The 55048-nt window shown below is 68.9% G+C and carries 55 protein-coding genes, 1 tRNA gene, 1 pseudogene and 1 riboswitch (2 of these 58 only partly in view); of the genes and pseudogenes, 28 read left to right on the forward strand and 29 right to left on the reverse strand.

Annotated elements, in window-relative coordinates; translation table 11 throughout:
* The 4 genes from WI697_RS00280 to WI697_RS00295 all read left to right on the forward strand — a co-directional run.
* Positions 1-314 carry the end of a GGDEF domain-containing protein gene (locus tag WI697_RS00280; protein WP_345957023.1) on the forward strand. 598 nt of this gene lie to the left of the window's left edge, so the window shows 314 of its 912 coding nt (coding positions 599-912); its start codon lies beyond the left edge, outside the window; it ends in the stop codon at positions 312-314.
* 149 nt (positions 315-463) lie between these two features.
* Positions 464-1126: a sigma-70 family RNA polymerase sigma factor gene (locus tag WI697_RS00285; RefSeq protein WP_345957024.1), complete on the forward strand. Its 663-nt coding sequence runs from the start codon at positions 464-466 to the stop codon at positions 1124-1126.
* A gap of 17 nt (positions 1127-1143) precedes the next feature.
* Positions 1144-1848 carry a ChrR family anti-sigma-E factor gene (locus WI697_RS00290; protein WP_296713066.1) on the forward strand — a complete coding sequence of 235 codons (705 nt, stop codon included), beginning with the start codon at positions 1144-1146 and terminating at the stop codon, positions 1846-1848.
* A gap of 82 nt (positions 1849-1930) precedes the next feature.
* Entirely contained in the window at positions 1931-2938 is a 1008-nt protein-coding gene (locus WI697_RS00295; protein ID WP_296713064.1) for an asparaginase, read from the forward strand.
* A gap of 102 nt (positions 2939-3040) precedes the next feature.
* Here the strand turns inward: WI697_RS00295 and WI697_RS00300 are convergent, their stop codons facing one another.
* Together WI697_RS00300 and WI697_RS00305 are read right to left on the reverse strand one after the other, a co-directional pair.
* Positions 3041-3682 carry a CoA transferase subunit B gene (locus WI697_RS00300; RefSeq protein WP_014746674.1) on the reverse strand — a complete coding sequence of 214 codons (642 nt, stop codon included), beginning with the start codon at positions 3680-3682 and terminating at the stop codon, positions 3041-3043.
* Between the two features lie 2 nt (positions 3683-3684).
* The gene (locus tag WI697_RS00305) at positions 3685-4395 is read right to left on the reverse strand and encodes a CoA transferase subunit A (RefSeq protein ID WP_062761522.1); all 711 of its coding nucleotides are present in this window, start codon (positions 4393-4395) and stop codon (positions 3685-3687) included.
* 309 nt (positions 4396-4704) lie between these two features.
* On the opposite strand from WI697_RS00305, the gene WI697_RS00310 reads away from it, so the two are divergent.
* The 3 genes from WI697_RS00310 to WI697_RS00320 all read left to right on the forward strand — a co-directional run bounded on the left by WI697_RS00310 (position 4705) and on the right by WI697_RS00320 (position 7271).
* On the forward strand, positions 4705-5667 hold the full coding sequence (locus WI697_RS00310) for a DMT family transporter (protein ID WP_014746676.1): 963 nt from the start codon (positions 4705-4707) through the stop codon (positions 5665-5667).
* Positions 5664-6290 carry a hypothetical protein gene (locus WI697_RS00315; protein ID WP_014746677.1) on the forward strand — a complete coding sequence of 209 codons (627 nt, stop codon included), beginning with the start codon at positions 5664-5666 and terminating at the stop codon, positions 6288-6290. Before WI697_RS00310 ends, WI697_RS00315 begins: the two co-directional genes overlap by 4 nt.
* A 216-nt stretch (positions 6291-6506) precedes the next feature.
* Positions 6507-7271 (forward strand): SDR family NAD(P)-dependent oxidoreductase, encoded by a 765-nt coding sequence (locus tag WI697_RS00320; RefSeq protein ID WP_345957025.1) that lies wholly within the window; start codon positions 6507-6509, stop codon positions 7269-7271.
* A gap of 87 nt (positions 7272-7358) precedes the next feature.
* Here the strand turns inward: WI697_RS00320 and WI697_RS00325 are convergent, their stop codons facing one another.
* A complete protein-coding gene (locus tag WI697_RS00325) occupies positions 7359-7667 on the reverse strand; it encodes a 4a-hydroxytetrahydrobiopterin dehydratase (RefSeq protein ID WP_014746679.1) in 309 nt (102 codons plus the stop codon).
* Positions 7668-7793: 126 nt separating this feature from the next.
* On the opposite strand from WI697_RS00325, the gene WI697_RS00330 reads away from it, so the two are divergent.
* Positions 7794-8231, forward strand: coding sequence for a metallopeptidase family protein (locus WI697_RS00330; RefSeq protein ID WP_014746680.1), 438 nt, complete (start codon positions 7794-7796; stop codon positions 8229-8231).
* 52 nt (positions 8232-8283) lie between these two features.
* Here the strand turns inward: WI697_RS00330 and WI697_RS00335 are convergent, their stop codons facing one another.
* Positions 8284-8709: an acyl-CoA thioesterase gene (locus tag WI697_RS00335; protein ID WP_062761525.1), complete on the reverse strand. Its 426-nt coding sequence runs from the start codon at positions 8707-8709 to the stop codon at positions 8284-8286.
* Between the two features lie 598 nt (positions 8710-9307).
* Here WI697_RS00335 and WI697_RS00340 point away from each other — a divergent pair.
* Positions 9308-9628, forward strand: coding sequence for a hypothetical protein (locus WI697_RS00340; protein ID WP_062761526.1), 321 nt, complete (start codon positions 9308-9310; stop codon positions 9626-9628).
* Between the two features lie 200 nt (positions 9629-9828).
* On the opposite strand, the gene gluQRS is transcribed toward WI697_RS00340, so the two are convergent.
* A complete protein-coding gene (gene gluQRS, locus WI697_RS00345) occupies positions 9829-10761 on the reverse strand; it encodes a tRNA glutamyl-Q(34) synthetase GluQRS (protein ID WP_345957026.1) in 933 nt (310 codons plus the stop codon).
* A gap of 303 nt (positions 10762-11064) precedes the next feature.
* Here gluQRS and WI697_RS00350 point away from each other — a divergent pair, with 303 nt between their 5' ends.
* The 8 genes and pseudogenes from WI697_RS00350 to WI697_RS00385 all read left to right on the forward strand — a co-directional run bounded on the left by WI697_RS00350 (position 11065) and on the right by WI697_RS00385 (position 19846).
* Positions 11065-12051 (forward strand): beta/alpha barrel domain-containing protein, encoded by a 987-nt coding sequence (locus WI697_RS00350; protein WP_345957027.1) that lies wholly within the window; start codon positions 11065-11067, stop codon positions 12049-12051.
* 70 nt (positions 12052-12121) lie between these two features.
* Positions 12122-12886, forward strand: coding sequence for a TenA family transcriptional regulator (locus WI697_RS00355; protein WP_062761528.1), 765 nt, complete (start codon positions 12122-12124; stop codon positions 12884-12886).
* Positions 12887-12978: 92 nt separating this feature from the next.
* Entirely contained in the window at positions 12979-13932 is a 954-nt protein-coding gene (locus WI697_RS00360; protein ID WP_082828193.1) for an aminotransferase class IV, read from the forward strand.
* A 49-nt stretch (positions 13933-13981) separates the two neighbouring features.
* On the forward strand, positions 13982-15370 hold the full coding sequence (locus WI697_RS00365; RefSeq protein ID WP_345957028.1) for a hypothetical protein: 1389 nt from the start codon (positions 13982-13984) through the stop codon (positions 15368-15370).
* Between the two features lie 62 nt (positions 15371-15432).
* Complete coding sequence (locus WI697_RS00370; RefSeq protein WP_082828194.1) at positions 15433-16143, forward strand: RraA family protein; 711 nt, start codon at positions 15433-15435, stop codon at positions 16141-16143.
* Between the two features lie 127 nt (positions 16144-16270).
* On the forward strand, positions 16271-17680 hold the full coding sequence (locus WI697_RS00375; RefSeq protein ID WP_062761530.1) for a sensor histidine kinase: 1410 nt from the start codon (positions 16271-16273) through the stop codon (positions 17678-17680).
* Between the two features lie 185 nt (positions 17681-17865).
* A pseudogene (locus tag WI697_RS00380) lies at positions 17866-18399 on the forward strand (HNH endonuclease); the annotation flags it as partial.
* Between the two features lie 238 nt (positions 18400-18637).
* Positions 18638-19846 (forward strand): pyridoxal phosphate-dependent aminotransferase, encoded by a 1209-nt coding sequence (locus WI697_RS00385; protein WP_345957029.1) that lies wholly within the window; start codon positions 18638-18640, stop codon positions 19844-19846.
* Positions 19847-19860: 14 nt separating this feature from the next.
* Here the strand turns inward: WI697_RS00385 and thiE are convergent, their stop codons facing one another.
* From thiE to WI697_RS00405, 4 genes are all read right to left on the reverse strand, one after another.
* Complete coding sequence (thiE, locus tag WI697_RS00390; protein WP_062761531.1) at positions 19861-20499, reverse strand: thiamine phosphate synthase; 639 nt, start codon at positions 20497-20499, stop codon at positions 19861-19863.
* Positions 20496-21305, reverse strand: a complete 810-nt coding sequence (gene thiM / locus WI697_RS00395) for a hydroxyethylthiazole kinase (RefSeq protein WP_062761532.1) — start codon at positions 21303-21305, stop codon at positions 20496-20498. The genes thiE and thiM overlap by 4 nt, the downstream gene beginning before the upstream one ends.
* A 100-nt stretch (positions 21306-21405) precedes the next feature.
* A riboswitch (TPP riboswitch) is annotated at positions 21406-21525 on the reverse strand.
* A gap of 41 nt (positions 21526-21566) precedes the next feature.
* Complete coding sequence (locus WI697_RS00400) at positions 21567-22145, reverse strand: demethoxyubiquinone hydroxylase family protein (RefSeq protein WP_062761533.1); 579 nt, start codon at positions 22143-22145, stop codon at positions 21567-21569.
* 55 nt (positions 22146-22200) lie between these two features.
* Positions 22201-22746, reverse strand: coding sequence for a disulfide bond formation protein B (locus WI697_RS00405; RefSeq protein ID WP_062761534.1), 546 nt, complete (start codon positions 22744-22746; stop codon positions 22201-22203).
* Positions 22747-23058: 312 nt separating this feature from the next.
* Between WI697_RS00405 and WI697_RS00410 the strand changes: the two genes are divergently transcribed.
* The 3 genes from WI697_RS00410 (at position 23059) to WI697_RS00420 (ending at position 27165) form a co-directional block, all read left to right on the forward strand.
* The gene (locus WI697_RS00410) at positions 23059-24249 is read left to right on the forward strand and encodes a TAXI family TRAP transporter solute-binding subunit (RefSeq protein ID WP_197465023.1); all 1191 of its coding nucleotides are present in this window, start codon (positions 23059-23061) and stop codon (positions 24247-24249) included.
* Between the two features lie 120 nt (positions 24250-24369).
* Positions 24370-25776 carry a leucyl aminopeptidase family protein gene (locus WI697_RS00415; protein WP_062761535.1) on the forward strand — a complete coding sequence of 469 codons (1407 nt, stop codon included), beginning with the start codon at positions 24370-24372 and terminating at the stop codon, positions 25774-25776.
* 132 nt (positions 25777-25908) lie between these two features.
* Positions 25909-27165, forward strand: coding sequence for a lipase family protein (locus WI697_RS00420; protein WP_062761536.1), 1257 nt, complete (start codon positions 25909-25911; stop codon positions 27163-27165).
* Here the strand turns inward: WI697_RS00420 and WI697_RS00425 are convergent.
* The 7 genes from WI697_RS00425 to WI697_RS00455 all read right to left on the reverse strand — a co-directional run bounded on the left by WI697_RS00425 (position 27140) and on the right by WI697_RS00455 (position 35787).
* Positions 27140-28378, reverse strand: a complete 1239-nt coding sequence (locus tag WI697_RS00425) for a bifunctional transcriptional activator/DNA repair enzyme AdaA (protein WP_345957030.1) — start codon at positions 28376-28378, stop codon at positions 27140-27142. The two genes, WI697_RS00420 and WI697_RS00425, sit on opposite strands and share 26 nt — an antisense overlap.
* Before the next feature lie 111 nt (positions 28379-28489).
* The gene (locus WI697_RS00430) at positions 28490-30127 is read right to left on the reverse strand and encodes an ABC transporter ATP-binding protein (protein ID WP_345957031.1); all 1638 of its coding nucleotides are present in this window, start codon (positions 30125-30127) and stop codon (positions 28490-28492) included.
* Positions 30124-31176 carry an ABC transporter permease gene (locus tag WI697_RS00435; RefSeq protein ID WP_345957032.1) on the reverse strand — a complete coding sequence of 351 codons (1053 nt, stop codon included), beginning with the start codon at positions 31174-31176 and terminating at the stop codon, positions 30124-30126. Before WI697_RS00435 ends, WI697_RS00430 begins: the two co-directional genes overlap by 4 nt.
* Positions 31177-31179: 3 nt before the next feature.
* Complete coding sequence (locus WI697_RS00440; protein WP_062769887.1) at positions 31180-32265, reverse strand: microcin C ABC transporter permease YejB; 1086 nt, start codon at positions 32263-32265, stop codon at positions 31180-31182.
* 18 nt (positions 32266-32283) lie between these two features.
* Positions 32284-34134: an extracellular solute-binding protein gene (locus WI697_RS00445; RefSeq protein WP_345957033.1), complete on the reverse strand. Its 1851-nt coding sequence runs from the start codon at positions 34132-34134 to the stop codon at positions 32284-32286.
* Positions 34135-34210: 76 nt separating this feature from the next.
* Positions 34211-35005, reverse strand: coding sequence for an inositol monophosphatase family protein (locus WI697_RS00450; RefSeq protein WP_062769890.1), 795 nt, complete (start codon positions 35003-35005; stop codon positions 34211-34213).
* A 164-nt stretch (positions 35006-35169) separates the two neighbouring features.
* A complete protein-coding gene (locus tag WI697_RS00455) occupies positions 35170-35787 on the reverse strand; it encodes a c-type cytochrome (protein WP_345957034.1) in 618 nt (205 codons plus the stop codon).
* Positions 35788-36233: 446 nt separating this feature from the next.
* Between WI697_RS00455 and WI697_RS00460 the strand changes: the two genes are divergently transcribed.
* The 3 genes from WI697_RS00460 to WI697_RS00470 all read left to right on the forward strand — a co-directional run bounded on the left by WI697_RS00460 (position 36234) and on the right by WI697_RS00470 (position 38386).
* Entirely contained in the window at positions 36234-36968 is a 735-nt protein-coding gene (locus tag WI697_RS00460) for a 3-deoxy-manno-octulosonate cytidylyltransferase (RefSeq protein ID WP_062769893.1), read from the forward strand.
* Between the two features lie 116 nt (positions 36969-37084).
* Positions 37085-37972 carry a prephenate dehydratase gene (locus WI697_RS00465; protein ID WP_082828881.1) on the forward strand — a complete coding sequence of 296 codons (888 nt, stop codon included), beginning with the start codon at positions 37085-37087 and terminating at the stop codon, positions 37970-37972.
* Positions 37973-38038: 66 nt separating this feature from the next.
* Positions 38039-38386: a DMT family transporter gene (locus WI697_RS00470; RefSeq protein ID WP_014746708.1), complete on the forward strand. Its 348-nt coding sequence runs from the start codon at positions 38039-38041 to the stop codon at positions 38384-38386.
* 66 nt (positions 38387-38452) lie between these two features.
* Here WI697_RS00470 and WI697_RS00475 read toward each other — a convergent pair whose 3' ends face one another.
* The 4 genes from WI697_RS00475 to WI697_RS00490 form a co-directional block, all read right to left on the reverse strand.
* Entirely contained in the window at positions 38453-39097 is a 645-nt protein-coding gene (locus tag WI697_RS00475) for a helix-turn-helix domain-containing protein (protein ID WP_014746709.1), read from the reverse strand.
* A 248-nt stretch (positions 39098-39345) separates the two neighbouring features.
* Complete coding sequence (locus WI697_RS00480; RefSeq protein ID WP_062769896.1) at positions 39346-40215, reverse strand: branched-chain amino acid aminotransferase; 870 nt, start codon at positions 40213-40215, stop codon at positions 39346-39348.
* A gap of 324 nt (positions 40216-40539) precedes the next feature.
* Entirely contained in the window at positions 40540-43176 is a 2637-nt protein-coding gene (locus WI697_RS00485) for an ABC transporter permease (protein ID WP_345957035.1), read from the reverse strand.
* On the reverse strand, positions 43173-43862 hold the full coding sequence (locus WI697_RS00490; protein ID WP_062770674.1) for an ABC transporter ATP-binding protein: 690 nt from the start codon (positions 43860-43862) through the stop codon (positions 43173-43175). The genes WI697_RS00485 and WI697_RS00490 overlap by 4 nt, the downstream gene beginning before the upstream one ends.
* A 238-nt stretch (positions 43863-44100) precedes the next feature.
* Between WI697_RS00490 and WI697_RS00495 the strand changes: the two genes are divergently transcribed.
* Both WI697_RS00495 and WI697_RS00500 read left to right on the forward strand, forming a co-directional pair.
* Positions 44101-44754 (forward strand): arylesterase, encoded by a 654-nt coding sequence (locus WI697_RS00495; protein ID WP_345957036.1) that lies wholly within the window; start codon positions 44101-44103, stop codon positions 44752-44754.
* 122 nt (positions 44755-44876) lie between these two features.
* Complete coding sequence (locus tag WI697_RS00500) at positions 44877-45620, forward strand: SRPBCC family protein (RefSeq protein ID WP_345957037.1); 744 nt, start codon at positions 44877-44879, stop codon at positions 45618-45620.
* Between the two features lie 45 nt (positions 45621-45665).
* On the opposite strand, the gene WI697_RS00505 is transcribed toward WI697_RS00500, so the two are convergent.
* The 5 genes from WI697_RS00505 to WI697_RS00525 form a co-directional block, all read right to left on the reverse strand.
* Positions 45666-46196, reverse strand: a complete 531-nt coding sequence (locus tag WI697_RS00505) for a gamma carbonic anhydrase family protein (protein WP_345957038.1) — start codon at positions 46194-46196, stop codon at positions 45666-45668.
* A 37-nt stretch (positions 46197-46233) separates the two neighbouring features.
* Positions 46234-47493: a CaiB/BaiF CoA transferase family protein gene (locus WI697_RS00510; protein WP_345957039.1), complete on the reverse strand. Its 1260-nt coding sequence runs from the start codon at positions 47491-47493 to the stop codon at positions 46234-46236.
* A gap of 46 nt (positions 47494-47539) precedes the next feature.
* Complete coding sequence (locus tag WI697_RS00515) at positions 47540-48487, reverse strand: hydroxymethylglutaryl-CoA lyase (RefSeq protein WP_345957040.1); 948 nt, start codon at positions 48485-48487, stop codon at positions 47540-47542.
* Between the two features lie 114 nt (positions 48488-48601).
* A complete protein-coding gene (locus WI697_RS00520) occupies positions 48602-49567 on the reverse strand; it encodes a LysR family transcriptional regulator (protein WP_345957041.1) in 966 nt (321 codons plus the stop codon).
* A complete protein-coding gene (locus tag WI697_RS00525; protein ID WP_062770606.1) occupies positions 49564-49989 on the reverse strand; it encodes a DUF427 domain-containing protein in 426 nt (141 codons plus the stop codon). The genes WI697_RS00520 and WI697_RS00525 overlap by 4 nt, the downstream gene beginning before the upstream one ends.
* Before the next feature lie 206 nt (positions 49990-50195).
* Here WI697_RS00525 and WI697_RS00530 point away from each other — a divergent pair, with 206 nt between their 5' ends.
* The gene (locus WI697_RS00530) at positions 50196-51038 is read left to right on the forward strand and encodes an alpha/beta fold hydrolase (RefSeq protein WP_345957042.1); all 843 of its coding nucleotides are present in this window, start codon (positions 50196-50198) and stop codon (positions 51036-51038) included.
* Here the strand turns inward: WI697_RS00530 and WI697_RS00535 are convergent.
* Complete coding sequence (locus WI697_RS00535; protein WP_345957043.1) at positions 50998-51756, reverse strand: HXXEE domain-containing protein; 759 nt, start codon at positions 51754-51756, stop codon at positions 50998-51000. The two genes, WI697_RS00530 and WI697_RS00535, sit on opposite strands and share 41 nt — an antisense overlap.
* A 140-nt stretch (positions 51757-51896) precedes the next feature.
* Here WI697_RS00535 and WI697_RS00540 point away from each other — a divergent pair, with 140 nt between their 5' ends.
* Together WI697_RS00540 and WI697_RS00545 are read left to right on the forward strand one after the other, a co-directional pair.
* The gene (locus WI697_RS00540) at positions 51897-52202 is read left to right on the forward strand and encodes a type II toxin-antitoxin system TacA family antitoxin (RefSeq protein WP_345957044.1); all 306 of its coding nucleotides are present in this window, start codon (positions 51897-51899) and stop codon (positions 52200-52202) included.
* 39 nt (positions 52203-52241) lie between these two features.
* Complete coding sequence (locus tag WI697_RS00545) at positions 52242-52742, forward strand: GNAT family N-acetyltransferase (RefSeq protein ID WP_345957045.1); 501 nt, start codon at positions 52242-52244, stop codon at positions 52740-52742.
* 173 nt (positions 52743-52915) lie between these two features.
* Here the strand turns inward: WI697_RS00545 and WI697_RS00550 are convergent, their stop codons facing one another.
* The 3 genes from WI697_RS00550 to WI697_RS00560 all read right to left on the reverse strand — a co-directional run.
* The gene (locus tag WI697_RS00550) at positions 52916-54127 is read right to left on the reverse strand and encodes a hypothetical protein (RefSeq protein ID WP_345957046.1); all 1212 of its coding nucleotides are present in this window, start codon (positions 54125-54127) and stop codon (positions 52916-52918) included.
* Between the two features lie 98 nt (positions 54128-54225).
* Positions 54226-54302, reverse strand: a tRNA-Arg gene (locus WI697_RS00555).
* A 135-nt stretch (positions 54303-54437) separates the two neighbouring features.
* On the reverse strand, positions 54438-55048 hold the 3' portion of the coding sequence (locus WI697_RS00560; RefSeq protein WP_062770594.1) for an ABC transporter ATP-binding protein. It continues 370 nt past the right edge of the window; 611 of the gene's 981 nt are visible here — the last part of the coding sequence; its start codon lies off the right edge, out of view; its stop codon occupies positions 54438-54440.

Below are 55048 nucleotides of genomic sequence, written 5' to 3' on the forward strand. Positions count from 1 at the left end.
ACCAGGTGTTGCGGCTGGTGGGCAAGACGCTCGCCGACGGCGTGCGCGGACGCGATGTCGCCGCCCGCTTCGGCGCCCAGCGCTTCGCCGTTGCCCTGCCCCATACCACCGAAAGCGAATCCGGCGCCATCGCCGAGCAGATCCGCAACATCGTCTCCGGCCGGCGGATCGTGCGTCGCGACAATCGGGAAGCGGTGGGCCGGATCGCGCTCTCGGTCTCGCGCGCGACCCTGCAGCCGGGCGAGGATATCGGCCGGCTGATCGCCCGCGCCGAGGCCGGGCTGGATGGCCGCCGCGTGCGCAGCGCCCGCTGATCCGAGGCCGGCCCGGCCGGCACCGCCCGACCCGCGCCCATCCACGCCCCGCGGAACTTTTTTCGCGGGGCGTCGTTCTGCACTGATCCACTCAGCGCCGGGCCGCGTATCCATCGGGTAAAGGAACCAATGGCCTGAAAGGCCGGTCCATGACCGATGAGACCTGCATCCGTCCGCGCCTTGCGGCGCGGGGAGGAGTCCTGTTAGATGGCGCCATGAGCACGGTGAGTGGTCGTGGCGGCCCGTCCGACGGATCGCGCACGGTATCTGAACGCATGGCCGATCTGATGGTCCTGGTCGCACACGACCGGGATCGTCGGGCATTCACCGAGCTGTATGCGTGGTTCGCGCCCCGTGTGAAGGGTTTCCTGATCCGGCGCGGCCTCGATGCCCAGCGGGCTGAAGAAGTCGCCCAGGAAGCCATGCTGACCGTCTGGCGCAAGGCCGACCGGTTCGACCGGCGCCAGGCATCGGTGGCGACCTGGATCTTCACCATCGCCCGCAACCGCAGCATCGACGAATTGCGCCGCGAGAAGCGGCCGGAGATCGAGCTGGACGACCCGACCCTGGTCGGGGACGGCCTGGCCCAGCCGGCCGAAACTGCCTATGCCGCCGGCCAGGAGGCCGAACGGCTGAAGGCGGCCATCGGAACCCTGCCCGAGGAGCAGGCTCGCCTGCTGCATATGGCGTTCTTCGAGGACAAGTCCCACAGCGCCATTGCAGAGAGCGAAGACCTTCCCCTCGGTACGGTCAAGTCACGGTTGAGACTGGCGCTGTCCAAACTCAGGGCGGCGCTGGGGCCGGTACACTGATGGAGCATCACGAGACGATGGGTCCGCAGCACCACATGCCGGAGGCGTGGCTGGTCGATTACGCGGCCGGCACGCTGGACGAGGCGAACGCACTTCTGGTCGCCTGCCATGCCGCGCTGTGCCCGACCTGCCGCGAGACGCTGCGCCTGCTCGACGCGACAGGCGGGGCCCTGCTCGAGGATCAGGCACCGGTCGCACTGGCGGATGACGCGCTGGCCGCACTCTTTGCCCGGATCGATGCCGAGGATGCCGCGGCCGAGCCGGCGCGGCCCGGCCACCGGCCCGGTCACCAGACTGTGGATCTGGACGCCCTGCTGCCGGCGGGCGACGGCACGCTGCGCCTGCCGAGGCCGCTGCTCGCCTATCTGCCCACCGCCCCCCAGGATCTGCCCTGGCGCTGGAACGGTCCCGGCGTCCATGTCATCGACCTTGCGGTCGGCCGGCATCCGGGCACCCGTACCGTGCTGATGAAGATCGGCGCCGGTCGCGCCATGCCCCAGCATACCCACAAGGGCACCGAGGCATTGATGGTCCTGGCCGGCGGCTATCGCGACGAGAGCGGCGACTTCTTCCCCGGCGACGTCGCGATCTCCACCGGTGAGGTGGATCATCGCCCCATCGCCCATGACGACGGCGAATGCCTGTGCCTTGCGGTGCTCGACGCCCCGATCTCGCTGACCGGCACCGTCGGCCGGCTGCTCAACCCCTTCATCCGCTTCTGAGCGCCCCAACCCCGAAGCCTTGAACTGCGGGGATTGCGGCATCATCCTGACCGCCGGGCGCACAGTGGAGGCGGAGAGGGTGATGATGAGCGATCCGGTTCTGGTCGAAGTGGTCCGCGGCGGCTTCGTCGAAAGCCGCCATCGCGGCGCTGTCGTTGTGTGCGATGCACGGGGCCGTGTGATCCTGGCGCTGGGCGATGGCGACCGGCCGGTTTTTCCCCGCTCTGCCACCAAGCCGATCCAGGCCCTGCAGCTGATCGAAAGCGGCGCGGCCGATGCGATGGGGTTGAGCGCGGCGGAACTGGCCCTCTCTCAGGCCAGCCATAACGGTGAGCCGATGCATGTCGGCCGGGTGTCCGCCTGGCTGGATCGGATGGGGCTCGGCACCGAGGACCTGATCTGCGGTGCCCACTGGTCGTCGCACGACGCAACCGCCCGCGCCATAGCGCGCGACGGCGGCGCACCCTCCCGTGCCCACAACAACTGTTCCGGCAAGCATTGCGGCTTCCTGGCCACCGCCCGCCATCTGGGCGAGGCCATCACCGGCTATGGAGATCGGGACCACCCGGTACAGCGGCGCTGGCGGGATGCCCTGTCGGAGCTGGGCGACCATCCGCTGGATGATGCGCCCGAAGGCATCGACGGCTGCGGCATCCCGGTGATCGCCATGCCGCTCCGGTCCCTCGCGCTCGCCTTCGCCCGCATTGCCGACCCCTCGCGCGAAACCGCCGCCCGACGCGATGCCATGGCCCGGTTGAGCCGGGCCGTCTGGTCCGCGCCCGAGATGATCGCCGGCACAGGCCGCCTCTGTTCCGCCATCGCCCGTCAGGCCAAGGGCCGGGTGCTGGCCAAGGTCGGCGCCGAAGGCGTCTATGCCGCAGCCCTGCCCGGCCTGGGTCTCGGGGTGGCGCTCAAGGTCGAGGACGGGGCGGTCCGGGCCGCCGAAACCGCCCTGCTGGCCACGCTCGCCCGGCTCGGCGTGTTCGATGCCGCCGATCTGGATGCGCTCGCCCCCTGGAGCCGGCGCGGCATCACCAGTTGGGCCGGTGCCGAGGTCGGCGTGATCCGGCCATCCGATGCCTTCATCTGAAAAGACACGGGGCATCCGAAACGACACGGGGGCCGGCACCGCGGATGCGATGCCGGCCCCCATATCTGTTCAGGCAACCGGTGTGGTCGGCCAACCCGCCGGTCAGGCGAGACCGGGCGCCACCTTGAATTCGGCCTCGGTACGGGCCTTGACCTCGTCGACCGTCAGGCCCGGGGCCAGCTCGATCAGGGTCAGACCGTCCTCGAAGCTGAACACGCCGACCTCGCTGATCAGCAGGTCGACGCAGGCCTTGCCGGTCAGCGGCAGGCTGCATTCCTTGACCAGCTTGGCCGAGCCGTCCTTGGCATTGTGGTCCATGATGACCACCACGCGCTGAACGCCGGCCACCAGGTCCATGGCGCCGCCCATGCCCTTGACCATCTTGCCCGGGATCATCCAGTTGGCGAGATCGCCGGTCTCGGAGACCTGCAGCGCGCCCAGGATCGACAGGTTGATATGGCCGCCACGCACCATGGCGAAGCTGGTCGCACTGTCGAAATAGCTGGAATAGGACAGTTCGGTGATCGTCTGCTTGCCGGCATTGATCAGGTCGGGGTCGACCTCGTCGTCATAGGGGAAGGGCCCCATGCCGAGCATGCCGTTCTCGGAATGCAGCACCACATGCACGCCGTCGGGGATGTAGTTCGCGACCAGCGTCGGGATGCCGATGCCGAGATTGGCGTAGAAGCCGTCCTTCAGCTCCTTCGCCGCGCGACGGCACATGTCTTCGCGAGTCCAGGCCATGGTCACGCCTCCCCACGGGCACGAGTGGTGCGCTGCTCGATGCGCTTCTCGTAATTGCTGCCGGCCAGGATCCGCTGGACGAAGATGCCGGGGGTATGGATCGCGTCGGCGCCAAGGGCGCCCGGCTCGACCAGTTCCTCGACCTCGGCCACGGTCACCTTGCCCGCGGTCGCCATCATCGGATTGAAGTTCCGGGCGGTCATCCGATAGATCAGATTGCCCTCGGTATCGCCCTTCCAGGCCTTCACGATCGACAGATCGGCGACCAGGCCGCGCTCCATGACGTACTGCTCGCCATCGAACTCGCGGACTTCCTTGCCGTCGGCGACGATGGTGCCGACGCCGGTCTTGGTGAAGAAGGCCGGGATACCGGCACCGCCGGCGCGGATGCGCTCGGCCAGCGTGCCCTGCGGGTTGAACTCAAGCTCCAGCTCGCCCGCGAGGTACTGCTTCTCGAAGGTCTTGTTCTCGCCCACATAGGACGAGACCATCTTCCGCACCTGCCGGGTCTCGAGCAGGATGCCGAGGCCGAAGCCGTCGACGCCCGCATTGTTCGAGATGACAGTCAGGTCGCGAACGCCGGACTCGCGGATCGCAAGGATCAGGTTTTCCGGAATGCCGCACAGTCCGAAGCCGCCGGACATGATGGTCATGCCGTCCCTGAGCAGGCCGGCGAGCGCCGCCACCGCGTCAGGGTAGACTTTCTTGCTCATGCATACCGCCTTTTCTCGCGAGGGTTTCCCCCCGATGATACCCCCGGTCCCCGTTTGATAAGCGGCGGGGCCGACGCTGTCAATGAGCGCCGCCCCTGGCCGGGGCGAAACCGCAGGTATCCGGCAAGTGCTTGGCCCGCCGGGCTTTGGGCGGCCGGCCGTCGGGATCGGGGGCCGCATCCATACGGCGTTCGCCGCCGCCTGCATTCCGGCCATGCGCAAGCGGGGGTCCGCAGACCATTGGCATCGCCGCCGATCGGGGGTCTATTGTCTCGTCACCCGCCGCGATCCGCCCGTCAGGTTCCCCAGATGCCCGTCCGTCCTGTCCCGTCCGCCCCGGTCGATCCGGGCCGCGCCCTGATCGTGGGCGGGCTCTGGATGACCGCCGCCTGCGGCATGCTGGCCCTGCTTGCGGCCGAGATCCGCATGGCGGCCCAGCATGTCCATCCGCTGGAGGTGGTGTTCTTCCGCAACCTGTTCGGCGTGGTGCTGATGGTGCCCATGCTGCGCCGGCTGCCGCTGCCCTATGATTTCCGGCGGCGCTGGACGCTGTTCGGGCTGCGCGGGCTGACCAGCTTCCTGGCGATGTCCACCTGGTTCTTCGCCGTGGCGACCATCCCGCTTGCCGATGCGGTGGCGCTGAATTTCACCCTGCCGCTTTTTGCAACCCTGCTCGCCGTCATCACCCTGGGTGAAACGGTGCGGGCCCGGCGCTGGACCGCGCTGGCGGTGGGCTTCGCCGGCACGCTGGTGGTGCTGCGCCCCGGCTTTACCGAGGTGTCGGCCGGCACCATCGCCGCGCTCGCCTCGGCGCTGTTCATGGCCTCGTCGGCGATCTCGATCCGGCGCATGGCCGCCCATGACGGGCCGGCGGTGATCACCTTCTGGTCCAATATCGTGATGACGCCGATCTCGCTGATCCCGGCCGCCTTCGTCTGGACCTGGCCGGGCTGGGAGGGCTGGGCCTGGCTGCTGCTGGTGGGCGCCACCGCCATCATCGCCCAGATCTTCCTGTCCCGCGCCTATGCCGCCGCCCCCACCTCGGCGGTGATGCCGTTCGACTTCACCCGCCTGCCCTTTGCGGTGCTGATCGGCCTTGCCTTCTTCGACGAGGTACCGGACCCCTGGACCTTGGTCGGCGCAACCGTCATCATCGGCTCGGCCGTCTACATCACCCGCCGCGAGGCGCGGCTGGCCAGCCGGCCCACGGCCGGGCAGATCACGACGGCACCACAGCCCGACCGCCCCGAAATCACGTCCGAGGACAAATGACCGACCGTGAGACAAGCCGCCCCGCCCTCGCCACCATTCTCGCCGTCAATCAGCGCGAGGCGGTGGAGCGCGTGGAAGCCGGCGACGGCCGGCCGCTCTGGCGGCTGATCTGGTTCGGTGCCTCGCGCATCGGCATGGGGGATGCCGGGCTCGAAGCCCTGCAGGATGCGCTGGGCGAAGACTTCCCCGACTTCCTGGCCGAAGTGGATCGCGGCGAGGAAGAGGCCGAACGGGTGCTGGAGCTGGACCTGCCCGGCGACGGGCCGGAAGACGAGCGCGCCGCCCGTGCGATCGCGGTCGCGGCCAACCCGAGCGCGATCGTGTTCTCGGGCGTGTTCGAGGGCGCGCCCTCGGCCGGTGGCGCCTCGCGGCCGATGATCCAGCACGAGGATGACGAGGGCGAGGAACTGATCGCGGGCGACGGTGCCCGCTGGCTGGCCGTGGTCGCGGTGGACCGAAGCCGCGGGCGGCTGGCGCTCAGCCGGGTGGTGGAACGCGGCGGGCGCCCGACGGTGGTGCCGCCTGCAGGCGACGACGACCTCGATGCCTTCCACGACCTGATCGACTGGCTGGCCGGCTGGGCCGGCTGGACGCCGGTCGGCACCCGCACCCTCGACTCCTGACCGCCGGCCTCACGCCGCGCGATGGCTTCGGCCCTGATCCGGCAACCGGGCGCCCGCCTGCGGCGCGACCCGGCCGTCGCGGGGTGACCCGCGGGTCGGCCGGGCTTGACCCCTGCCGCTGAATGGCGGATCAATGCCCGGCGATGGGGAGAATTCCGGAGGTCGCCGCCCCGCGCCCCGGCCCCGCAGCGACAGCGATCGAGGAGACCAGGACCCATGCAGATCAACGGTGTTGCCGCAGTCGTGACCGGTGGTGCCTCCGGCCTGGGCGCCGGCACGGCCCGGGCGCTCGCCGCCGCCGGCGCCAAGGTGACCGTCGTCGACCTGAACGAGCAGGCGATCGAAGAGCTGGCGCGCGAGATCGGCGGCCTCTCGATCAAGCTGGATGTGACCGACCCGGCTGCCGCCGAGGCCGCCTTCGAAACGGCCGCCGCCGCCCATGGCCCGGTCCGCATCCTGGTCAACTGCGCCGGTATCGCGCCCGCCTTCAAGGTGCTCGGCAAGGACGGCCCGGCCTCGCTCGACGCCTTCTCGAAGGTGGTGAACGTCAACCTGATCGGCACCTTCAACATGATCCGCCTTGCCGCCGCCCAGATGGCGAAGGCCGATCCGGTGACCCAGGACGGCGAGCGCGGCGTGATCATCAACACCGCCTCGATCGCGGCTTTTGAAGGCCAGGTCGGCCAGTCGGCCTATTCGGCGTCGAAGGGCGGTGTGGTCGGCCTGCTGCTGCCGGTTGCGCGTGAACTGGCCCAGCACGGCATCCGCATGTGCACCATCGCCCCGGGCATCTTCGGCACGCCGATGCTCTTCGGCCTGCCGCAGCAGGTTCAGGACAGCCTGGGCGCCAGCGTGCCCTTCCCCTCGCGCCTCGGCCGGCCCGAGGAATATGCGGCGCTCGCCCGCCACATCGTCGAGAACAGCATGCTGAACGGCGAGGTCATCCGCCTGGACGGCGCCATCCGCATGTCGGCGCGCTGAACCGCCGCCGGACCCGGCAGGGCCGCAAAAACGACAGGGAAAGGGCCGCTGCCCCGCGACGGGGAGCGGCCCTTTCCCTGTGACCGGTCAGGTGGACAGGCCGCTGCCGGCTGCCGCCTCTTCGATCACCCGGGCGAGCTTTGCGTCGCGCGCCGACAGGCCGTCGGCATCATGGGTGGTCAACAGGATCGTGACCCGGTTGTAGACGTTCGACCATTCGGGATGATGGTCCTGTCCGTCGGCCGCAATGGCGACCCGGGTCATGAAGCCGAAGGCGGCCTTGAAGTCGGTGAAGCGGAAGGTCTTCTCGATCGCGTCACGGCCTTCCACCTCGGTCCAGCCGGAGAGCGAGGCAAGAAGTTCGGCACGGGCGGCGGGGTCGAGCTTTTCGACCATGTCGGGGCTCCCCATATCGCGTCCACGGGCCTCTGGCGCCCGCGGATCCCTGACCACCAGAAGGGCCAGCAGGCGCAGGGCCTGTCAACCCGAGAGACGTGACATCCCAACGGAGACGCAAGCCCGATGACCGCTGCCGAGGACGATCCGGCCCGCCGCTATGGCAATCTCGTGGCGCCCGGCCTCGATGTGTTCGATGCGATCGCCGATCAGGCCTTCGGCAGCCTGCCGGCCGCCTTCCGCGAGGCGATCGGCCCGGTCGCCATCCGGGTCGAGGATTTTCCCGACGACGAGACCCTGGCCGAGATGGGCATCGAAGACCCGTTCGGCCTGCTCGGCCTCTATCGTGGCGTGCCGCTGACCGAGCGGTCACTGACACAGCCGCAGGCCTGGCCGGACATGGTCTTCCTCTACCGCCGCCCGCTGCTCGACGCCTGGGCCGAGACCGAGGGCGAGGCCGCCGGCTCGACGCTCTACGAGCTGATCCGCCATGTGCTGATCCATGAAATCGGCCATCATTACGGCTTTTCGGACGAGGATATGGAGCGGATCGAGGCGGATTGACCGCCGCCTCGCCCCCGCGCCGCGAGCAGATCCCCCGAGGTCTCCGCAGCCGTCAGGCGCCCTGCCAGCCCATGCGCTCCAGGAACCAGCCCGGCACGGGCGCCGAGCGGCCGGCCTTCATATCGGTATAGACCCAGATGATCTCGCCGGTGGAGAGCAGCGCGTCCTCGCCCTTGGGATGGATTTCGATCGCGAAGGTCACGCTCGACCGGCCGGCCGCGCCGATGCGCACGCAGACATCGATCTCGTCGTCGAACCGGATCGGCCGCTTGTATTCGACGGTCGCCTTGACCAGGTGGAAGTCGAAAGTGTCGGGCGAGAAGTGATCATTATAGCCGATCTCGCGCGAGCGCAGAAATTCCGTGATCGCGGTGTCGAAATAGGTCAGATAATGCGCGTTGAACACCACGCGCTGACCATCCACCTCGGAATAGCGGATGCGGAAGGGGAAATGGAACGCGAAATCCGAACGGGCCATGGGGGAGGGCGTCTCCTGGGTGCGGGCGCCTCGCGGGATGCGGGCGCCTCTCTTTGATCTGCCGCCGCCCAAACGGGCCGGGGCATGCGGTGCCTATCCTAGACGGACCGGCAACGGCCGGCCAGATCCCGTGGTGCAACGCCCGTAGGGCTTGACAGCCCGGCGCATCGGTATACCATCGCGGACATGAGCATGATCGGACATCGCCATACGCGCGGTTTTGCGCGAATTACGGGCCCGGCCCTCTTCTGAGGGGGCCGGGGGTTTTCCCGTCTTGCGATGAGGGTCGCTGCCGGCTTGCGGCGCCTGCGGCCCGCCACCAGATCGATGCGTTGGTCCCGATGACCGTTTCTGTCTTCGTCTCCCCCCGCAGCTGCGTCTCTGTCCGACACCGCCGGCGTCACACTGCATGCTGGACCGGTCTTCGAATTATCGGCCCGGTTCTCCGCTGAGGACCGGGAGACCAGATGACGGCATGCGATGTCCCCCTGCCCGCCCGTGACGGTTGCGGCAGGCGGATGTCGGGACAGAGACCGTGACCGGAAAACGGCCCCCGACAATGGCAGGGCCCCGGTTACCGACGACGAGGACCGCCCCCATGTTGACCGCCACCCTCAGCACCACCACCGCCCATCTCGCCCCGGCCGCCGAAGCGGTAGCGCCTGCCACCGCCTGCTTCTTCGTGGTCGCCGCCGCCGAGGTCGGCACCATGTCGCGGGTGCTGGAAGTCTTCGCCCTGCGCAGCCTGCTGCCGTCGCGCTGGCACAGCCAGCGGGTCGGTGGCCGTGCGGACGAGGTTCATATCGACGTTCAGCTCGACGACGTTGCACCGGGCGAGGCCGAAAAGCTGGCGCGCAAGCTCCGCCAGCTGGTCGAGGTCCGCCAGGTGCTGATCACCTTCAAGGCGGTGGCCGACTAGGCCCCGCCCTCCCCGCACCCGTCCCGACCGGCATCCGCCCCTCCGATGATGCCCCGGGACGGCGGCGGCATGTCTCCGCCTGCGATCCACGCCCCCTTCCCCCGGATCGTGCGCGCTGATCCCCATGACATGCCGGCCCCGAAGCCCGGCCCGCGGCGCCCCACCGCGCGGCCGGGCTTTTCCGTCCGGGGCGGCCGGGCTCAATCGGCGGCAGCCAGCCCCAGCCGCCGGCGGATGTCGGCCGGCGTGACACCCGCCTCGCGCAGATCGGCAAGCCGCACGCCGGGCGTGCGCTTGGCCAGCCGTCGCCCCTGATCGTCGGTCAACAGGCGATGATGCCGCCAGACCGGCACCGGCCAGCCCGTCAGCGCCTGAAGCAGACGGTGGAGATGGGTCGCCGCCTCCAGGTCGCGGCCGCGGATGATGTGGGTGATGCCCTGCAATGCGTCGTCATGCGTGACCGCCAGGTGATAGCTGGCCGGCACGTCCTTGCGCGCCAGCACCACGTCGCCGTGAATGGCCGGCGTCGCCTTCACCGGCCCCGCATCCATATCGGTCCAGCTGAGGCCGGCGGCGTCGGTCCGGCTGAGGCTGGCGGCGCCTGGTCCCAGGGCGGCCAGCGCTGCCGCCATGTCCAGCCTGAGGGCGTGCGGGTGCCCCGCCGCCAGCCTGGTCGCACGCGCGGCAGGCGTCAGCCTGCGGCAGGTGCCGGGATAGAGCGGGCCATCGGGTCCCGCAGGCGGCGGGCCGTGGGGCGCCGAGGCACTGGCCGCAATCTCGGCCTCGATCTCCGACCGGGTGCAGAAGCAGGGATAGACCAGGTCCCGCGCCGTCAACGCGTCCAGCACGGTGCGATAGTCGTCGAAATGCTCCGATTGCCGGCGCACCTCGCCATCCCAGCTCACCCCCAGCCAGTCCAGGTCCCGGAAGATCGCCTCGACGAATTCAGGGCGGCATCGGGTGGTGTCGATATCTTCGATCCGCAGGATGAAACGTCCGCCATGCGCCCGGGCGTAATCGTGAGACAGGATCGCCGACAATGCGTGGCCCAGATGCAAGAGCCCCGTGGGGCTCGGCGCGAAGCGGGTGACCGGCATCACGGCCGGCGGCGCGGGATCGATGGTCTGGCTCATCCGGCCTTCTCCGGGTCTTTCAGGTGCATATGCAACCTTGGGACGATTAACGAAAACGATAATTGACTCTCGGTCCTGTCCTGACAGAGGATATCAACCAGAGGTCGTTATGGGTTTGGTTTCATACTGCAATAAAGCTGCAAAGGGACTGTAGCGAAGACCATGAAACCCCCAGGCGACGCGGAATGTCCATCACGGGCGACGCGGGCGGCGCGCGCCCCGCCTTCAGGATTTGCCGGTCTCAGGGCGGGATCGGGTCATTCGGGGGCAGGCAAGGCTGGCGCCAGCTTGAGGAGTGGTATCATGACGATCAGGGTCATCGACGTGACACTCCGCGACGGCGGATATGTCAACGATCACGGCTTTACGCCACAACAGGCCGCAGCACTGGTGGCGGGCCTCGCGGCATCCGGCCTCGACTATGTGGAGATCGGCTATTACCGGCCCCATGACGAGGCCCTGTACGACGGCCGGCCGGCAGCGTGCTGCCCGGCCTGGTATATCGATCAGATGCGCCGGGTGTCGGACCGCACCGGTCTGACGGTGATGGCGCATGTCCATCAGGTGATGCTGGACGACTATGCCCGCCTCGCCGATCAGGGCGTGCGGCTGGTGCGCATGCCGGCGACGCCGGCCCGGCTCGATGCCGCGCTCACCCATGCAGAGCGCATCCGCTCTCTGGGCATGGAAGCGGCGATCAATCTGATCCGGGCATCGGAACAACCGCTGGATCTGGCGCCCGACGTGGCACGGCGTGCCCGGGATGCCGGTGCCAACTGGTTCTACATCGCCGACAGCAATGGCGGGCTCTACCCGCACGAGGTGTCGCGCCGCATTGCCGACATCGCGGAAGCGGCAGGCCCCGGCGGACCGGGCATCGGTTTTCATGCCCATGACGGGCTCCGCCTCGGCTTCGCCAACACATTGGCTGCCATCGAGGCCGGCGCCGTCATCGTCGACGGGTCGCTGGGCGGCATGGGCAAGGGCGGCGGCAACTGCCAGACCGAGGCGCTGGCCGTGCATCTGCATCGTGGCCAGGGCCGGGCCTTCGCCCATGAGCGGCTGGCGCGGCTGATCTCGGAGCATCTGCTCGACTGGGTCGACCGGCGGGCCTTCGCGCTCTACGAGAACTGCCTGGCCGCATCCATGAACCTCAATCTCGACGATCTTCGGGCGCTGCGCGAAGACGCGGCCCGCGACGGCCGTGCTTTCCTGGATGTGCTTGCCGGCCGGCTGGCCGGTCTGATGCAGCCGGCGGAAGCAGGCGCCCTGGCCCGCGGCGCGGCCTGAACCGCGACCGCCCCGGCTCATTCCCGTTCTCACCAAACGATCCACCCACGCGACGACTGGAAGGTTCGACATGACGGACTTCGTCGAAACGCTCGACCGCATGATTGCCGAGCGCAAGAAGATGACCAGCCCGCTCTATCAGCTGATCATGAGCGGCAAGGCGACGCAGCGGCTGCTGCAGAACTTCGTCATCCACCGCTGGCCGATCAAGAACTTCTGGACCCGCAACATCCTGGGCATCGCCTCGCGGATCGACGACTACGAGCTGCGCATCTCGCTGGTCGAGAACATCTACGAGGAAGAGACCGGCCGGCTGACCGACAGCCGCCGCCACCTGCTCTCCTTCGTCGATTTCGGCAACTCGGTCGGCGTCACCATGGATGACATTCAGGCCGCACCGCTGCTGCCCGAGACCCAGGCGGTGATCGACCACAATGTCGGCGTCTGCAACAACACCGCCGTCCATTTCACGGCCGGCGTCGCCTCGGTGCTGCTGCTGATGGAAGGCCAGCCGCCGATCGTGAACCCGCAGAAGCGTTCGATGCTCGACGTGATGCGCGACGTCTATCAGCTGCCGCCCGAGGGCTATGACTACTTCGTCCATCATGCGTCGTCGACCGAGGGCGACGATCATGTGAGCGAGCTCGAGGACGAGCATGCCTCGGTCGCGCGTGAGCTGCTGCGCCGCTACGCCAACACTCCCGAGCTGCAGGACCAGTGCGTGCGCATGCTGGGCCGGGCGCTGGATCTGCGCCACGCCCATTTCGACGCCATGCTGCGCAACTTCTACGATCCGGCCGAAGCGCCGTTCCGTTACCAGGACGTCGCCGCCTGAGCTGACCGGGTCCGGGGCCGCCGTACATGCGACGGACCCGGACCCGTCACTCCTGACGCCCCCCTCCGACGCCCCGCCCCGGAAGCCGCGCCATGCCCACACCCGTGCGTTCACCGAAGACCTTCCCGCTCTGCCATCACGACGGTGCCCTGGTGCCCTGGGAAACCGCGACCCTGCATGCCGCCAGCCTTGCGCTGCGCTATGCGGTCTCGGTCTTCGAGGGCATCCGCATCTACCGCACGGCCGATGGCCGCGGGCTGAAGGTGCTGGAACTGCACCCGCATCTCGACCGGCTGGCGGCGTCGGCCGGCATGATGTGGCTGCCGGATCCCGGGATCGACCGCATCCCCGACATCATCGCCGAACTGGTGGCGCAGAACGGCGTCACCGACGACGCCTATATCCGCCCCTCGATCTCGGCCGGCAATCCGGGGGAGCTGGGCCAGGCGGCCCAGCCGCTGCTGACCGTCACCATCACCGCCCAGGGGCGCAAGACCTGGCTCGCCGACGACAAGCGGATGAAGGTCAAGCTCTCCGCCTGGCAGCGCGCCCATGATCTGGCCTTCCCGTCGGCGGCGAAGAACATCTCCAATTATGCGGGCGCGCGCATCGCGATGCTGGAGGCGAAGTCTCAGGGCTTCGACAACGTCGTGCTCGCCAATGCCGACGGCTATCTGTCCGAGGCGCCGACCGCGATCCTGTTCCTGGTGAAGAACGGCCGGCTGATGACCCCGGCACTGTCGGAAGGCGTGCTGCCCAGCATCACCCGGGCGCTGACCCTGGACATTGCCGCCGAACTCGGCATTCCCGCGGTCGAAACCCGGCTGACCCGCGCCGATGCCTGGACGGCGGACGAAGCCTTCCTCTGCGGCACCGGGCTTGAATACGCGCTGATCGGCCAGATCGACGGCCATGTGCTGAAGCGGGCCGATGCGGCCCCGATCTCGCAGCAGATCATTGCGCGCTATTTCGAGCGCGCGCGCGACATCCGGGCCGCCGCGGGCGATCTGATCCTGCCGCTTCCCGATGCGGCCGCCGTCGCCTGACCGCCGCACGCCTCGTCAGGGATACATCCCCGAAAAAGGGTCCAGAGCCATGATCGACTGGCATGCCGCCGCCACCGTCCTCGCCGGGCTGACCGCCGAGGGGGCCGGCCTCGCCCGGCGCGTCTCCGCCGCCGTCGCCGCAGCTCCCCGTTTCCAGAACAAGGCCTTCGACCTGGCCCCGGCGCCGCTGATGGTGCGCGCCGACCGGGTAGAGGCCCATGCCCGCGACCTGGAGGCCTATGTGGCGCTGCTGGAATCGGCGGTCGAAGCCTATCGCGCCGACCCCGATGTCCGGGCCTATATCGCGCTCGATCCCGCGGAAGAAGCCGCATCGCTGGCCCCCCATCATCTGCCCTCCACCGTTCGGGTCTGCCGGATCGACGGCTATCCCGCCCTGCCCGACGGCCGGGTGGTGGTGCTGGAGAACAATGCCGACAGCCCGGCCGGCACCATGTTCACCGGCCGGATCAACGCCGTGATCGACGATCTGGTCGAGGCGCCCCTCGCTGCCGCCGGACTCGGCATCTGCAAGCTGCCGCTCGACAAGGGCGCCCCCCTGCTCGAACGCTTTCTGGAAGACTACCGGCTCTGGGGCGGCACCAATCCGGATCCGGTGCTGGCCGTGCTGCAGGAAGACGGCAAGGCCAATGTCGAATCGGTTGAAATGGCGGCCGCCTATACGGCGCTCGGCACAAGGACCCTGGTGGTCGACCCGCGCGCGGTCGTGTTCCGCGACGGCGCCACCTGGGCGGGCGATACCCGCATCGATCTCTGCTGGAACAAGATCAACACCGTCTACTGGCGCCGGCTGACCGCGGACCATCCCGATCTGCTGCCGCGCTGGGTGGCGGCGATCGAGGCGCGCGCCATCCTGCACCTCAACCCCTTCCCGGCCCGCTATGTGGCCGAAAGCAAGCGCACCCTGGCGCTGGTGCGCGAGCCGCGCTTCGCCCATCACTTCACCGAGGATGAACGCGCGCTGGCCGAGCGTCTGCTCCCCTGGGCCTCGAAGCTGGAGCCGGGCAAGCAGGTGCTGTTCGATGGCGCCGCGCGCGATCTGCGCGACCTGCTGATGGAACGCCCGCAGGACTGGGTGCTGAAAGAGCCTTACGACATCCGCGGCGACGGCGTCACCATCGGCCGCGACACCGATCACGCCACCTGGATCGCGAAGATCGAACAGGGCTTCGCCGAGGGCAATATCGCCCAGCGCTATGTGCCGCCGCTGACCTATCCGATCCTGACCGACCCGGCGACGGGCGCCTGCGTGCCGATGAAGGTCAGCCTCGACACCTTCGTCTTCGGTGGCCGTTTCATCGGCTTCGGCGCCAAGGCCAGCAACAACGAGCGGGTCAACGTGTTCCAGGGCGGCCGCAAGCTTGCGGTCCGGGTGGCGGAGCCGCGCCAGGCCGCCGGCCTCGCCTCCGACGCCGCCTGATCGGCCGTCCCCGGCCTCCGTCCCCGCACCCCCGCGCCCGACGACAACGGAAGAACCATCCCATGACCGACCAGAGCCCCGCCGCCGCTGCCGAAACCCTGCCGCTCGACGATGCCGGCGTCCTCGCCGTGCTCTCGCGCGCCTCGACCGCCGCGGTTTCCGATGTGCTCGACATGCTGGGCTACAATAACGGGCTGCTCGGCATCCGCCCGCTGAAGCCCGGCCATCGGGTCTGCGGCCCGGCCTTCACCGTGGCCTTCGAGCCGGTGGCCCCGGGCGAGCCGGCGCCGGCTGCCGACTATATCGAACAGGTGCCGCCGGGCCATGTGGTGGCGCTGGCCAATGACGGCCGCACCTGGTGCACCGTCTGGGGCGACATCCTGTCGGCGCTGGCCCAGAGCCGTGGCATCGCCGGTACCGTCATCGACGGCGCCTGCCGCGATGCGACCGAGATCATGGCGCTCGACTATCCGATGTTCTCGCTGACCGCCTATATGAAGTCGGGCAAGAACCGGGTGCGCATGGTGGCGACCCAGGTGCCGGTAACCATGGGCGGCACGCATGTGGAGCCGGGCGACTGGCTGGTCGGCGACGATTCGGGCGTGGTCGCCGTGCCGGCGGCCCGGCGCGCGGAAGTGGCCGGGCTGGTGCGCGAGGTGGAGGCGATGGAGGCGCGGGTGATCGCCGATGTCCGCGCCGGCATCCCTCTGGCCGAGGCACGCCGCCGCCACGGCTATAACCGCTTCGCCCTCAAGGTCGAGCCCCGGCCCTGACCGATCGGCCCGACCTGCGCCGTTCCCTGCCTGCTTTGCGCGGTTTCCACCGGTCCCGATTGACTTTCGATCCCCGGCTGTCGCCATGATGTACGCACCTGATCATGGCGGTGGACGACGGAGACGGATGGGAGAGCGGGACATACGCGACGGCCTGCGCAACGCCCGGGTGGCGATGGAGGCCGAACTCTCGAGGCGCGCCGCGATCGCCACCTTCCCGGGGGCGGCTGCGGCCGCGGCCTTGATGTGGCCTCATATCGATCATCTCTGGACGATCGGCTGGGTTATCCTGATGTGGGCGATTTCAGCGATCCGCATCCCAAGTGCCGTTCTTGCCCTGCGTGCGGCAGAGGCCGATGCGGTGAGCGAATCTCAGCGGATCATGGTCGCCGGCGGCATCGCCGTTGCCTCCTTCGGCTGGGGGTTGGGCGTTGCGATTGGTCTGACGCTCGACAACCCCGGCGCAACGATGATCGCCGTCTCGGTGCTGCTGGCCATCTCGTCGGTCGGTATCGCTTACGTCATGGACCGGGCGATGCTGATGGCCTTCATGGTGCCGCTCGCCATTCCACCCATTGCCCTTCTGCTTCTCCGACACGAGGGGCAGGATGTACCGATGGCGATCTGCTATCTCCTCTATCTCATTGTTTTCGGAAATTTCGCCGGCCGCCATCACCGCTGGATCGCGGACATGCTGCGGCTCAACATCGAAAACCGGCAGCTGCTGGAACGCCAGGCCCGCGATGCCGGACGGATCCGGGCCCTGGTCGATGAATTGACCGTCACCAATGCCCGGCTGGAACGCTCGCTGCACGATGCCCAGGCGGCCAACGACGCCAAAAGCCGCTTCCTGGCCCAGGTCAGCCACGAGCTGCGGACACCGCTGAACGCGATCCTCGGCTATTCCGAAATCATCCGCGACCAGATGTTCGGGTCGGATGCCGCCACCTTCCGCCGCTATTCCGAACAGGCCGGCTATATTCACCAGTCCGGGCAGATGCTGAAGGCGCTGATCGAGGATCTGCTCGATGTCGCCCGGATCGAGAGCGGCCGCACCGAGGTCGAGATCGGCAGGGTGGATCTCTCACGGGCGATCGAGGGTGCGCTGACGGCCATTCGTCCGCAGGCAGCCGCCAAACGGCAGTCGCTGCTGGTCGACCTGCCCCCGGACCTGCCGCCCGTGGCGGCCGATCATCGTGCCCTCGGCCAGATCCTGAACAATCTTCTCGGCAACGCCGTCAAGTTCACGCCCGAGGACGGGCATATCACCATCGCCGCACACCGGACGTCCGGACCGGGCCGTCAGATGGTCGCGATCACCGTCACCGATGACGGCATCGGCATTCCTCCCGAGGCGATCGACCGGGTGTTCGAGCCCTTCGAGCGCGGCGGCAACGTCATCCGGCGGAGCATCGAAGGCACCGGCCTCGGCCTCGCGATCAGCCGCCGTCTGGCCGAAGCCATGGAGGGGAGCGTGACGATCGAACGCCAGCGCCGCATCGGCACCGCGATCACCCTCAGACTACCCGTCGCCTGAGCCGATATTCCCCCGGTCAACGACCGGACTGCATCCCCCTGCAGTTGAAACCGTGCCGTACCGGCCCCAGTCCGGCCCGCGCACAGGCTCTTGATCTTTCATGCAAGCATCACAAATCATTGATACCATATGGTCGCGAGGCGGGCGTCCTCCACGCCCGCCCGGTTCAGGGGGAGACGGAGCCTGTGGGCCTATCCGCGAGCACCTGTCCGGCGCTGGTACTGAACGCCGACTACCGACCACTCAGCTACTTCCCGCTGTCCCTGTGGTCGTGGCAGGACGCGATCAAGGCAGTATTCCTCGATCGCGTGAACATCCTTTCCGAATACGACTCCGTGGTGCACAGCCCGCGCCTGGAGATGCGTCTGCCCAGCGTGATCTCGCTGCGCAGCTATGTGCCGGTGAACCGTCGCCCGGCCTTTACCCGCTTCAACGTCTTCCTGCGCGACCGTTTCCGCTGCCAGTATTGCGGCCGGCGCTTCGCCACGGAAGAACTGACCTTCGACCATGTGGTCCCCCGCGCCCGCGGCGGCACCACCACCTGGCAGAACGTCGTCACCGCCTGCACGGCCTGCAACACCGCCAAGGGTGCCCGAACGCCCGAGCAGTGCGGTCTGACCCTCAGGTCGGTGCCCAAAGCCCCGGACCTGACCGAACTCCAGGAAGCCGGGCGCCACTTTCCGCCCGGCAATTTGCATCCAAGCTGGCGGGACTATCTGAACTTCGCCGGCCTGTCCGAGATCCGCTCGGACGAGGATGCGGTGGATGGGGCGCTGGCCGCCCATACCACCTTGCGCGCCATCCAGAGCGAGGCCCAGGGCCGCGCCTTCCCGCGGGACATGACCGAGGGTGAATACTGGGGGGTCCAGCTGGAAGACGACTGATCGCCCGTTGCGTTCATGCCCGCGATCCGCGAGGATCGGCACCCTGAGACGGTGTCGACAGATGTGGGGCGTCATGAGCGGGCATGAGAGCGGGGCGAATACGGGCGTGGCCGGCAGGCTGGGGTTGTCGGCGCGGGTGGCCGCCATGCCGACCAACCAGATCGCCGATATCGCCGACCTGGCCCGCGAGGATCCGTCGGTGATCCGGCTGTGGATCGGCGAAGGCGACCTGCCGACCCCGGATTTCATCCGTGTGGCCGCCGAACAGGCCATGCAGGCCGGGCAGACCCGCTACACCTACGCCCATGGCCTGCCGGCGCTGCGCCGGGCGCTCGCCGACTATCACGCCCGTCATTGGGGCGTGGCCGTCGATCCCGGGCGGTTCAGCGTTACGGCCGGCGGCGTTCAGGCGATGATGCAAGCCTTCCAGGCGATCCTGGAGCCGGGGGACGAGGTGATCGCCCCGGTGCCGACCTGGCCCAACCTGGACGCGATCGTGCGCATCAATCACGGCAAGATGGTGCCGGTGCCCTTCCGGGTGAACGATGGCTGCTTCTCGCTCGACCTCGACGATCTGGTGGCGGCGATCGGCCCGCGGACCCGGGCGATCGCGATCAACTCCCCCTCCAACCCGACCGGCTGGGTGATGCCCAGGGAGCAGATGGCCGAGCTGGTGCGCATCGCCCGCGCCCGCGGACTCTGGATCTTCTCGGACGAGGTCTACGGCCTGTTCGTCGACGGCGACCGGCCGGCACCTTCCTTCCTCGAGGTGACGGAGCCCGATGACCGTCTGCTGGTCACCAACACCTTCTCCAAGAACTGGTGCATGACCGGCTGGCGTGCCGGCTGGGTGATTTTCCCCGACGGCATGTCGCGGGTGTTCGAGAACCTGTCCCAGTACAACACCACCGGCGTCGCCACCTTCATTCAGCAGGCCGCCATCTCGGCCCTGAACGAGGGCGATCCCGGCGTCAGGGCGCTGGTCGCCCGCACCATGGCCGCCCGCGACGTGCTGCTCGATGCGCTGGCCGGCATCCCCGAGATCACGGTGGTGAAGCCCGAGGGCGGCTTCTACCTGTTCTTCGGCGTGCGCGGCATGAACGACGCCTTCTCCACCGCCGTGCGCATCCTGCGCGAAGCGGGCGTCGGGCTCGCCCCCGGCTCCGCCTTCGGCCCCGGCGGCAGCGGCTATCTGCGCCTGTGCTTCGCCATCGATCCGGCGCTCGCCGCCGAGGCGGCCCGGCGGCTCGACGCCTTCTTTGCCGGCACCCGGGAGACTTAGTCCCGGCGACAGGGTTAGCCCCGGCGACAGTCCCGGATGGCGTCGGCGATCAGCCGGGCCGCGGCCTCGGGATCGGGCTGGCCGCAGATGGCCGAGACCACCGCCAGCCCCTCGGCGCCCGACGCCAGCACCGGCGCCACATGCTCCGCCTTCAGCCCGCCGATGGCCACCGCCGGCACGGGCGACAGCGCCACCAGCCGGGCAAGGCCGTCGAAACCGGTCGGCGGCTCGTGATCCGGCTTGGTCTGGGTCGCAAAGACGGGCCCCGCCCCCACATAGTTGACCACCGCCGGATCGACCGCCCGTACCGCCGCCTCGGTCTCGACCGACAGGCCCAGGATCATCCGGGGCCCGACCCGGCGGCGGGCCTCTGCCGCGGGCATGTCGCCCTGGCCGACATGCAGCCCATGGGCACCGATCGCCACCGCGGCCTCGACATCGTCGTTCACGATCAGCGGCACGCCGGTTCCTTCCAGCACCGACATGAGCGCCCGGCCGGTCTCGACCAGCCCGGCCGTGCCGGCTGCCTTGTCGCGCAGCTGAACGATCGTGGCCCCGCCGGCAACGGCGGCGCGGGTGGTCTCCACCATCGATCGCGCCCGGCAGAGATCGGGGTCGAGAACAAGATAGAGCGAGAGATCGAAACGCTTCATGCCGGCCGGATCCTTTCCCCCGCCTCGAGCGCCGGGGCTTCGAGACCATGGAGCGCATCCAGGAAGCGCATGGCGAAGGAGCCGGGGCCATCTGCCCCCCGTTCCGCCGCCTCTCCCGCCGCCGCGAAGGTGGCGAGCGCCGCAACCGTCGCCTCGAACGGGGCGTCGGAGGCCACGGCCGTGAAGGCGCCGACCAGGCAGGTGAGCGAGCAGCCGAGCGCCGTCACCTTCGGCATCAGCGCCGAGCCGCCCGAGACCCGCGCCGCCCGCGTGCCGTCGGTCACGAAATCGACCGGGCCGGTCACCGCCACCACCGCGCCATGGGCCCGCGACAGCCGCCGGGCCGCCTCTTCCGCCTGTTCCACCGGGTCGCCGGCATCCGCCCCCTGGCCGGCACTGACCCCGCCGTCGAGCGCGATGATCTCGGACGCATTGCCGCGCACCACCGTCGGCCGCAACGCCAGCAGCTCGGCGGCCACACGCCGCCGGTAACCGGTCGCGAAATGGGCGACGGGGTCCAGCACCCAGGGTCGCCCGGCGGCCATGGCGCCCGCAATCGCCGCCTTCATGCCGCCGACCCAGCCGGGGGAAAGGGTACCGATATTGACGGTCAGTGCGCCGGCAAGGCCCGCGAACTCACCCGCCTCTTCCTCGGCATGGACCATGGCCGGAGAGGCGCCGGCGGCGAGCAGCACATTGGCCGCCACGTTCATCGCGACGTAATTGGTGATGCAATGCACCAGCGGTGCGCGCTGCCGCATGCGGTCATGGAGTTCAGCGGCACCGACGGTCCTGTGCTGGGTCATTCCGGTTCCTCCCTCTCGGGTCTTGATCGACCCGGCCCGGACCGGCAGAGAGGGAAGAGGTTCCGAAACGCCGTCTCCCCTGCACCGCATGGGTTGCAGGGGCCGGCCATCCGCACCATCCCTCCGCCAGTATGAACTGGATCAGGTTCTTCGGGTCCCTGCGCTGCCTTGCGGCCCGGCAGAATCTCAGCCCCTTGTCGGGACACCCCTGGTGAGGTCTTCAGACTGCGCGCCGCCCGGGCGCGGTGTCAACAGTGCCGATCAGACCCGCGTCGACAGCCAGATCGCAAGCCGGGAGCCTGCGCCGATCAGCGCCTTCATCGCCTTGTAGCCGGTCGCCTGTTCGGCGCCATGGGCGAGGCCGGTATCGCGATGCTCCAGCTCTTCCGCGCGAAAACGCTCGATCGTGTCGCGGAGCGGCGCTTCGTCGGGGCCAAGTGCGGCAGACTGGGCGCGGTAGTGGCGGTCGATCTCTTCCTCGACCGCAACCGTGCAGGCCATGGCCGCCCGCGGCCCCATGGCCGCGGTCACCGCCCCCAGCGCGAAACCCGCGGCATGCCAGACCGGTGACAGCAGGGTCGGGCGCGCCCGGCGGTCGACCATCATCCGGTTGAAGGTCTCCAGATGCACCCGTTCCTGATCTGCCATATGGCGGATGGTGGCGCCATGCGGACCCTTGCCCATCACCGCCAGCTGGCCGGCATAGATCCGGGCGGCACCATATTCCCCCGCCTGATCGACCCGGATCATCCGTTCGACCAGGGTGCGGGGATCGGGATCGCCGGGCAGGATACGCGCGGCGGTGGGGCGACTGTCTGTCGGGCGGGGCTCGTCGGTCATGTCAGGGCGGTCTCCGGTCGGGGATGATCCGGCGAAGGATCCTCCGGTCGGCTTGTCAGCCATGCCTGAAGATACGCCGCGCGCCGCCCGCGGCAATCCCCGCCAGCAGAACCGACAGCAGCGCATTCCACCCCGCCATGCTGATCCCCAGCAGCGACCAGACGATATCGGTGCAGGCGGCACGCGGTGCGCCGGCAATGGCGGCCCGCAGCGCGGCCAGATCCTGGGCACCGCCGCCTTGGGCCGTGCTCATCGTGCAGGCGGCGCTTGCCTCCACCCAGCCCTGCTCGACGCCCACATGGTAGAGGCCGATGCCGCCGGTCACCAGCAGCAGCACCGTGATCAGCAGCAGCCCCCAGCCCTGCACCCGCCGCGAGGGCCCGAGCGCCGTCAGCGCACCTGCCGCCACCACCACGCCCAGATGCGGCCAGCGCTGCTGCAGGCAGAGCACGCAGGGCTCCAGCCCGCCCAGGACCTGAAAACCGAGGGCGCCCGCCAGCAGGGCAAGGCTGGCGGCCCCCAGAAAGGGCAGCAGCGGATCGATCCCACGGGCACGCAGGCGTGCCGCCATCAGGTCGACGGGCTTGGTGAGCAGAGACATGGGGCGCGTTCTCTCCGGCATGTCGGACGGCGGCACGGGCAGCCGGGCGGGCCATCCTGCGGCGGGGCCTGCGACCGTTCCGTGACGTGTGTCACGGCGGCTCGACGGATGCCGCGAGTGTGGCTAGGATCGACCGGACAAGCAAGTCGCACACCGCACACACCGGACAAGGGTGCTGTGGCCCCTGCGACGCCTCGTCTCGCCAGCGGAGATCCGTGCATCATGGCCCGCAGCACCCGGACCGCCGTGTCCGCCTGTCCCGTCCCCGCCCCGGACTTCATACAGATTATCTACCTGGGGTTGATGAGACTGGTGGCGCTGCGACGATGGGCCGCTGCAACCGTCGTCGCGGGCCTGCTCTCGGCATCGGGTCAGGCCGCCGCCCAGGAAGAGGCGATGCGCTTCTTCCGCATCGGCACGGGATCGACCGGCGGGACCTATTTCCCGATCGGCGGCATCATCGCCAATGCGGTCAGCAACCCGCCCGGCTCCCGCCCCTGCGAGGATGGCGGCGCCTGCGGCATTCCGAACCTGGTCGCCGTGGCGGTCACCACCCGCGGGTCGGTCGACAATCTCAACCTGCTGAACGACGGCCAGGTCGACAGCGGCCTCTCCCAGGCCGATATCGCGGTTCTGGCCGAGGCGGGTCGCGGCGCCGAAATCGGCGCACCCTCGATGCCGGATCTGCGCGCCATCGCAAGCCTCTACCCTGAAAGCCTGCATGTGGTGGCAAGGGTTGGGGCCGGCATCACCGATCTCAAGGATCTGGTGGGCAAGCGGGTATCGCTCGACCGCACCGGCTCGGGCACCCTGGTCGATGCCCGGCTGGTGCTGGCCGCGGCGGGGATTCCGCTCGACAGGATCAAGGTCGAAAACCTCGATCCCGAGGTGGCCGTCGACCATCTGCGCGACGGCTCGCTCGACGCCATGTTCTTCATGAGCGGCTATCCCGCGGTCTCGATCGGGGCCGCGATCCGCGACGGGGTCGCGAACCTGGTGCCGCTGGCACCCGAACTGCGCGGCGCCCTGGTCGAAAAACACCCCTTCTTCGTGGAAGACGTCATCCCCCGCGATGCCTATGACCTGGCAGCCCCTGTGGGCACGGTCAGCGTGCGTGCACTCTGGGTGGTGCGCGAGGGGCTGGATGCCGAACTGGTCTATGGCCTGACAAGGGCGCTCTGGAGCACGCCCACCCGCGGCCTGCTGGATGCCGGCCATGCCAAGGGACGGCTGATCCGGCCCGAGACCGCCACGCTCGGCGTCGGCATCCCGCTTCATCCGGGGGCGGAGCGCTTCTATGCCGAATGGCGGGCGGCCCGCGACAAGGCGGCCGCCGAGGGCAAGCCGGCCGATGCCGATGCGGCCCCGGATGCCCCATCCGGCAGCCCGCCCGAAGCGGCACCGCTGGATGATCTGGGCAGCGAGCCCGCGGCCACGCCCGAGGCACCGGCGACACCGGATGCACCGATGCCGGAACCCAAGCCCGGCACCCCCGCCAGCTGAGCCGCATCATCACACGGTACCGGATGATGATCCCCCGGGCTTGACGGCGGCGCCCCGGGCGCTGACCTTGTCGATTGGCGCGATTTTCCGCATCCATCGATCGAGGAGCCCCGCACGTCCATGGCCGAGATCCCGAGCCTGTCGCGTGACCGCGACGCCGCCGCCCTGCCGCTGACCCTGGTGACCGAGCGCGATTTCGCCGCCTGGCGCGATGCTGCCGAGCCCCGGATCGCGGCCTGGCTTTCGGCGCAGGGCTTCAAGCCGCGGCCGGGTGCCCATGCGCTGCTGCCCGATGCCGAGGGCGGCATCGCCGGCGCCGTGATGGTGACCGCAGCGGAACCGGGCCCCTGGGCCATCGGCGATCTGGCGCAGAAGCTGCCCGAGGGCCGCTGGCGGCTGGATCCGGAACCGACCGATCCCCGGCTCGTCACGAACCTCGCCATGGGCTGGGCGCTGGGCGCCTATCGGTTCGACCGCTATCTGGGTCGCACCGAGGATCGCCGGGCCCCGGCCACCCTGGTGGTACCGGCCGCGGCCGATCAGGTGCGGCTGGCCGCCCTGGTCCAGGCGATTTCCCATGGCCGCGACCTGATCAACACCCCCGCCGAGGATATGGGCCCGCACGAGCTGGCGCTTGCAGCCCGGCGGATCGCCGAGAATGCCGGCGGCCGCTATGACGAGATCGTCGGCGACAATCTGGTCCAGCGGAATTTCCCGGCGATCCATGCCGTCGGCCGGGCCAGCACCCGGCCGCCGCGGCTGATCGATTTCAGCTGGGGCGACGAAAGCCATCCCAGGGTCACCCTGGTCGGCAAAGGGGTCTGCTTCGACAGTGGCGGGCTCGACATCAAGCCGGCCTCGGCCATGCGGCTGATGAAGAAGGATATGGGCGGCGCCGCCCATGTGCTGGCGCTGGCGCGGATGATCATCGACACCAACCTGCCGGTGCGGCTGAGAGTGCTGATCCCGACGGTGGACAACGTCATAGCCGGCGATGCCTTCCGCCCCGGCGACGTGCTCAAGACCCGCGCCGGCATCTCGGTCGAGGTCGGCGACACCGATGCCGAGGGACGGCTGATCCTGGCCGACGCCCTGGCCGAGGCGGCGCGTGACATGCCCGAACTGCTGATCGACGTCGCCACCCTGACCGGCGCCGCCCGGGTGGCGGTCGGCACCGAAATCGCCGCCTTCTTCGCCGAAGACGACGCACTGGCCGCGGCCCTGGAAAGTGCTGCCCGTGCCGAAGACGATCCGGTCTGGCGCCTGCCGCTGCATCGCGCCTATCGCCACATGCTCGACAGCAAGATCGCCGATATCTGCAATGTCAGCGGCGGCGGTTTCGCCGGGGCGACCACGGCCGCCCTGTTCCTCGACGCCTTTGCGGGCGAGGCGCGCAAGGGCTGGCTGCATCTGGACCTGATGGCCTGGAACACGCGCAATCGCCCGGGCCGGCCGGAAGGTGGCGAAATCATGGGCGTGCGGGCGCTCTACCGGATGATCGCCGACCGCTGGGCGCCTTCGGCCTGACATCCGGAGCGCGGGCCTGATCGGCAATCAACAACCGCAAAGCGGAATTTGCCCAATCTTCGCAAGGCGCCCTGCGTCGGTTCTGGCAGACTTTGATCTGCAAGAAGAACCAGCGCAGGGAGACGCCCCCCGATGTCACGTACAGCCCTTACCCGGCGCGGCCTCGCCGCACCGCTTGCGGCACTCGCCGCCCTGGCGGCCATCGCCGCCACGCCGGTCACCGCCGCCGAGATGCCCCGCCCGAATGCCGCCCAGGGCGACGGCGGGGTCTCGGCCTTCTACGACTGGACCGGCAGCATCCCGGATCAGGCCGGCCTGCTGCTCCGGACCGAGCCCCTGCCCGCAAAGCTGGGCCTGCCCGGGGCCGGGCAGCAGATGCGCATCCTCTACACCTCGACCGACGGCGTTTCGGGTGACGGACCCGTGGTGGTCTCAGGTGCGCTGTTCGTGCCCAAGGGCCGGCCGCCGGCCGGCGGCTGGCCGCTGCTCGCCTGGGCGCATGGCACGGTCGGCGTGGCCGATGCCTGCGCGCCCTCGTGGACCGGGCGGTCCAAGCGCGATGTCGACTATCTGGGCCGCTGGCTGCGCGAAGGCTTCGCGATCGTCGCCACCGATTATCAGGGCCTGGGCGTCGCCGGCCCGCACCCCTATCTCGCCACCCGGCCCGAAGCCTACAGCACGCTCGATTCGGTCCGCGCCGTGCAGTCGGGCCAGAAAGAGCTGGGGGTCGCCCTTGCCGACCGGGTGGTGCTGATCGGCCAGTCCCAGGGCGGCGGCGCCGCCTTTGCGACCGCCGCCTTCGCGCCGGACTATGCCCCCGATATCGACATCCGCGGCACGGTCTCGACCGGCATTCCCTATCTGACACCGCAGCTGATGACCGCGGTCGCCAAGGCCAATCCCGACAAGGTCGACCCGACCATCGCCTATCTGCTCTATATCGGCCTGCTGGCCGAACAGGCCCCGACCAAAGCCGATGTCAGCCAGATGTTCACGCCCAAGGCGATGCCGGTGCTGAACCAGGCCCGCACCGGCTGCGTGATGCCGATCTTCAAGGCGGTCACCGATGCCGGCCTCACCCGCGGCAACGCCATGACCCCCAAGGCCATCGAGGTGATCACCGGCCTTGCGCCGTCGCTCGCCTATCCGACCGTCAAGCTGGCCCATCCGCTGTTCGTCGGCACCGGTGCCGAAGATCATGACGTGCCGCCGGCGATGCAGAAGGCGGTGGTCGATGCCGCCTGCGCCGCGGGCACCGTGGTCCAGGCCCATGTCTATCCGGGGCTCGACCATTCGGGGGCCGTCAACGGCTCGCTCAAGGACAGCGTGCCCTTCGTGCGCCAGGTGATGGCGGGCAAGCCGGTCAGCTCGACCTGCGGCGCATCCTGAGCGGGGCTTCCGCCACCTCCTCCCGCGGCTCTGTCGCCGCCCGTGCCGCCGCATCCGCGGTGGCACGGTCCGGGTGGATCTCGGCATGCTCGGCCTCGAGCAGGGCCCGCTTCACCCGCTCTCCCCAGCGATAGCCGGCGAAGCCGCCCTGTTCGGGCAGCACCCGATGGCAGGGGACCAGCAGAGAGATCTTATTGGTGGCGCAGGCCCGCCCCACCGCCCGTGCCGCCCCGGGATTGCCCAGCGCCCGGGCGAGCGCCCCATAGGTGGTGACGGTGCCGGCCGGCAGCCGGCGCAACGCCTCCCAGACCCTGAGGGTAAAGGCGCCCGCCCGCAGATCCAGCGGCAGGCCGTGATCATCCAGCCGGGCGGCATCGCGGGTCAGCCCGTCCAGCACCACTTGGGCGGCGCGGCCGATCAGCGGATGGTCGGCTGCGGCCTCCACCCGGAGGGCCGCGGGAAAATCGACCGCAAGCCCCCTGAGCAGGGCCGCATCGTCGGGATCGATCGCGATCATCGCGATCCCGCGTTCGGTCGCAGCAATCAGCAGCCGGCCATGCGGGCAGTCGAAGATCCGCCACGACACCACCTCGCCGGCGCCGCCGGCCGCAAAGCGCCCGGGCGCCATGCCCAGCCCCGCCGCCCCGCCGTCATAGACCCGGGCGGGGCCGCCGAAGCCGGCGGTATAGACCGCCTCGGTGACGCTTTCCCCCGCCTTCAGGGCCGCGCGGAACCGGCGGCGCTTCAGCCCGCGCAGCATCTCGGCCGGCGCCACCCCCAGCACCCGGCCGAAGGCACGCGCCAGCCGCCGGGTCTCTACCCCCAGCAGGCTGGCGAGTTCCGTCGCCCCCGGCACCTCTTCGCGCCGGTCGATGGCACCCATCGCCGACAGGACCAGCTTCTGTTCAGGCCCCAGCGCCTGCGCCTCTGGCGCACAGCGCTTGCAGGCGCGGAAACCGGCCGCCTCGGCGGCATGGGCGTCGGGATAGAAGCGGACATTCTCGCGATTGGGCAGCCGGGCCGGGCAACCCGGCCGGCAGTAGATGCCGGTGGTGATCACGCCCAGCCGGAAGGCATCGGCAAAGCGGCGGTCCCGGTCGGCGACGATGCGCCAGAGCCGGTCGTCGCCGACCTGATCGCCGGCAAGCGCCAGCACGTCGGCCGGCGCCGCAAGGTCGACGGGTCCAGAGCGTTCGATGGGATCAGAGGCCATGGGTCGGGTTTCCTCCCGGCAGATCAAGGGGATCGATTGCCCCCATCCTGCACCCATGGCCCCCGCCGCACCATCCGCGACCGGACAGGGATTTCCCAAGCCCGATCGCGCTCAGGACAGGCCGTCGGGGAAAGCCGCACGGATCAGCGCCCGGGTATAGTCGGTCTCGGGCGCGGCCATCACCGAGGCCGCCTCGCCCTGCTCCATCACCCGGCCCTGGCGCAGCACGATCAGCTTGTGGGCCAGCGCCCGCACCACCGCCAGGTCATGGGAAATCAGCACATAGGCCAGTTGCCGCCGCCGTTGCAGCCCGCGCAGCAGCTCGACGATCTGCGCCTGGATCGAGACGTCGAGCGCCGAGGTCGGCTCGTCGAGCACGATCAGCTCGGGCTCCAGGATCAGCGCCCGGGCAATGGCGATGCGCTGGCGCTGCCCGCCCGAGAATTCATGCGGGAAGCGATCCTGCATCGCCGCATCCAGTCCCACTTCGGCCAGTGCCGCACCGATCCGGTCCCGACGCGCCGCCCGGTCGGCGATGGGTGCATGCACATCCAGCCCTTCGGCCACGATATCGCCCACGGTCATGCGAGGGCTCAGCGCGCCGAACGGGTCCTGGAACACGATCTGGAAGCGGTTGCGCAACGGCCGGAGGCGCTTCTGATCCAGCCTGGCGAGGTCGGTGCCGGCAAAATCGACCACCCCTTCGGCGGTGGTCAGCCGGACGAGAGCGGCGGCGACGGAACTCTTGCCCGAGCCGCTCTCCCCCACCAGCCCCAGGGTCTCGCCGGGGCGAAGGGTGAAATTCACCCCCGCCGCCGCCTCGACATGAGACACCACCCGGCGCAGCAGCCCGCCCTTCACCGGATAGCGCACCGCCAGATCCCGCACGGACAGCAGCGGAGCCGCCCCGGCCGGGACCGGATCGGGCAGACCGCGCGGGCGCGAGGCGATCAGCATGCGGGTATAGTCGTTGCGCGGCGCGCGAAAGATCTCCTCGGCGGTGCCCGCCTCCATCATCTCGCCGCGGCGCATCACCACCACCCGGTCGGCGGTGCGGCGGACGATGGCGAGGTCATGGGTGATCAGGATCAGCGCCATGCCGCGCTCGCGCCGGATGCGGGCGAGCAGGCCCAGAATCTCTTCCTGGACGGTGACGTCCAGCGCCGTGGTCGGCTCGTCCGCGATCAGGATCTCGGGCTCGTTCGCCAAGGCCATGGCGATCATCGCCCGCTGGCGCTGGCCGCCCGACAGCTCGTGCGGGAAGGACCGCCGGATGCGGGCGGTGGAGCCTTCGGCGTCGACCAGCGCCACCTCGCGCAGCAGCGCATCGATCCGCGCCGCGGCCGCAGCCCCCTCGAGGCCGCGATGCAGGGCAAGCGTCTCGGCGATCTGCCGCTCCACCCGGTGCAGCGGATTGAGCGCGGTCATCGGTTCCTGAAAGATCATCGCGATGCGGTTGCCGCGCACCTGGCGCAGGGACCGCTCGGATGCGCCGACGAGTTCCGCCTCGCCCAGACGGGCGCTGCCGCCGACGGCGACATCGGCGCTGCGCGGCAGCAGCCCCAGAATGCCCAGCGCCGTCACCGACTTGCCGGAGCCGCTTTCGCCCACGATCGCCAGCGTCTCGCCGGCCCCCACCGTGAACGACACCCCCGCCACCGCCCTGGTCTCGCCGGTCTCGTGCCGGAAGGTGACCGACAGATCGCGGACGGACAGGACGGGAGGATTTGCCTGACGGGCGCCGCTCACGAGAACACCTTGCGCGGATCGAAGGCGTCGCGGATCGCTTCGCCGATGAAGATCAGCAGCGACAGCATCACCGCCAGCGTCACGAAGCCCGAAATGCCGAGCCAGGGGGCCTGAAGATTGTTCTTGCCCTGATTGAGCAGCTCACCCAGCGAGGGGGAGCCCGCCGGCAGACCCAGCCCCAGGAAGTCGAGCGAGGTCAGCGCGGTGATCCCGCCCGACAGGATGAAGGGCAGGAAGGTGAGGGTCGAGACCATGGCATTGGGCAGGATATGGCGGCGCATGATGCCGATATCCCCCACCCCCATGGCCCGGGCGGCGCGGACATAGTCGAAATTGCGGGTGCGCAGGAATTCGGCCCGCACCAGCCCGACCAGCCCCGTCCACGAGAACAGGGTGAGCAGCCCCAGCAGCAGCCAGACCGTCGGCTCGAACAGGGCCGAGAGGATCAGCAGCACATAAAGCTGCGGCAGCCCCGCCCAGATCTCGATCAGCCGCTGGAAGATCAGGTCGGTGACGCCACCGAAATAGCCCTGGATTGCGCCCGCGATCACCCCGATCACCGAGCTTGCGATGGTGAGCCCCAGCCCGAAGAGCACCGAGAGCCTGAAGCCGTAGATCAGCCGGGCCAGCACGTCACGCCCCTGATCATCGGTCCCCAGCCAGTTCTCGGCCGAGGGGGGCGCCGGCGCCGGCCGGTCGAGGTTGAAGTTGATCGTGTCGTAGGAGAAGCGGATCGGCGGCCAGATCGCCCAGCCTTCGGCGTCGATCGTCTCCTGCGTGATCTGGTCGCGATAATTGGCCGGGGTCGGCAGGAAGCCGCCGAATTCGGTGTCGGGATAGTCGAACAGCACCGGGGCATAGAGATGCCCCTGATACGAGACCAGGATGGGCCGGTCATTGGCGACGAATTCGGCACCGAGCGAGATCAGGAACAGGACCAGGAAGATCCAGAACGACCAGAAGCCCCGGCGATTGCGGCGGAAATTGCGCAGCCGTCGGCGGTTCAGCGGCCCGAGCGGTCGAAAGCCGAGGCGTGCAGCGATGCCCATGGCTCAGCCTCCCCTGGCTTCGAAATCGATCCGCGGATCGATCGCCACATACATCAGGTCGCCGATCAGGTTCAGCAGCAGCCCGATCAGGGTGAAGATGAACAGCGAGGCGAAGACCACCGGATAGTCGCGGTTGAGCACCGCCTCGTAGGACAGCAGCCCCAGCCCGTCGAGCGAGAAGATCACCTCGATCAGCAGCGAGCCGGTGAACAGCAGCCCGACGATGGTGGCGGGCAGGCCGGCGACCACGATCAGCATGGCGTTGCGGAAGACATGGCCATAGAGCACGCGGTTCTCGCTCAACCCCTTGGCCCGGGCGGTGATCACGTATTGTTTGCCGATCTCGTCCAGGAAGGAATTCTTGGTGAGCAGGGTCAGCGTGGCGAAGCCGCCGATCACCAGCGAGGCCACCGGCAGCGCCAGATGCCAGAAATAGTCGAGGATCTGCTGCCACCAGGGCAATTCGGCCCAGTTGTCCGAGACGAGCCCGCGCAGCGGAAACCACGACACCACCGAGCCGCCGGCGAAGATCACCACCAGCAGGATGGCGAACAGAAAGCCCGGCACGGCATAACCCACGATCACCAGACCGCTGGTCCAGACATCGAAGGGCGTGCCGTCGCGCACCGCCTTGGCGATGCCGAGCGGAATGGAGACCAGATAGATGATCAGCGTGCTCCACAGCCCGAGCGAGGCCGAGACCGGCAGCTTGTCGAGGATCAGGTCCACCACCGGTGCGTTGCGGAAGAAGCTGTCGCCGAAATCGAAGGCCAGATAGCTGCCCATCATGTCGAGGAAGCGTTCGACCGGCGGCTTGTCGAAGCCGTAAAGGGTGCGGATTTCCTCGACCAGCCCGTCCGGCAGGCCGCGGGCGCCGCGATAATCGCTGCCCGACATGGAGGGGGCGGCGACCTCTCGGCCCCCTCCGGAAAACCCCGAGGTGGCGTCGGCCTGGGCCCCGCTCAGCGTCGCCAGCATCTGTTCGACCGGTCCGCCGGGGGCGAACTGGACGACGGCGAAGTTGATCACCATGATGCCGAACAATGTGAGCGGAATAAGGGCCAGGCGGCGCAGGACGTAAGCGAACATCCGGAACCGGGCCCCCTGTCAGCGCAGGCCGTAGCGGGCGGCGAGCGCGTCGTCGACCCACCAGGTGTAAAGATCGATGCCGTAATCGGGCAGCACCGGCGGGCGACCGAACTTATTCCAGTGGACGATCCGGAAGGCCGGGAGGTGAAATTGCGGGATGACGTAGTCGCCCCAGAGCAGCACCCGGTCCAGCGCTTTCACGGCCGTCACCAGGCTCTGCCGGTCCTCGGCATCGATCACCTTCTGGATCAGCGCATCGACCACGGGGTTCCTGATCCCGGCATAATTGCGGCTGCCGGGCCGGTCGGCAGCTTCGCTGCCCCAGAATTCGCGCTGCTCGTTGCCGGGCGATTGAGACTGCGGCCAGATTTCGGTGATGATGTCGAAATCGAAGGTCTGCAGCCGGTTCTCGTACTGCGCCGCATCCACCTGACGAACCGTCGCCTCGATGCCCAACCGGCCCAGACTGCGGGTGATCGGCATCACGATGCGTTCCTCGGCGGCATCCTGGATCAGGAATTCCATCCGCACCGGGGCATCGGCATCGGGGGCGAACAGCTTGCCGTTCTTCACCTCGTAGCCGGCCTTGGCCAGGATGTCGTAGGCGGTCTTCAGCCCCGCGCGATTGGCGCCGCTGCCATCGGTCTTGGGCACGGTATAGGGCCTGGTGAACAGATCCGCCGGCAGCTGGTCGCGATAGGGCTCCAGCAGCGCCAGTTCCGCCCCCTCGGGAATGCCCGAGGATGCCATGTTCGAGTTCTCGAAATAGCTGTCGGTGCGGGTATAGGCGCCGTAGAACAGGGTCTTGTTCGACCATTCGAAATCGAACACATACTGCATCGCCCGGCGCATCGCCGGGTCCTGGAAGACCGGACGGCGGGTGTTCATCACCAGCCCCTGCATGCCGGTCGACAGCCGGTGCGGGATGGTGTCGAGCTTCAGCTTGCCGCTTTCGACCTCGGGCATGTTGTAGGCGGTGGCCCAGCGCCGGGCGCTGTTCTCGACCCGAAGATCGTACTGGCCGGCCTTGAACGCCTCTACCGAGACCTCGTCGTCGCGGTAATAGTCGGTGACGATGCGGTCGAAATTGTACCGGCCGACATTCACCGGCAGATCCCTGGCCCAATAGTCCTTCACCCGCTCCATCACCAGCGTGCGGCCGGGCTCGGCGCGGGCCACCCTGTAGGGCCCGCTGCCGGGGATCGGCTCCAGCGTGCCCGCCCCCAGATCATGGGCATCGAGCCAGGCCTTGGGCAGCACCGGCAGCTGACCCAGGATCAGCGCCAGTTCACGGTTCTTCGTGTTGGCGAAGCGGAAGCGGACGGTGCGGTCGTCCAGCACGTCGACGCCCGCCACCTCGGCATAATAGATCCGATAGGTCGGGTGGCCCTTCTCGCGCAGCTGATCGAAGGTCGCCGCCACATCGGCGGCGGTGATCGGCGTCCCGTCGTGGAAACGCGCCTCGGGACGGATGGTGAAGGTCACCGAGGAATTGTCCGGCGCCTTGTCGATGGTCCTGGCGATCAGCCCGTATTCCGAGAAGGGTTCGTCCAGGCTCTGCACCGTCAGTGTGTCGAAGGCAAGGCTGACCGGTGCGGAGATGCCCCGCAGCGCAAACGGGTTGAGACTGTCGAAAGTGCCCCGGGCGGCGCTTCTCAGCGTGCCGCCCTTGGGTGCTTCGGGATAGGCATAGGCGAAGTGATCGAAATCGGCGGGATATTTCAGATCCCCATACATCGATATGCCATGCGACAGCTCCGCCAGAGCCTGGCCCGAAAGAACCGGCGTGAAGGCGGCGATGCTTCCGGCCAAGAGGCCGCCCAGCATCAGTACCACCCGGGCGGGGCGACGCCATCCGCGTCCCCGCATCCGTTGTTCGGCCATCACCTGTCGTCATCCCTCCGGTCGGTGACGCTATCCCTCCATCCGCGATGATAGGGCAAGTTCAGGCCAAGGCCAGCATTTCCAGTGCAATCCGATGCGCGCGCGGGTCGCCGGCGGCCAGCACGCGACCATCGCCCTCCAGCCCCAGCTTCTGCCCCGACCAGTCGGTCACCACCCCGCCCGCGCCCTCGATCACCGGCACAAGTGCGCACCAGTCGTATGGTTTCAGATCCACTTCCGCAACGAGATCGATCAGCCCGAGGGCGAGCAGGCCGTAATTGTAGCAATCCCCCCCCCAGAGCACGTCGGTGACCCGCCCGGCCAGGCGGTCGAACCGGGCTCGGTCGTCGGGTCCGAACATGGCGGGAGAGGTGGCGGCAAGCCGGGCCAGCGCCGGATCCGCGCAGGCGCGGGTGCGGATCGGCCGGCCGTCGAAACAGCTCTGTCCGCCGGTAATCCCCCACCAGCGCTCCCCCGTGCCGCCGGCATCGATCACCCCCAGCACGGGGTGACCGCGAAAGCACAGCCCGACCAGCGAGCCGAAGGTGGGGCGGCCGGTGATGAACGAGCGGGTGCCGTCGATCGGGTCCAGCACCCATTGCCAGTCCGCCGCCTCGCGCACCCGGCCATGCTCCTCACCGAAGATGCCGTGCGCGGGCAGCTCCGCCTCGAGAATGCGGCGCATGGCGGCCTCCGCCTCGCGATCGGCCAAGGTCACCGGGCTCTGATCGGGCTTCACGTCGACCGGCACGGCGGTGCGGAAATAGCGCCGGGCCTCTGCCCGGGCGGCATCGGCCAGCCGGAAGGCGACGGGCAGGAAAGCGGCGGCGTCTTCGGCAAGACGGGTCGGGGTCATGTGGCGCACAGGGCTCCGAGAGGATGGCCCCGGTAGACGGGGGCCGGAACGACGACGCCCGCCGGGTCCGCATGGGACCGGCGGGCGTCGCGAAAGATGACCGGGCCGGGCAGGGGATGCAACCCGGCGACGGCATCGCCGGAAATCCGCCGCCTGGTCTGACCTCAGCCGGCGTTCTGCTGGGCGGCGGGCTGCTCGCCGGCCGGCTGTTCGGCAGCGGGCTGCTCGCCACCTTCGGCCGTACCCTCGGCGGGCGCCGCCGGGATCTCCTTGGGGGCATCCGACTGGCTGTTGAGATAGGCGATGACCGCGGCGCGATCCTCGACCTTCGACAGGCCGGCGAAGGACATCTTGGTGCCCGGCGCAAACGAGGCCGGCTTGGTCAGGAAGTGGTCGAGCTTCTCGAAGGTCCACTCGCCGCCGATGCCCTTCAGGGCGTCGGAATAGGCGAAGCCGTCGGCCGAGGCCACCGGGCGGCCGACCACGCTCCACAGCTCGGGGCCGACCTTGTTCGGGCCACCCTTCGAGTCGTCGTGGCAGGCGGTGCAGCGGGCGAAGACCTTGGCACCGGCCTTGGGATCGGCACTGGCCAGCGCCACCTCGAACGGCACTTCCTTCGGCGCCTCGGCGGCGGCGTCGGTGGCGACGCCTTCGATCGCGTAGGCGTTCTTCTCCAGGTGTTCAGGCTCGTACACCATGTCGGAGATGACACCCACGACCATGGCGAACAATGCCGCCGTCAGGAACGCGGCCATCAGCTTGTTGAATTCGAAGCCTGACATGCCCAATCCTCTTCCACACGACGCCCGACGGCCCTTGACATGCATTCCGGACAGCAGGGCACGGGTCGACACGGATCCGGCCGTGCCGCAGGTTCTTGATGAGCGCCGCACTCTCCGGAGCGGTCCCGGCGGAGCCCGCGGCCGACGGATGACATGCCCGTCGATCTGCGGATCCGGCCCGTCCCAGCGGAGGGAATTCCGTCAGGCGGCAGCCGCACTTGCGGGAGCGTCCGGACACCTTCGGGAAGCGTTACGGCACGGGTTTATGGGTCACACCGCAGATGCGGTCATGACGGGCGAAGATTAGCCACTTCCCCCGCTTCTGTCCAATCCCTATAAGGGTTCCAGGGGCTCCGGTTCCATACGAGAGGTCGAGCCTGCGTCACATGGTCGCAACCTCCGGTCCGGAATATGGACGCCCGATTGTTCCATCGCCGAGGCAGAGAATGAACCCCCTGGTCGTGATCCCCACCCGTCTGGCTGCCACCCGCCTGCCGCGCAAGCCGCTGGCGGACATCAACGGCCGGCCGATGATCCTGCATTGCCTCGACCATGCCCTTGCCGCCGGCGTCGGCCCGGTGGTGGTGGCGGCGGGCGATCAGGAGATCGTGGACGTGGTGGAAGCGGCCGGCGGCACGGCGGTGCTGACCGATCCGGCCCTGCCGTCGGGGTCCGACCGCGTCCAGGCGGCGGCCGAGATCTTCGATCCCGACCGGCGCCATGACGTGATCATCAACTTCCAGGGCGACATGCCCGCGCTGGACCCGGCCCTGCCGCGTGCGGCGCTGGAAGCGCTGGGCGATCAGGCCGATATCGCGACGCTCGTGGTCGAGACTTCGGATCCGGCGGTCCGCGCCAACCCCAATGCCGCCAAGGCGGTGCTGTCGATGGCGCCGGGCAGCCGGATCGGCCGGGCGCTCTATTTCACCCGCGCCAACGCCCCCTGGGGGGACGGGCCGGTTCACCATCATATCGGCTTCTATGCCTTCCGGCGCGGCGCGCTCGACCGCTTCGTCTCGCTGCCGCCCAGCCCGCTGGAGCTGCGCGAGCGGCTGGAGCAGCTGCGCGCCCTTGAAGCGGGGCTGCGCATCGACGCCGCCATCGTCGACACCGTGCCCTTCGAGGTGAACGCGCCCGAGGATCTGGAAGTGGCCCGCCGGCTGCTGAAGCCCGCCGGCTGACCTGGGGCATCGACGGCGCCCGGCATCGACGGCGTCCGCGACATGCGGGGGCGATGGACAGATGCAGCGGGCGGGCGCAAGATGCCGGCCCCTGCCATTCCAGCCGGAACCCATCGATGCCCGCCGCCCAGGACATGCCCGTCACGCCAGCCCGCTCCATCGCTTTCCAGGGCCAGCCCGGTGCCTATTCCCACATGGCGTGCCTGGAGATGTTTCCCGAGCTGGTCCCCCTGCCCTGCCCGACCTTCGCCGATGCGATCGAGGCGGTGCGCGAGGGCAAGGCCGACCGGGCGATGATCCCGATCGACAACACCCTGGCCGGCCGGGTCGCGGATGTGCACCGGCTGCTGCCGACCTCAGGCCTCCATCTGACCGGCGAACATTTCATGCGGGTCAGCCACTGCCTGCTGGGCGCCCCCGGCGCGCGTCTGGATCAGGTAAAGACGGCACTCAGCCACGTCCACGCCCTTGGCCAGTGCCACCGCTTCATGGAAGCGCACGGCATCCGGCCGGTGATCCATTCCGACACCGCCAGTGCCGCCGCCCGGGTGGCGGAGCTGCGTGACCCGGCGGTCGCCGCCATCGCCTCGCGGCTGTCGGCCGACATCTACGGCCTGGACGTGCTGGCCGAGGCGATCGAGGATGCCGAGCACAACACCACCCGCTTCGTGGTGATGATGCGCGAACCGGTGATCCCGGCGCCGGATAACGGGCTGGTGGTGACCAGTTTCCTGTTCCAGGTGCGCAATGTGCCGGCGGCGCTCTACAAGGCGCTGGGCGGCTTCGCCACCAACGGCGTCAACATGACCAAGCTCGAGAATTATCTGATCGACGGCGCCTTCACGCCGGCGGTGTTCTATGCCGAGATCGAGGGCCACCCGGAAGACCGGGCCGTGGCGCTGGCGATGGAGGAGCTGGGCTTCTTCTCGACCGATGTCCGCATCCTGGGCGTCTATCCGGCAAGCCCGCGCCGGCAGCAGGATCCGGACGCCACCGCCCGCTGACCGGCCCGTCACGTTACATTCGTCACGGTTACACCCGTCACACTCACACGCGGAGATCTGCAGGCCATGGGTGGCAGCGGAATGGGTGCGGGCCTCGCCTGGGTGCTGCTTGCCGGCGCCATCATGGCTGAAATCGTCGCCACCACCTCGATGAAGATGTCGGCCGGCCTCACCCGGCTCGGGCCGACGGCGGTGATGGTGGTCGGCTATCTGATCGCCTTCGGCCTGCTTGCGGTCGCGCTCAAGCGGATCGAGATCGGTGTCGCCTATGCCATCTGGTCGGGGGTGGGTACGGCGGCCATCGCTACCATCGGCGTGCTGGCCTTCGGCGAGAGCATGAACACGATCAAACTGGTCTCTCTGGGGTTGATCGTGCTGGGCGTGATCGGCCTGAACCTGTCGGGCGGCCACTGAGCCCACCTCGCCTGCCAGGCCCCCGCCCCCCGGCGTGTCGCGCGCCGCCGGGGAAAGCGGGCAGGCTCAATCCCGGCCGTCGCGCAGATCGCGGATGTCGCCGATCACCACCAGGGCCACGGCAGGGCCCTCGCCCAGATTGGCGTATTGATGCGCGACATGGGCCTGATAGAAGATCGCATCGCCGCGCTGAAGCACGTGGTTGATACCGCCGACGGTGACGCCCAGCCGGCCTTCCACCACCACCAGATATTCCTCGACGCCATAGCGATGGCCGACGAAGGGCCCCGCCGTCGCCCCCTGGGGCACGGTCACCTGAACCAGGTCCAGCCCGCGCGAGGGGAAGATCGGCGACATCGACCGGCGCTCGAAACCGGTCTCGGGGTCGACGAAGGCCGCCTGATCGGCACGGCGCAACACCAGCACGTCGTGGCGGTCATGCTCGCCCAGCAGGCTTGAGATGGTGACGCCCAGCCCGGCGGCCAGCCGCGCCACGGTCGCCGCCGAAGGGCTGGCCTCGCCGCGTTCGACCTTGGAGATCATCGACTTCGAGACGCCGGCCTTCTCGGCCAGCGTCTGCAGCGTCATGCCGCGGTCGCGGCGAAGCTCGCGGATGCGCCGGGAGACACGGCTCTCGATCTGGCCTGCCTCGCCTGGTGCAACGCCGTCCTCGTCGTCTTCGGGTACAGACCCGGTGTCGTCGATGCTCATGATGTTCCTCGGGGTCGCTGACGCTGATCCGGTCGTCGCCAGCGCGTTCGGGGGCGCGCCGCCGGAAGTGGCCCGAGAATAACCGCGGGCACCGGTCCCGGTCCAGGTACCGTGAGGGGGCGGGTGGAATTCTGTCCAATGGCGGCAGGCGCCCGCGGCCGGTCGTCGTTTTTCATCTCCCGAAACGACGACGGCGGCCGCAGAGCTGTCCGCTCCACGGCCGCCGCCGGATCGTCGGATACGCCGGATCAATAGGCCTGATCGCGCGCCCAGGCGAAGTACAGATCCCAGGCCTTGCGGGCGATCGGGCCGGGCTGAAGATTGCGATCCTCGATCCGGTTGACGCTCGCCACCTTGTTGAAGTTGCCGGTCGAGAACAGCTCGTCGGCATCCTTCAGCTCGTCATAGGTGATCGAGCGCTCGACCACCTCGATGCCGTCGGCAGCGAACAGCTCCATCACCCGCTTGCGGGTAACGCCGGCCAGGAAAGTCCCGTTCAGCTTCGGGGTGTGGACCACGCCGTCCTTGACCATGAACAGATTGGCCGAGGCGAATTCGGCGACATTGCCCTCGGGGTCGAGCATGACCGGGTTGTCGATGCCGCGGCGCGCGCCTTCGTTCAGCGCCCGGCCGGTCATCGGATAAAGGCAGGCCGCCTTGGCGTCGGTGGGCGCCATGTCGGGCCCGGGCCGGCGATAGGGGCTGAGCCCGGTCGAGAAGCTGCCCATCTCGTTCGAGAACGGGATGGCGAACACCGTCATCACGAATTTCGTGCTGTCGGGATTGACCTGAACCATGCCGTCATCGGCGTACATCACCGGACGGATATAGGTCGCCACCTCGCGCGGGAAGCGCTTCACGCCGTCGATCGCCGTGCCGATCACGGTGTCGAGATCGACCTTGGGTTCAAGTTCGAACGACCTGGCCGAGCGGAGCAGGCGGGCGCAATGCCCCTCGAGATCGGGCACCACGCCATCGAAGGAGCGGGCGCCGTCGAAGACCATCGAGGCGAACTGGTAGCCCTGGGACATCGGTCCCATGATCGGCGGATTGCCTTCGACCCAGCGGCCGTCGATATACGACCAGGCCGCCAGGCTCGACAGATTGGCGAAAGCCATGGGGTGCTGCTCCTGCAAGCGATGCCGCTGCCGGTCACGATCCTGCACGAAAGCGGCGGGCCCGCGAGGCTAGGCCCGGATTGAAACCGGGGTCTCGGGAGGGTCCGGAGGCTCGGGCGCCGGTGGCGGGGCAACGGGACGTCGAGATGCCGCTCCTGCCCTCCGTTCCGAGGGCAGGCAGCCGGCATGTTCTGGATGAAAGCATACTCCCTTGCCGCCCACTGTCAAAGCGAAGCAGTCGGCGTTTCATCGCGCATAACGTTCTTTTTATGCCAGCCCGGCCCAACCTCAGAAACCGGCCCAACCTCAGAGACCGGCCCAACCTCAGAGGCCAGCACGTTCGCGCAGGATCCGCGCCGGTGGCACGCGCAGCGCGCCGGCCACCGCCGCCAGCCCCACAGCCAGGGCAAGGCCGATGCCCGCCAGGGCCGATGCCGCCACCGGCAGCACCGAGAAGGCGAAATCGATCTCCAGCAGCCAACGGGTGATCGCCCAGGCGGCCAGCGTGCCGCCGGCCGCCCCGATCAGCCCCACCACCACCGCCACGATCAGGAATTCGATCGCAAGTCCGGCGGCGATGGTCCGACGCGAGGCACCGACCACCTTCATCATCACCGCATCGAAGCGCCGCTTGGACTGGGCGGCCAGCACCGCCGCCGCCAGCACCAGGGCGCCCGCCGCCAGCACGGCGATCGCGGTGATCCGCACCGCCCCCGCCACCCCCTCGATCAGCGCGCCGGCCTGGCGCACGGCATCGCCGACGCTGACCGCCGAGACATTGGGGAAGCGGTCGGTAACCTCGACCATCAGCCCCTCGGCTGCAGCCGGATCGCCCGAAATGGTGGCGATATGTGTGGCCGGCGCCCCGGCAAGGGCGCCCGGCGACAGCACCATCACGAAGTTGAGCGACAGATCCAGCCATTCGATCCGCCTGAGATTGGCGATCTCCACCGTGATGGTCCGGCCCAGAACCAGCACATCCAGCCGGTCGCCGATCTTCGCACCCATGCCCCGGGCCAGCTCGTCATCGATCGAGACCAGCGGCGGCCCGGCATAATCGGCCGGCCACCAGCTGCCTTCGGTCAGCCGGGTACCCTCGGGCATCTCTGCCGACCAGGACATGCCGACCTCGCCGCGGATCGCCCAGCGCTCGCGCTCCACCACATCCGCCTCGTCGATCACCTGGCCGTTCAGCGCCCGGATCCGGCCACGCAGCGTCGGCATGCGGGCAAGGTTCTCAGGCCCCACCGCCTCGGCCGCCAGGCGATCGAAGACCGGCACCTGGTCCGGCTGGATGTCCAGGAAGAAGTATTGCGGCGCCCGCGCGGGCAGGCTGCGATCGATCAGCCGGGTCAGATTGTCCTGCACCAGGGCAAGGGCGGTCAGCACCATCAGCCCGGCACCCAGCGCGGCTGCAATCTCGGCCGTGGGCGCCCCGGGGCGGCGCAGCCCGGCGACGCCCAGGCGCAGCGCCGGCCGCCCCGGCACCCGCACCCGCCGCGCCACCGCCGCAATCCCGATCGAGGCCGCACGGAAGACCAGCAGCGCCACCGCGATCGACAGGATGGCGACCCCGGCCAGGATCGGATCCGCAGCACCGCCCACCACCAGGGCCACGACCAGCGTGCCCGCGGCAAGACCGGTCAGAATCCCCCGGCGGCCGGTGCGGGCGGCCAGCGGCACCACCGCCGCCCGCAGCAGATCTGCGGGCCGCACGCCCGAGGCACGCCCCAGGGCCGGGGCGGTGAAGGCAATCGCCACCCCGGCGCCGATCAGCGCGGCACGCGCCAGAGGCAGCAGGTAAAGATCGGGCAGGATGGGTGTCGGCAGCAGCCCGTCGGCGAAGCCGGCGGCGATCCAGGGCACCGTCGCTCCCGCCACGACACCGATCAGGATGCCGAGCGCCGCCACCACGGCCATCTGCATCATGTAGACCAGGAAAACCGCCGCCGGGCCCAGCGCCAGCGCCTTCAGCACCGCAACCGTGCGGGCCCGCGCCTCGAGATGCGCCCGGGCGGCGCCGGCGACACCGATACCGCCGATGGCGAGGGCAGCCAGCGCCACCAGTTCCAGATGGGTCGCCAGCCGGTCGACGAAGCCCGCCAGGCCGGGATTGGCCCGGTCGAGGGTGCGGGCGCGCCAGCTCTCGGCCGGCCAGGCCGTCTCCAGCGCCGCCACCGTGGCGGTGGGCGAGACACCGGGCGCCAGCAAAGCACGGGTCATGTGGCGCGAGATCGTGCCCGGCGCATCCAGCCCCGCCCGGGCCAGCCCGGCCTGGGCGATCACCACCCGCGGTCCGAGCGCGAACCCGAACCCGCCCTGATCGGGCTGGGCGATCAGCCGGCCGCGGATGGTGAAATCGGCACCGCCCAGTTGCACGACATCACCCGGGGCAAGCCGCAACCGCGCAAGCAGGGTGCCCTCGGCCAGCAGCCCGTCGGCCCCCAACGCCGCAGCCGGTGACCCTGCGATCGGCGGCTCCGTCTCCATCCGGCCCACCAGCGGATAGGCCGCATCCACCGCCAGCACCTGGACCAGGGCGCGGTCGTTGACCGGCGCACCCGGCGCCGCCCCCCGTACCGCACCCCGGGCCCGGACCTCGTCCGGCGTCAGGCGGACCATGCCGCGCAGGTCGACCACGGCCGAGATCGCCGCGGACCGCGCCGCCAGATCGGCCCGGACCGCATCGGGCAGCGGCCGGCCGGTGGTGGCGAGTTCCAGATCACCGCCCAGCAGGGCGCGGGCATCGCGGGCCTGGCCGGCGACCACCGCGGCATCCAGCGCCCCGATGCCGGCCATCGCCGCCACGCCCAGCGCCAGAGAGGCGAGCACGATGGCGAACCCGCCGACCCCCCGGCGCAGATCGCGCAGGGCGAAGCGGATCAGCGCCCGCCAGGGCAGGCCGCGCGCAGACGGCACGGCATGCCCGGCGCGGCCGGCGACCGTTTCGCCCGCGCTCATGGCCGAACCTCGGCCGGAAGCCCCGCCGCTTCGGACAGGCGGCCGTCTTCGATCCGCACCACCCGGTCGGCGCGGCGGGCGAGGGCCTCGTCATGGGTGATGACCATCACCGCGGCCCCGGTCTCGTCGCGATAGCCGAACAGCGCATCGGAAATCAGCCGCGCCGTCGCCCGGTCCAGATTGCCGGTCGGCTCGTCGGCGAGCAGCAGCGACGGGCGATGCACCACCGCCCGGGCAAAGGCCACCCGCTGCTGTTCACCCCCCGACAGGGCTGCCGGATAATGATCGAGACGAGGCCCCAGCCCCACCTGTTCCAGCGCGACCCGGGCGCGATCGTCGGCATCGGCCGCCCCGGCCAGTTCCAGCGGCAGGGCGACGTTCTCGCGCGCGGTCAGCGTCGGAATCAGGTGGAAAGCCTGGAAGACGATCCCGATATGTCGGGCGCGGAGCCGGGCCAGGCCATCCTCGTCGAGCCGGCCCAGATCCTGGCCCGCGATCTCCACCCGGCCGGCGCTCGCCCGCTCCAGCCCCGCAACGATCGCGAGCAGTGTCGATTTGCCCGCGCCCGAGGGCCCCAGCACCGCCAGCGTGCGCCCGGCTTCGAGATCGAGATCGACCGATTTCAGCACGTCGACCGCGGCGGATCCGCGGCCGAACGACACCGACACCTGTTGCAGCCGGATCATGAGATTGAGGAGCCTCCCAGACGTGACCCTGTTCCGACCGACCGATGCCGGCCCCTGCGACCATTCCCGCCATGCCCCGGGCACGGACAATGCCCGTCGCGCGCATGGATCTCCGTCGCCATATGGCGCCGCGACGGGCGGGATCAAACCGGAAGCCCGTTCCGACGGATCGGCGGTGTCGGTTTCACCACACACCCTTCCTTCACGGGCAGACTGCGGATCTCCGACGCGGCGGGCGGTGCTGGGGCTGATCGGCCTCGGCCTCACCGCCCTTCTTGTCCGCCCCGGACCCCTCGGCGCCGCAGAGAACCAGCCGCTGATCCTGGCGCTCGGCGACAGCCTGACCGCCGGCTATGGCCTGCCGGAAGGCGAGGGCCTGGTGCCACAGCTTGAAGCCGCCCTGGAAGCCGCCGGCCGGCCGGCACAGGTGGAGAATGCCGGGGTTTCGGGCGACACCACCGCCGGCGGTCGGGCCCGGCTCGACTGGGCCCTGGGGGGCCTGCCCCGCCAGCCGGACCTGGTGATCGTGGCACTCGGCGCCAACGATGCCCTGCGCGGCATCGCACCCGACGAGGCCAAAGCCAATCTGGACGCCATTCTGGACACGCTCGGCCGCAAGGGCCTGCCGGTGCTGCTGGTCGGCATGCTGGCCCCGACCAATTGGGGCCCGGACTATCGCAAGGCCTTCGATGCGATCTATCCGGCCCTGGCCCGGGCCCATGACGTGCCGCTCGACCCCTTCATTCTTGAGGGCGTGGCGCTGGAGCCGTCACTCGTTCAGCCCGACGGGCTGCACCCGAATGCGGCGGGGGTCAAGAAGATGGCGGCACGGCTGGCGCCCGTGGTGATCGGGGCACTTGATGCCCGGAAGGTGCCGAAGGTGCGTGACTGATTGCACACAATGAAGCGCAGGCTGTCCCCCGTCCGCAGGAATGCTAGGATCGCATCAGGAATGCCCCACGCCGGCAGCCTGTTCCGACCGGCGGCAGACGATACGGAAGGACGAGGAAACCCATGGAGCTTTCGGGCGAATACCGCATCCCCGCCGCCCCTGAGACGGTCTGGGCAAAGCTGGTCGATCCGGCAGCGCTCAAGGACTGCATTCCAGGCTGCCAGTCGGTCGAGCAGACCGGCGAAAACCAGTATGCCGCCGTCGTCACCGCGAAGATCGGCCCGGTGAAGGCCACCTTCAACGGCCAGGTGACCCTGTCGGATTTCGATCCGCCGAAGAGCTACCGCATTGCGGGCGAGGGCAAGGGCGGTGCCGCCGGCTTCGGCAAGGGCACCGCCGATGTGACGCTGGAGCCCGACGGCGCGGGCGGCACCATCCTGCGCTACACGGCCGATGCCCAGGTCGGCGGCAAGATGGCCCAGCTCGGCGCCCGGCTGATTCAGGGCACGGTGCAGAAGCTGGCCGACGAATTCTTCGCCAAATTCGCCGAACTCGCCGCGGCAAGTGAACCGGCCACCCCGGCGGCCGCACCTGCCGCAGCGCCCGCAACGGCAGACACCCCTCAGCCGACACCGCAGCCCGATCGCGGGGCCCCGGTCTCGCCCGCCGCCGCCGGCATGAGCGCGGGCATCTCGCCGGCCGCCGCGGCGATGGATATCGCCGGCCATAACGGCCATGGCCACGACGATCACGGCCATGACGATCATGGTCACGGCCATGGCAGCCACGGCAAGGGCGCGAACCCCGTGGTCTGGCTCGGCGCGCTGGTGGTCGTCTCGCTGGTGATGGTGCTGCTGTTCGGCTGAAGGCCGGACGGCTGATGACGCGGTCTCCCGACGGGACCGCGTCGGTCAGCCGATGACGCGCAACCCCGTCCGGAATCGTGCCGCATTGCGGACATAGCCCTCGGCCGAGCCTTTCAGCATCGCAAGCGCTGCCGCGTCGAGCGGCCGGACCGCCTTTGCGGGGGAGCCCAGGATCAGGCTGCCCTCGGGGAAGTCCTTGCCTTCGGTCACCAGCGCATGGGCGCCGACCAGGCAGTTGGCGCCGATCCGGGCGCCGTTCAGGATGGTGGCGCCGATGCCGATCAGGGCGTTGTCGCCGATGGTGCAGCCATGGACCATGGCGTGGTGGCCGATGGTGACGCCGGTGCCGATGGTGAGCGGCACGCCCCGGTCGGTATGGAGCGTGGCGCCGTCCTGAACATTGGTCCGGTCGCCGACCGCGATCAGGTCGTTGTCGCCGCGCAGCACCGCGCCGAACCAGATGCCGACATCCAGCCCCAGCCGTACCCGTCCGATGACATGGGCATCGGGGGCGATCCAGATCCGGGCGGGATCGGCGATCTCGGGTTCCAGATCGTCCAGGGCATAGAGCGGCATCGGCAGGGTCTCCTCTGGCGGGTGGCGGGCGGCCCGGTCAGTCGGCCGCCTTGGATGGGGGCGCCGTCACGACGCCCGCTGCCAGGATATCGCCGATCTCGGTCTCCGACAGTCCCGCCTCGCGCAGAAGTTCGATACCATGCTCACCCGCCGCGGGCGGCTGGCGGCGCAGACCCGGCCGCCCGCCGGGCAGATGCACCGGCAGGGCCGGAATGCCGGCCCGTGCGGCCGCAGGCCCCCCGGCCCGACCTTCCGAGGCCGCGAGATCCACATCCAGCAGCCCGCCCGAGGCCAGAAGATGCGGGTCGTCGAACAGGTCCGACGGCTTGGCGATCGGCGCGAAAGGCACGCCCAACCGCTCCAGCCGCGCCATCGCCTCGGCCTTGGTCACCCGCCGGAAGGCGTCGGCCACCCGGGGCAGAAAGGCCGGCCGCGCCGCCGCAAGCCGCGGCACGCTGTCCAGCGCCGGATCGGCCAGCAGATCCTCCAGCCCGAAGGCGCCGCAGAAGGCACGCCACTGCCCCATGCTCACCACCCCGGCAAAGACCTGCTCGCCGGGCCGGGCCGTGTCGAACACGTCATAGACCGGCCAGGGCTTGCGCATGCCCGGATCCCCGAAGGGTTCCGGATCGGCCGCCTCGATGGCCGCGCGCGCCATGTGCTGGGCGACCAGGATCATGTTGGTCTCGAACAGGCCCGACTGGACCAGCCCGCCGCGGCCGGTGCTCTCGCGCTCGCGCAGCGCCGCCAGGATCGCGATCACCCCGAACATGCCGCCCATGATGTCGTTGACCGAAGATCCGGCACGCAGCGGCCGGCCGCGCGGCCCGGTCATATAGGCAAGCCCGCCCATCATCTGCACCACCTCGTCGAGCGCGGTGCGGTGCTCGTAAGGCCCGGGCAGAAAACCCTTCAGCGCGCAATAGACCAGCCTGGGGTTGATCTCGGCCATGGCAGCCGGGCCCAGCCCCAGCGCCTCCATGGCGCCGGGACGGAAATTCTCGATCAGCACATCGGCATCTTCCGCCAGCCGGCGGACCAGGGCCACGCCCTCGGGCCGCTTCAGATCGATGCACAGGCTGCGCTTGTTGCGGTTGAAGGTCGGGAAGAAGCCGATCGCCGCCCCGGTCAGCCGGCGGGTGGCATCCCCCGCCGGCCCGGGTTCGATCTTCACCACATCGGCGCCCAGATCCGCCAGGATCATGCCGCAGGACGGCCCCATGACCATGTGGGTGAATTCAAGCACGCGCAGACCGGCAAGCGGCAGGGCGGGCGTCTCCGGGGAGGGGTCGGACAAGGCGGGATCCTTTTAAGATAGCGGGGGCCAGACGACGAAGCCGGGATCAATCGGTCTTCCCCCAGGTCGGCGGAATGCCGGCAGCGGCAACCCGGCCGTGCAGGGCCTCGCCGGGCAGGCCGGCCGACAGCAGCTCCCGCGCCCGGATCAGCCGGTCCAGATCGATGCCGGTGTCGAAGCCCTCGGATTCCAACAGATAGACCAGATCCTCGGTCGTCACGTTACCGACAGAGCCCGGTGCGAAGGGGCAGCCGCCAAGGCCGCCATGGGCGGCGTCGAAGCCGCGCACCCCCTCTTCCAGCCCGGCCAGCACATTGGCGAGGCCGGTGCCGAGCGTGTCGTGCAGATGCAGATTGCCGAGCGGCACCGCCCCCAGTTCGGCGCGCACCGCCCGCACCAGCCGGCGGACCTGACCGGGGGTCGCATAGCCCAGCGTATCGGCCAGCGCCACCGCATCGGCCCCGGCGCGGGCCAGCGCGACGGCGGTGTCGATCACGTCCCGCTCCGGCACCACGCCCTGGCGGGAACAGCCGAAGGCGGTGGAGATGCCCGCCTCGATCCGCGGCCGGCCGGGCCCGCCATTGTGCAGGCGGGCCACGATCTCCGCGACCGCCGCCACCTGTTCGGCACGGCTGCGGCGGACATTGGCCTGGCTGTGCGCCTCGCTGGCCGAGACCGGCAGGATGATCGTGGTGGCGCCGGCCGCGATCGCGGCTTCGACGCCCTTCATATTGGGGGCAAGCACCACGGCATGCAGGTCGGGATGGGCGGCGCGCACCCGGGCGTTGACCTCGGCGGCATCCGCCATCTGCGGCATCAGGGCGGGCGGCACGAAGCTCGCCACCTCCATCTCGCGAAGGCCGGCCGCCACCAGGGCGGCGATCCAGGCAAGCTTGTCGGCTGTGGCCATCACCGCGCGGGCGTTCTGCAACCCGTCGCGCGGGCCGACCTCGCGCACGATCACCGCCGGGCGGCCGCTCGTTTTCTGCGTCATCTCCTGATCCTCCCATGCACCTGCGGGTGCAGGCCGTCCGCATGCGGTTTTCAGGAAGAGTGACTCCGCGGAATACGAAGGAGAATCGCAAAATCGCGCAGGATGCCTCCGCGATCAGCGGATGCTCACCCGGTCTCGCCCAGGCCGCGAGGTGTCAGACCGGCGAGGTGCCAGATCGGCGAGGTGGTCGTGCAGCAGCCGCGCCGCCGGCGACAGCACCGCCGCCGGGCGCCCGACCAGCCGCAGGCGCCGATGTGCCCAGGGCTCGGCGATCGCCACCCCCACCAGGCCCAGCGCCGGCGAGAAGATGTCGAACATGCCGTCGGGGATGACCGCAACGCCCTGGCCGGCCGCCACCATGCGGATGGCGCTGTCCACCGTCGCCACCCGAAAGGCGGCGCGCGGGTTCAGACCGGCCCGTTCGGCCATGTCGTTCAGCAGCAGGGTGATGGCGCCGCCCTCGATGATCTCGATCAGCGGCTCGCGCAGCAGCTCCCCCAGACCGATGCCCTCTCCGCCGGGCCCGCCTCTGCCGGCAAGCGGGTGACCATCCGGCAGCACCGCCAGCAGCCGGTCGCGCCCCCAGGGCTGGCCCGTCAGCCCTTCGGGCAGGGCGGTCCCGATGGTGATGATCCCCAGATCCGCCCGCCCCTCGACCAGCTCGCTCAGAATGGTCAGGCTGGTGCTCTCGATCAGCTCGACCTCGATGCCGGGCCGGGCGTGGGCAAAGGCGGCCAGGGCCTGGGGCAGCGGATGGCCGGCGACCACCGACATGGTCGCCGCCAGCCGCACCCGGCCGAGCCCGCCGCCCGCCACCGCCCGCAGATCATCGGCCAGCCGGTCTCCGAAGGCGAACATCGCCCGGGCATGGCGGGCCAGCACCTCTCCCTCGGGGGTGGGGGTAACCCCACGGGCGGCCCGGTCGAGCAGCCGCACCCCAAGTTCCGCCTCCAGCTCCTGGATGCGCTTGGCCGCGGCCGAAACCGCGATGCCGCAGCGCCCGGCGGCACGGGTGACGCTGCCACAATCGATCGCCGCCAGCAGGATCTGCAGGCTCCGCCAGTCCGGGGGCAGGGTCATGCCGGCCCGTCGCCATCGTCTCCGCGACCATCGGTTGCCGGCGCATCATCGGTCTCGATCGCATCCACCCGGTCCGGGTAGAAGGCGACCCGGCCGCAGATCGATGCCATCGCCGGCAGCGGATCCTCGTAACTCCAGACGGCGTTCTCCCCACGCGCACCGGCCGCGGGGATCGAGAAATAGGCCGCCTCGCCCTTATAGGGGCACCAGCTGGTGTGGCTGGTGCGGGCAAGCGCGCCCATCGCCACATCGGCGCGCGGCAGGTAGAAGACCGGCGGATAGTCGGCCTCCTTCAGCACCACCGCCTTGCGACTGTCGGCGATCACCCGGCCGCCGGCGCGCACCCGGACCCGGCCGGGCCAGGCGGTGACGGTGATCGGATGGTCGGGCCCGGGAACCCGGACCGTGCGTGTTCCGGTCATGGTCTGTCGCTCCTTTGGCTGGCAGGGGCAGACGCCCTCGACGGCGCCCGATCAGATCTGGCAGATCTGGGCATGACCAGGGCGGGTCGGCAAGGGGCGGGGGGCCGGATCATCCCCTCTGCCCGGCGGCTGATCATCCTGCGGGTGATCAATCCCGCCCGCAGGGCTATGCTAGCGGCCATGCCCCGAAAAAGCCCGGACCGGACATGACCGAGATCGCCTCCGCCAAACCTGCCGCCCCGACCGCCCCCGTGGCGCAGGAACATCTGATCCCGACGCCCAGGGGCCGGCTCTTCGCCCGCAGCTGGACGCCGCCCGCTTCGGAGGAACGGGTGGGGGGCGGCGGGGTGCCCGTTCTGCTCTTCCATGATTCGCTCGGCTGCGTCGCGCTCTGGCGCAGCTTTCCGGAACGGCTCGCCGCCGCCACCGGCCGGCGGGTGATCGCCTATGACCGGCTGGGTTTCGGCCGTTCCGATCCCTATCCCGGCCTGCTGCCGATCGATTTCGTCGCCGCCGAAGCGCACGAAGCGGTGCCGGCAATCTGTGACGCGCTCGGTATCGACGGCTTCATCGCCTGCGGCCATAGTGTCGGCGGCGGCATGGGCATCCACACCGCCGCCGCCCTTCCCGAGCGCTGCCGGGCGCTGGTGACCATTGCCGCACAAGCCTTCGTCGAGGACCGCACCATCGCCGGGATCGAGGTTGCCAAGGCCGGCTTCCAGCGGCCTGAAGACCTGGCCAGGCTCGCCCGCTATCATGGCGACAAGGCGCGCTGGGTGGTCGATGCCTGGACCGAGACCTGGCTGTCACCCGTCTTCGCCGACTGGACGGTGGATGCGGCCCGCGCCCGGGTGCGCTGCCCGGTGCTCGCGATCCATGGCGAGCTTGATGAATACGGCTCGCCCGAACATCCCCGCCGCATTGCCGGCACCACCGGCACCGCGCGCATCCTGGCCGGCATCGGCCATGTGCCCCACCGCGAATGCGAGGACGACCTGGTGGAGCTGATCAGCGGCTTCCTGGCCGGGGCCGTGCCGGCGGCGGACTGATCTGCCGCCCGGCCGTGACCCGCGCAACCAGTGCCGGCGGGATCACCGGATTGACGATCTGGATCAGCACCAGCAGGGCCGTTCCGATCCGCCCCGCCAGAAAGGCGAGCAGAGAGCCCATCAGCACGGCGTGCAGCAGCACCCCGCCCGCAACCGTGCCGGCAACCGCCCGCCGGCCCAGATCGGGCCGGCCCAGCGCCATGCGGAAACTCCACGCCGACAGCGGCAGGAACAGGACCAGCGCGGTCACCAGACCGGGGTTATAGGCCCCCTCCACCACGGCCGGCACCAGATGGGCCATGGTATTCACCGCCGGCACCCCCAGCCAGGCCAGCGCCAGCGCCGGCCGCCGCCGCCCCAGCAGCGCACAGACGGGCCCCGCCAGCCAGACCACCGGGATGTTCACGGCGGTGATGAAGGCCTCAGGGATCGGACAGGCGGCGGGATCCGGAAAGCCGAAGGTGGCGCACAGCATGCCCCGGAAGGCATAGGGCACTCCCAGCGCATCGACGCCGTGCTCCTCCACCTGATGGAACAGATAGGCCAGCGTCCCCGCCCAGCACAGCCAGACCGGATCCCGCCAGCGCGTGACGGAACGGTCTCCCCGCAATCCCCCACCGGCCAGCGCGATCGCCAGCGGCACCGCCAGCACCAGCCCGATCCAGGGCCAGAGGTGCGAGAAGCTCATCGACGGGGGGAAGAGATCGGCGACGGGCATGGGGGCATCTCCGCTCGGCATGATCCTCGACAGCATCATAGGCCGGGTCACCGACCATGACGATAGCCGCCACAGCATCCTTCATCGTCGGGCAATCAGACGTATAATCGACCCGCCACCACTTTGGCCGGAGCATCCCCATGGCGAACAAGCAGCCCCGCCCCGAGCGAAAGGTGCCAGGCCGGGTCGAACGTCTCGGCTTCCGGCTGGACGAAGAGACCAAGGAACTGATCGAGCGGGCCGCCCATCTGTCGCGGCGCAAGGTGAGTGATTTCTGCGTCACCGCCCTCGTCGAGACCGCCCGCCGAACGATCGCCGAACATGAGACCCTCGCTCTGTCCGACCGGGATCGTACAGCCTTCTTCGATGCCCTGATCGCGCCCCCCGAACCGAACGACCGGCTCCGCCGCGCCTTCACGGAACACGGGCGGCGCGTGGTTTCCTGAAGATGGCGGCGACGGATCCGGATTTGCGGATCGACGCTCTTGCACCGCATCACGATCGGGCCGGCTTCTCCTGCGGTATCGACGACCTGGATCGCTATCTTGCGACGCAAGGCCGGGCAGGATGTGCGGCGCAAGGCCAATGGCGTCTTCGTGGTAACGGCCTCCGCCCGGCCCGAAACCGTGCTCGGCTATTACACGCTGTGCGCCACCGCGCTTGAGCCGGGAGCGGTCCCCGCTGCCGCCCGGAAGCACATCCCACGCTATCCCCTGGTCAGCGCCACCCTGCTCGGCCGGCTCGCCGTCTCGACGACCTGCCAGGGCACGGGTCTCGGCGCCATCCTCCTCGCCGACGCCCTGCGCCGCGCCTACGCCTCCGCTACGACAATCGGTTCCTGCATGGTGGTTGTTGATGCCCTGAACACACGGGCCGCGGCCTTCTATGCCGCCCATGGCTTCATGCAGCTGCCGGACTCGATGCGGCTGGTGTTGCCTATGGTGGTGGTGGGGAAGATGGTAGGACCGCCAACCGAAAAGCGGTAGCTTTAGCGCTACATCTCTCTCACGAGGTCACTGTGGCCTGCTATCGAGCGGGAGGCAGATAATCATCTCCTGGGACATGCCGCAACGCTAACCAAATATTAGACAGCGAAAAACAGAAGTATAATCCAAATTTTCTCGCCGTCGATCCAAGTATCTTAATAACGAACACAATTCTATATCGTCATCAGCCGCTGAGCCAACACCGACCTACCCAACATGCGCGCACCTTTTTGCAAGCACATAAGAAGATTGGTCTTTTCAAGAAGATGCCGAATTTTCTCGTGCAAACCACCGATATTAGCATAATCTGCTTGCTTCATTTTCACATTCTGCAAATAATATTCTGAAAATACATTATCCCGGGCCATATAAAATATGACTTCAAGATCAGCTATGGCGTCAGATGATAATCTTTCGTTTATTTCATTGGTTATGTCGTTATATATCTTAGAAATTTTATTTTCATATTCCATGAACTTATCAAAAGACCACATCATCCCCAAATCTTCATCACCATTGTCACGTTCAGGCCGACATGGATGGATGCGACGCCACTGTTCGACAACCCATATCAATTCATCATCCGTAATATGAAGCAGATTGCTCTCAATGCCGACAATGGCAGACATTTCACGATTATTTCGAATTAAATTTATTGCATCCGACAACTTTCCACTACTTAATTGGAAGCGCGCCTTCACTTCCTCCTTCTGATCCTTAAAAGCTTGAGTCGACCAATCTTTGTACGGTGGTATCATGCGCGCGATCTCCAATAGATCACTCCGTGAGCACCGTCTAGTACAGGCCCCGGTTGCTAACTCGTTAACGAAATCCACGCTGCGATGCTTGAGATCTCTGAGAAGCCCCTCCAGGTCACGAAGGCTTTCCTGGATGAGTGTCAGATTGACTACCGAATATTTTGAAAGACTAGGCTCGTTGTTGCGATTGCGATGGTATCGCAGCTCCTGGCCATCGGCATCGATACGGGACACACTTTCAACGAATGGCTTCAGCCCGGCAATCACCGTCCGCAATTTCTCATCGCCGATATCCGCCTCATGCAGACGGTTCCAATAGGTACCAATGTCGTGATCCCGTCTAATTCCACTATTATTTAATACGGAGCACTCAACCAGACGATCTGTCGCGAACTTCAGCGCCAGCTCCATCGCGTGCCGCGCGTTATATAAGATGGGCAGCACCAGCGTATCCCGCTTGGCGAACAGCTTCTTCTCAATGATGGCATCGACAAGCTCAATCGCAGCCTCGATATAGCCATCGAGATAGTGCTCTTCTTCTCCCTGGCGACCGATGCAGGCATTCCATCTCCCATCGAAAACACGCCTGAAAAAAGGGTCATCTGCATAAGGATCGGGTTCGGTCATACGAAGCCATCATCCGGGTTGCACTGCGCCGAATCACAAAGGCGATAAAGTTATAGATTACTCTATGGCAAAATTACTAGAAAGCGATCGGGGAAAAATGGCGCACTCGACAGGATTCGAACCTGTGACCTCCGCCTTCGGAGGGCGGCGCTCTATCCAACTGAGCTACGAGTGCGTGGCCGGGGCGAACCTGCGGCGGACGGCGGGGGTGGCCCCCGGCGTCGAGGCCTGGACATTAGCCGAAGGCGGCGGCGGCGTAAAGTGTTTCGCGCGGGGTTTTGACAGGGGGTGAGGGCCGGGGGGACGCCGGTCAGGCCGCCGCCTCTCTGGCCGCGTCGGATTCGCGGGTCAGGCGCAGGAACAGGTCTTCCAGGTCGGGTTCGCGGGTGGTGATGTCGGCGACCGTCAGCCCCGCGGCGGTCACGGCGGCCAGCAGGCGGCCGACGGGGGTTTCGCTCGGGCGGAAGCGGAAGCAGACGGTGCCGGCCTCGGCATCGACCGCGGCGCCGAAGGCGGCGAGCGGTGCCGGCACCTGGCCCGGGGCCAGGGCCTCGGCCACCCGCACCACCAGTTCCTTGGCGTCCAGCTGCGAGAGCAGGGCGTCGGTGCGGTCGCAGGCGATCAGCCGGCCGTGATTGATGATCGCGATCCGGTCGCAGAGTTCCTGCGCCTCTTCCAGATAATGGGTGGTCAGCACCACCGTCGTGCCGGCGGCGTTCAGCTCGCGGACATAATCCCAGAGCTTGCGGCGCAGTTCGATATCGACACCCGCCGTCGGCTCGTCCAGCACCAGCACCGGCGGGTTGTGGACCATCGCCTTGGCGACCAGCAGCCGGCGGCGCATGCCGCCCGAAAGCGTGCGGGCATAGGCATCGGCCTTGTCGTCCAGCCCCACCGCCCTCAGCAGTTCCATGGTCCGGC

Origin of the sequence: Tistrella mobilis (assembly GCF_039634785.1) — a bacterium.
Lineage (GTDB): Bacteria > Pseudomonadota > Alphaproteobacteria > Tistrellales > Tistrellaceae > Tistrella > Tistrella mobilis.

Coding starts and splice junctions, on each gene's coding strand:
- WI697_RS00285 (WP_345957024.1), top strand. CDS start 464: ATGACCGATGAGACCTGCATCCGTCCGCGCCTTGCGGCGCGGGGAGGA.
- WI697_RS00290 (WP_296713066.1), top strand. CDS start 1,144: ATGGGTCCGCAGCACCACATGCCGGAGGCGTGGCTGGTCGATTACGCG.
- WI697_RS00295 (WP_296713064.1), top strand. CDS start 1,931: ATGATGAGCGATCCGGTTCTGGTCGAAGTGGTCCGCGGCGGCTTCGTC.
- WI697_RS00300 (WP_014746674.1), bottom strand. CDS start 3,682: ATGGCCTGGACTCGCGAAGACATGTGCCGTCGCGCGGCGAAGGAGCTG.
- WI697_RS00305 (WP_062761522.1), bottom strand. CDS start 4,395: ATGAGCAAGAAAGTCTACCCTGACGCGGTGGCGGCGCTCGCCGGCCTG.
- WI697_RS00310 (WP_014746676.1), top strand. CDS start 4,705: ATGCCCGTCCGTCCTGTCCCGTCCGCCCCGGTCGATCCGGGCCGCGCC.
- WI697_RS00315 (WP_014746677.1), top strand. CDS start 5,664: ATGACCGACCGTGAGACAAGCCGCCCCGCCCTCGCCACCATTCTCGCC.
- WI697_RS00320 (WP_345957025.1), top strand. CDS start 6,507: ATGCAGATCAACGGTGTTGCCGCAGTCGTGACCGGTGGTGCCTCCGGC.
- WI697_RS00325 (WP_014746679.1), bottom strand. CDS start 7,667: ATGGTCGAAAAGCTCGACCCCGCCGCCCGTGCCGAACTTCTTGCCTCG.
- WI697_RS00330 (WP_014746680.1), top strand. CDS start 7,794: ATGACCGCTGCCGAGGACGATCCGGCCCGCCGCTATGGCAATCTCGTG.
- WI697_RS00335 (WP_062761525.1), bottom strand. CDS start 8,709: ATGGCCCGTTCGGATTTCGCGTTCCATTTCCCCTTCCGCATCCGCTAT.
- WI697_RS00340 (WP_062761526.1), top strand. CDS start 9,308: ATGTTGACCGCCACCCTCAGCACCACCACCGCCCATCTCGCCCCGGCC.
- gluQRS (WP_345957026.1), bottom strand. CDS start 10,761: ATGAGCCAGACCATCGATCCCGCGCCGCCGGCCGTGATGCCGGTCACC.
- WI697_RS00350 (WP_345957027.1), top strand. CDS start 11,065: ATGACGATCAGGGTCATCGACGTGACACTCCGCGACGGCGGATATGTC.
- WI697_RS00355 (WP_062761528.1), top strand. CDS start 12,122: ATGACGGACTTCGTCGAAACGCTCGACCGCATGATTGCCGAGCGCAAG.
- WI697_RS00360 (WP_082828193.1), top strand. CDS start 12,979: ATGCCCACACCCGTGCGTTCACCGAAGACCTTCCCGCTCTGCCATCAC.
- WI697_RS00365 (WP_345957028.1), top strand. CDS start 13,982: ATGATCGACTGGCATGCCGCCGCCACCGTCCTCGCCGGGCTGACCGCC.
- WI697_RS00370 (WP_082828194.1), top strand. CDS start 15,433: ATGACCGACCAGAGCCCCGCCGCCGCTGCCGAAACCCTGCCGCTCGAC.
- WI697_RS00375 (WP_062761530.1), top strand. CDS start 16,271: ATGGGAGAGCGGGACATACGCGACGGCCTGCGCAACGCCCGGGTGGCG.
- WI697_RS00385 (WP_345957029.1), top strand. CDS start 18,638: ATGAGCGGGCATGAGAGCGGGGCGAATACGGGCGTGGCCGGCAGGCTG.
- thiE (WP_062761531.1), bottom strand. CDS start 20,499: ATGAAGCGTTTCGATCTCTCGCTCTATCTTGTTCTCGACCCCGATCTC.
- thiM (WP_062761532.1), bottom strand. CDS start 21,305: ATGACCCAGCACAGGACCGTCGGTGCCGCTGAACTCCATGACCGCATG.
- WI697_RS00400 (WP_062761533.1), bottom strand. CDS start 22,145: ATGACCGACGAGCCCCGCCCGACAGACAGTCGCCCCACCGCCGCGCGT.
- WI697_RS00405 (WP_062761534.1), bottom strand. CDS start 22,746: ATGTCTCTGCTCACCAAGCCCGTCGACCTGATGGCGGCACGCCTGCGT.
- WI697_RS00415 (WP_062761535.1), top strand. CDS start 24,370: ATGGCCGAGATCCCGAGCCTGTCGCGTGACCGCGACGCCGCCGCCCTG.
- WI697_RS00420 (WP_062761536.1), top strand. CDS start 25,909: ATGTCACGTACAGCCCTTACCCGGCGCGGCCTCGCCGCACCGCTTGCG.
- WI697_RS00425 (WP_345957030.1), bottom strand. CDS start 28,378: ATGGCCTCTGATCCCATCGAACGCTCTGGACCCGTCGACCTTGCGGCG.
- WI697_RS00435 (WP_345957032.1), bottom strand. CDS start 31,176: ATGGGCATCGCTGCACGCCTCGGCTTTCGACCGCTCGGGCCGCTGAAC.
- WI697_RS00440 (WP_062769887.1), bottom strand. CDS start 32,265: ATGTTCGCTTACGTCCTGCGCCGCCTGGCCCTTATTCCGCTCACATTG.
- WI697_RS00445 (WP_345957033.1), bottom strand. CDS start 34,134: ATGCGGGGACGCGGATGGCGTCGCCCCGCCCGGGTGGTACTGATGCTG.
- WI697_RS00450 (WP_062769890.1), bottom strand. CDS start 35,005: ATGACCCCGACCCGTCTTGCCGAAGACGCCGCCGCTTTCCTGCCCGTC.
- WI697_RS00455 (WP_345957034.1), bottom strand. CDS start 35,787: ATGTCAGGCTTCGAATTCAACAAGCTGATGGCCGCGTTCCTGACGGCG.
- WI697_RS00460 (WP_062769893.1), top strand. CDS start 36,234: ATGAACCCCCTGGTCGTGATCCCCACCCGTCTGGCTGCCACCCGCCTG.
- WI697_RS00465 (WP_082828881.1), top strand. CDS start 37,085: ATGCCCGCCGCCCAGGACATGCCCGTCACGCCAGCCCGCTCCATCGCT.
- WI697_RS00470 (WP_014746708.1), top strand. CDS start 38,039: ATGGGTGGCAGCGGAATGGGTGCGGGCCTCGCCTGGGTGCTGCTTGCC.
- WI697_RS00475 (WP_014746709.1), bottom strand. CDS start 39,097: ATGAGCATCGACGACACCGGGTCTGTACCCGAAGACGACGAGGACGGC.
- WI697_RS00480 (WP_062769896.1), bottom strand. CDS start 40,215: ATGGCTTTCGCCAATCTGTCGAGCCTGGCGGCCTGGTCGTATATCGAC.
- WI697_RS00485 (WP_345957035.1), bottom strand. CDS start 43,176: ATGAGCGCGGGCGAAACGGTCGCCGGCCGCGCCGGGCATGCCGTGCCG.
- WI697_RS00490 (WP_062770674.1), bottom strand. CDS start 43,862: ATGATCCGGCTGCAACAGGTGTCGGTGTCGTTCGGCCGCGGATCCGCC.
- WI697_RS00500 (WP_345957037.1), top strand. CDS start 44,877: ATGGAGCTTTCGGGCGAATACCGCATCCCCGCCGCCCCTGAGACGGTC.
- WI697_RS00505 (WP_345957038.1), bottom strand. CDS start 46,196: ATGCCGCTCTATGCCCTGGACGATCTGGAACCCGAGATCGCCGATCCC.
- WI697_RS00515 (WP_345957040.1), bottom strand. CDS start 48,487: ATGACGCAGAAAACGAGCGGCCGCCCGGCGGTGATCGTGCGCGAGGTC.
- WI697_RS00520 (WP_345957041.1), bottom strand. CDS start 49,567: ATGACCCTGCCCCCGGACTGGCGGAGCCTGCAGATCCTGCTGGCGGCG.
- WI697_RS00525 (WP_062770606.1), bottom strand. CDS start 49,989: ATGACCGGAACACGCACGGTCCGGGTTCCCGGGCCCGACCATCCGATC.
- WI697_RS00530 (WP_345957042.1), top strand. CDS start 50,196: ATGACCGAGATCGCCTCCGCCAAACCTGCCGCCCCGACCGCCCCCGTG.
- WI697_RS00535 (WP_345957043.1), bottom strand. CDS start 51,756: ATGCCCGTCGCCGATCTCTTCCCCCCGTCGATGAGCTTCTCGCACCTC.
- WI697_RS00540 (WP_345957044.1), top strand. CDS start 51,897: ATGGCGAACAAGCAGCCCCGCCCCGAGCGAAAGGTGCCAGGCCGGGTC.
- WI697_RS00550 (WP_345957046.1), bottom strand. CDS start 54,127: ATGACCGAACCCGATCCTTATGCAGATGACCCTTTTTTCAGGCGTGTT.